The 57,671-nt window shown below is 59.4% G+C and carries 48 protein-coding genes (2 of these 48 only partly in view); 29 read left to right on the top strand and 19 right to left on the bottom strand.

The genetic code is table 11. From position 1 onward, the window contains the following. The 4 genes from prmA to ACYVI2_RS28475 form a co-directional block, all read left to right on the top strand. Positions 1 to 649 carry the 3' portion of a 50S ribosomal protein L11 methyltransferase gene (gene prmA, locus ACYVI2_RS28490; protein ID WP_415819149.1) on the top strand. It extends 272 nt beyond the left edge of the window, so only the last 649 of its 921 coding nucleotides appear in the window; its start codon lies beyond the left edge, outside the window; the stop codon is at positions 647 to 649. A gap of 24 nt (positions 650 to 673) precedes the next feature. Next, complete coding sequence (locus ACYVI2_RS28485) at positions 674 to 1,747, top strand: DUF3426 domain-containing protein (RefSeq protein ID WP_415819150.1); 1,074 nt, start codon at positions 674 to 676, stop codon at positions 1,745 to 1,747. 12 nt (positions 1,748 to 1,759) lie between these two features. Beyond that, complete coding sequence (locus ACYVI2_RS28480) at positions 1,760 to 2,701, top strand: carbohydrate kinase family protein (protein ID WP_415819151.1); 942 nt, start codon at positions 1,760 to 1,762, stop codon at positions 2,699 to 2,701. 242 nt (positions 2,702 to 2,943) lie between these two features. Further along, entirely contained in the window at positions 2,944 to 3,447 is a 504-nt protein-coding gene (locus ACYVI2_RS28475) for an outer membrane lipoprotein (protein WP_415819152.1), read from the top strand. A gap of 74 nt (positions 3,448 to 3,521) precedes the next feature. Here ACYVI2_RS28475 and ACYVI2_RS28470 read toward each other — a convergent pair whose 3' ends face one another. From ACYVI2_RS28470 to ACYVI2_RS28450, 5 genes are all read right to left on the bottom strand, one after another. Beyond that, complete coding sequence (locus ACYVI2_RS28470) at positions 3,522 to 4,085, bottom strand: YggT family protein (protein WP_415819153.1); 564 nt, start codon at positions 4,083 to 4,085, stop codon at positions 3,522 to 3,524. 147 nt (positions 4,086 to 4,232) lie between these two features. Next, a complete protein-coding gene (locus tag ACYVI2_RS28465) occupies positions 4,233 to 4,835 on the bottom strand; it encodes a histone H1-like DNA-binding protein (RefSeq protein ID WP_415819154.1) in 603 nt (200 codons plus the stop codon). A gap of 317 nt (positions 4,836 to 5,152) precedes the next feature. After that, positions 5,153 to 6,355 carry a ribonucleotide-diphosphate reductase subunit beta gene (locus ACYVI2_RS28460; protein ID WP_415819155.1) on the bottom strand — a complete coding sequence of 401 codons (1,203 nt, stop codon included), beginning with the start codon at positions 6,353 to 6,355 and terminating at the stop codon, positions 5,153 to 5,155. 27 nt (positions 6,356 to 6,382) lie between these two features. Continuing rightward, a complete protein-coding gene (locus ACYVI2_RS28455; RefSeq protein WP_415819156.1) occupies positions 6,383 to 9,310 on the bottom strand; it encodes a ribonucleoside-diphosphate reductase subunit alpha in 2,928 nt (975 codons plus the stop codon). Positions 9,311 to 9,615: 305 nt separating this feature from the next. Next, positions 9,616 to 13,179, bottom strand: coding sequence for an indolepyruvate ferredoxin oxidoreductase family protein (locus ACYVI2_RS28450; RefSeq protein WP_415819284.1), 3,564 nt, complete (start codon positions 13,177 to 13,179; stop codon positions 9,616 to 9,618). 143 nt (positions 13,180 to 13,322) lie between these two features. Between ACYVI2_RS28450 and ACYVI2_RS28445 the strand changes: the two genes are divergently transcribed. From ACYVI2_RS28445 to ACYVI2_RS28435, 3 genes are all read left to right on the top strand, one after another. Continuing rightward, on the top strand, positions 13,323 to 13,784 hold the full coding sequence (locus ACYVI2_RS28445; RefSeq protein ID WP_415807445.1) for an Lrp/AsnC family transcriptional regulator: 462 nt from the start codon (positions 13,323 to 13,325) through the stop codon (positions 13,782 to 13,784). 289 nt (positions 13,785 to 14,073) lie between these two features. Then, a complete protein-coding gene (locus tag ACYVI2_RS28440; RefSeq protein ID WP_415819157.1) occupies positions 14,074 to 14,583 on the top strand; it encodes a hypothetical protein in 510 nt (169 codons plus the stop codon). A gap of 132 nt (positions 14,584 to 14,715) precedes the next feature. Further along, positions 14,716 to 15,945, top strand: a complete 1,230-nt coding sequence (locus tag ACYVI2_RS28435) for an MFS transporter (protein WP_415819158.1) — start codon at positions 14,716 to 14,718, stop codon at positions 15,943 to 15,945. A gap of 80 nt (positions 15,946 to 16,025) precedes the next feature. Here ACYVI2_RS28435 and gltX read toward each other — a convergent pair whose 3' ends face one another. Next, a complete protein-coding gene (gltX, locus tag ACYVI2_RS28430; RefSeq protein WP_415819159.1) occupies positions 16,026 to 17,423 on the bottom strand; it encodes a glutamate--tRNA ligase in 1,398 nt (465 codons plus the stop codon). 122 nt (positions 17,424 to 17,545) lie between these two features. Here gltX and ACYVI2_RS28425 point away from each other — a divergent pair, with 122 nt between their 5' ends. Further along, positions 17,546 to 19,993, top strand: a complete 2,448-nt coding sequence (locus ACYVI2_RS28425) for a bifunctional acetate--CoA ligase family protein/GNAT family N-acetyltransferase (RefSeq protein WP_415819160.1) — start codon at positions 17,546 to 17,548, stop codon at positions 19,991 to 19,993. Positions 19,994 to 20,039: 46 nt separating this feature from the next. Here the strand turns inward: ACYVI2_RS28425 and ACYVI2_RS28420 are convergent, their stop codons facing one another. Together ACYVI2_RS28420 and yjgA are read right to left on the bottom strand one after the other, a co-directional pair. Then, positions 20,040 to 20,723, bottom strand: coding sequence for an alpha/beta hydrolase (locus ACYVI2_RS28420; protein ID WP_415819161.1), 684 nt, complete (start codon positions 20,721 to 20,723; stop codon positions 20,040 to 20,042). Positions 20,724 to 20,804: 81 nt separating this feature from the next. Next, positions 20,805 to 21,356: a ribosome biogenesis factor YjgA gene (yjgA, locus tag ACYVI2_RS28415; protein ID WP_415819162.1), complete on the bottom strand. Its 552-nt coding sequence runs from the start codon at positions 21,354 to 21,356 to the stop codon at positions 20,805 to 20,807. 71 nt (positions 21,357 to 21,427) lie between these two features. Between yjgA and pmbA the strand changes: the two genes are divergently transcribed. The 8 genes from pmbA (at position 21,428) to erpA (ending at position 30,878) form a co-directional block, all read left to right on the top strand. Beyond that, the gene (pmbA, locus tag ACYVI2_RS28410) at positions 21,428 to 22,795 is read left to right on the top strand and encodes a metalloprotease PmbA (RefSeq protein ID WP_415819285.1); all 1,368 of its coding nucleotides are present in this window, start codon (positions 21,428 to 21,430) and stop codon (positions 22,793 to 22,795) included. Between the two features lie 195 nt (positions 22,796 to 22,990). Continuing rightward, entirely contained in the window at positions 22,991 to 24,088 is a 1,098-nt protein-coding gene (locus ACYVI2_RS28405; RefSeq protein ID WP_415819163.1) for a TRAP transporter substrate-binding protein, read from the top strand. Positions 24,089 to 24,489: 401 nt separating this feature from the next. Next, positions 24,490 to 24,918 (top strand): 50S ribosomal protein L13, encoded by a 429-nt coding sequence (gene rplM, locus ACYVI2_RS28400; RefSeq protein ID WP_415819164.1) that lies wholly within the window; start codon positions 24,490 to 24,492, stop codon positions 24,916 to 24,918. A 9-nt stretch (positions 24,919 to 24,927) separates the two neighbouring features. After that, a complete protein-coding gene (gene rpsI / locus ACYVI2_RS28395; protein ID WP_415807436.1) occupies positions 24,928 to 25,320 on the top strand; it encodes a 30S ribosomal protein S9 in 393 nt (130 codons plus the stop codon). Positions 25,321 to 25,606: 286 nt separating this feature from the next. Further along, positions 25,607 to 28,369 (top strand): autotransporter domain-containing protein, encoded by a 2,763-nt coding sequence (locus tag ACYVI2_RS28390; protein WP_415819165.1) that lies wholly within the window; start codon positions 25,607 to 25,609, stop codon positions 28,367 to 28,369. A 150-nt stretch (positions 28,370 to 28,519) separates the two neighbouring features. Next, positions 28,520 to 29,584, top strand: coding sequence for an N-acetyl-gamma-glutamyl-phosphate reductase (argC, locus tag ACYVI2_RS28385; protein ID WP_415819166.1), 1,065 nt, complete (start codon positions 28,520 to 28,522; stop codon positions 29,582 to 29,584). 42 nt (positions 29,585 to 29,626) lie between these two features. Continuing rightward, on the top strand, positions 29,627 to 30,412 hold the full coding sequence (locus tag ACYVI2_RS28380) for a DUF6776 family protein (RefSeq protein ID WP_415819167.1): 786 nt from the start codon (positions 29,627 to 29,629) through the stop codon (positions 30,410 to 30,412). A 97-nt stretch (positions 30,413 to 30,509) separates the two neighbouring features. After that, on the top strand, positions 30,510 to 30,878 hold the full coding sequence (gene erpA / locus ACYVI2_RS28375) for an iron-sulfur cluster insertion protein ErpA (protein ID WP_415819168.1): 369 nt from the start codon (positions 30,510 to 30,512) through the stop codon (positions 30,876 to 30,878). A gap of 80 nt (positions 30,879 to 30,958) precedes the next feature. On the opposite strand, the gene ACYVI2_RS28370 is transcribed toward erpA, so the two are convergent. Both ACYVI2_RS28370 and ACYVI2_RS28365 read right to left on the bottom strand, forming a co-directional pair. Further along, positions 30,959 to 32,167, bottom strand: a complete 1,209-nt coding sequence (locus ACYVI2_RS28370; protein ID WP_415819169.1) for an anhydro-N-acetylmuramic acid kinase — start codon at positions 32,165 to 32,167, stop codon at positions 30,959 to 30,961. 24 nt (positions 32,168 to 32,191) lie between these two features. Then, complete coding sequence (locus tag ACYVI2_RS28365; RefSeq protein ID WP_415819286.1) at positions 32,192 to 33,598, bottom strand: M23 family metallopeptidase; 1,407 nt, start codon at positions 33,596 to 33,598, stop codon at positions 32,192 to 32,194. Between the two features lie 310 nt (positions 33,599 to 33,908). On the opposite strand from ACYVI2_RS28365, the gene tyrS reads away from it, so the two are divergent. From tyrS to ACYVI2_RS28305, 12 genes are all read left to right on the top strand, one after another. Then, a complete protein-coding gene (gene tyrS / locus ACYVI2_RS28360) occupies positions 33,909 to 35,138 on the top strand; it encodes a tyrosine--tRNA ligase (RefSeq protein ID WP_415819170.1) in 1,230 nt (409 codons plus the stop codon). A 30-nt stretch (positions 35,139 to 35,168) separates the two neighbouring features. Next, positions 35,169 to 35,825 (top strand): YbhB/YbcL family Raf kinase inhibitor-like protein, encoded by a 657-nt coding sequence (locus tag ACYVI2_RS28355; protein ID WP_415819171.1) that lies wholly within the window; start codon positions 35,169 to 35,171, stop codon positions 35,823 to 35,825. Positions 35,826 to 36,111: 286 nt separating this feature from the next. Beyond that, the gene (gene glyA, locus ACYVI2_RS28350; protein ID WP_415819172.1) at positions 36,112 to 37,359 is read left to right on the top strand and encodes a serine hydroxymethyltransferase; all 1,248 of its coding nucleotides are present in this window, start codon (positions 36,112 to 36,114) and stop codon (positions 37,357 to 37,359) included. A 197-nt stretch (positions 37,360 to 37,556) separates the two neighbouring features. Continuing rightward, a complete protein-coding gene (gene nrdR / locus ACYVI2_RS28345; RefSeq protein WP_415819173.1) occupies positions 37,557 to 38,036 on the top strand; it encodes a transcriptional regulator NrdR in 480 nt (159 codons plus the stop codon). Between the two features lie 24 nt (positions 38,037 to 38,060). Continuing rightward, the gene (ribD, locus tag ACYVI2_RS28340; RefSeq protein WP_415819174.1) at positions 38,061 to 39,233 is read left to right on the top strand and encodes a bifunctional diaminohydroxyphosphoribosylaminopyrimidine deaminase/5-amino-6-(5-phosphoribosylamino)uracil reductase RibD; all 1,173 of its coding nucleotides are present in this window, start codon (positions 38,061 to 38,063) and stop codon (positions 39,231 to 39,233) included. A 66-nt stretch (positions 39,234 to 39,299) separates the two neighbouring features. Then, positions 39,300 to 39,920: a riboflavin synthase gene (locus ACYVI2_RS28335; protein WP_415819175.1), complete on the top strand. Its 621-nt coding sequence runs from the start codon at positions 39,300 to 39,302 to the stop codon at positions 39,918 to 39,920. Positions 39,921 to 40,452: 532 nt separating this feature from the next. Continuing rightward, positions 40,453 to 42,378, top strand: a complete 1,926-nt coding sequence (locus tag ACYVI2_RS28330) for a PrkA family serine protein kinase (protein WP_415819176.1) — start codon at positions 40,453 to 40,455, stop codon at positions 42,376 to 42,378. 12 nt (positions 42,379 to 42,390) lie between these two features. Next, positions 42,391 to 43,656 carry a YeaH/YhbH family protein gene (locus ACYVI2_RS28325; protein ID WP_415819177.1) on the top strand — a complete coding sequence of 422 codons (1,266 nt, stop codon included), beginning with the start codon at positions 42,391 to 42,393 and terminating at the stop codon, positions 43,654 to 43,656. Further along, on the top strand, positions 43,653 to 45,218 hold the full coding sequence (locus ACYVI2_RS28320) for a SpoVR family protein (RefSeq protein WP_415819178.1): 1,566 nt from the start codon (positions 43,653 to 43,655) through the stop codon (positions 45,216 to 45,218). The genes ACYVI2_RS28325 and ACYVI2_RS28320 overlap by 4 nt, the downstream gene beginning before the upstream one ends. 147 nt (positions 45,219 to 45,365) lie before the next feature. Further along, positions 45,366 to 46,328, top strand: coding sequence for an NUDIX hydrolase (locus ACYVI2_RS28315; protein ID WP_415819179.1), 963 nt, complete (start codon positions 45,366 to 45,368; stop codon positions 46,326 to 46,328). A gap of 128 nt (positions 46,329 to 46,456) precedes the next feature. Further along, complete coding sequence (gene nadC, locus ACYVI2_RS28310; RefSeq protein ID WP_415819180.1) at positions 46,457 to 47,320, top strand: carboxylating nicotinate-nucleotide diphosphorylase; 864 nt, start codon at positions 46,457 to 46,459, stop codon at positions 47,318 to 47,320. Positions 47,321 to 47,420: 100 nt separating this feature from the next. After that, on the top strand, positions 47,421 to 48,365 hold the full coding sequence (locus tag ACYVI2_RS28305; protein WP_415819287.1) for a tripartite tricarboxylate transporter substrate binding protein: 945 nt from the start codon (positions 47,421 to 47,423) through the stop codon (positions 48,363 to 48,365). A 30-nt stretch (positions 48,366 to 48,395) separates the two neighbouring features. On the opposite strand, the gene ACYVI2_RS28300 is transcribed toward ACYVI2_RS28305, so the two are convergent. The 3 genes from ACYVI2_RS28300 to ACYVI2_RS28290 are packed head-to-tail and all read right to left on the bottom strand — an operon-like array spanning position 48,396 to position 51,381. Further along, a complete protein-coding gene (locus ACYVI2_RS28300; RefSeq protein ID WP_415819181.1) occupies positions 48,396 to 49,370 on the bottom strand; it encodes a Bug family tripartite tricarboxylate transporter substrate binding protein in 975 nt (324 codons plus the stop codon). Between the two features lie 47 nt (positions 49,371 to 49,417). Further along, positions 49,418 to 50,713 (bottom strand): hydantoinase/carbamoylase family amidase, encoded by a 1,296-nt coding sequence (locus ACYVI2_RS28295; protein ID WP_415819182.1) that lies wholly within the window; start codon positions 50,711 to 50,713, stop codon positions 49,418 to 49,420. Beyond that, entirely contained in the window at positions 50,710 to 51,381 is a 672-nt protein-coding gene (locus ACYVI2_RS28290; RefSeq protein WP_415819183.1) for an orotate phosphoribosyltransferase, read from the bottom strand. Before ACYVI2_RS28290 ends, ACYVI2_RS28295 begins: the two co-directional genes overlap by 4 nt. 204 nt (positions 51,382 to 51,585) lie before the next feature. Between ACYVI2_RS28290 and ACYVI2_RS28285 the strand changes: the two genes are divergently transcribed. Then, positions 51,586 to 52,494: a LysR substrate-binding domain-containing protein gene (locus ACYVI2_RS28285; RefSeq protein WP_415819184.1), complete on the top strand. Its 909-nt coding sequence runs from the start codon at positions 51,586 to 51,588 to the stop codon at positions 52,492 to 52,494. 10 nt (positions 52,495 to 52,504) lie between these two features. Here the strand turns inward: ACYVI2_RS28285 and ACYVI2_RS28280 are convergent, their stop codons facing one another. From ACYVI2_RS28280 to ACYVI2_RS28255, 6 genes are all read right to left on the bottom strand, one after another. Next, the gene (locus ACYVI2_RS28280; RefSeq protein ID WP_415819185.1) at positions 52,505 to 53,299 is read right to left on the bottom strand and encodes an IclR family transcriptional regulator; all 795 of its coding nucleotides are present in this window, start codon (positions 53,297 to 53,299) and stop codon (positions 52,505 to 52,507) included. 80 nt (positions 53,300 to 53,379) lie between these two features. Further along, positions 53,380 to 54,078, bottom strand: a complete 699-nt coding sequence (locus tag ACYVI2_RS28275) for an ABC transporter ATP-binding protein (protein WP_415819186.1) — start codon at positions 54,076 to 54,078, stop codon at positions 53,380 to 53,382. Beyond that, a complete protein-coding gene (locus tag ACYVI2_RS28270) occupies positions 54,075 to 54,854 on the bottom strand; it encodes an ABC transporter ATP-binding protein (RefSeq protein ID WP_415819187.1) in 780 nt (259 codons plus the stop codon). Before ACYVI2_RS28270 ends, ACYVI2_RS28275 begins: the two co-directional genes overlap by 4 nt. Further along, positions 54,844 to 55,818, bottom strand: a complete 975-nt coding sequence (locus tag ACYVI2_RS28265) for a branched-chain amino acid ABC transporter permease (protein WP_415819188.1) — start codon at positions 55,816 to 55,818, stop codon at positions 54,844 to 54,846. Before ACYVI2_RS28265 ends, ACYVI2_RS28270 begins: the two co-directional genes overlap by 11 nt. After that, positions 55,818 to 56,678 (bottom strand): branched-chain amino acid ABC transporter permease, encoded by an 861-nt coding sequence (locus tag ACYVI2_RS28260; RefSeq protein WP_415819189.1) that lies wholly within the window; start codon positions 56,676 to 56,678, stop codon positions 55,818 to 55,820. Before ACYVI2_RS28260 ends, ACYVI2_RS28265 begins: the two co-directional genes overlap by 1 nt. A 43-nt stretch (positions 56,679 to 56,721) precedes the next feature. Continuing rightward, positions 56,722 to 57,671: the 3' portion of an ABC transporter substrate-binding protein gene (locus ACYVI2_RS28255; RefSeq protein WP_415819190.1), read on the bottom strand. It continues 256 nt past the right edge of the window; 950 of the gene's 1,206 nt are visible here — the last part of the coding sequence; the start codon falls outside the window, past its right edge; its stop codon occupies positions 56,722 to 56,724.

Genomic DNA, 57,671 nt, shown 5'->3' with positions numbered 1-57,671 from the left:
CTGGTCGCTGCGCGATGTCCCTGATGCCGATTGGGTGCGGCTGACGCAATCCCAATTTGGTCCGATTCACATCGGCGAACGCATCTGGATTGTGCCCAGTTGGCATCGTGATGATCCCGCTGTGTCTGAGGCCGGGGCGCAGACCGACGATGCGATCCATATTGAATTGGATCCTGGCTTGGCATTCGGCACAGGCAGTCACCCCACCACACATTTGTGCCTGGCTTGGCTGGAGGCCGAATTGCCGGCGGGCGCGACCGTCCTCGACTACGGATGTGGATCCGGGATTTTGGCGATTGCCGCGCGCAAATTGGGCGCCGGGCCAACCGATGCGGTCGATATCGACCCCCAGGCGGTACAAGCGACGGCCGACAATGCGCACGTGAATCAGGTGCAATTGCAGGCGCTGTTGCCAGACGGACTGGCCGACGGCACATATCAGGTCGTTGTCGCCAATATCCTGTCCAACCCTCTCAAGGTATTGGCGCCGATGTTGGCGGGGCGCGTGGCGCCTGGCGGAAAATTAGTGTTGTCTGGCGTCCTGGAACGCCAGGCCGAAGAAGTCGCCGCTGCGTATGCGCCGTGGTTGGCGATGTCGGTTTGGCAATCCCGGGATGGTTGGGTTTGCCTGCATGGGCACAAACGCTGAGCCGTGACGAGCAGGGACATCGCCATGGCCATGACGACCCGTTGCCCCCACTGCGGTACCACTTTCAAGGTAGTGCCAGATCAGTTGCGGGTACGCAATGGCTTGGTGCGGTGCGGAGAATGTGCGACGGTGTTCGATGGCCGGGCGTGTCTGGTAGCCCAGATTCCGGACAGACTGCCGACGACGGCAGCAACCCCCGTCATGGCGCCCGGCGAGGTGCCCGGGGATTTAACACCGCCAGAGCCCGCGCCGCCGGCCGTGTTGCGGGGGCGTTCGGATATCGCAAGGCATGACCCCTACGTGAACGAAGGCGTTGCCGAAGCGGATGACGACGAGGATAGCGAGCGGGAGATGCAGGCCGATATCGAGCCTGTTGAACACGATGCGCCGAGCCGTGTAGATCAGGACGAGGTGGTCTTCAGAATAGGCGAGCGATCCGCTGACCCGGATGGGTATGATGAGCTCGATCCGCGGGATGAGCCGGACGATCAGAGCGGGCCCGCCGTTCTGGGGGAGTCGCGTACGCGTTATCACGGCACAACGGATGTGGGCCGCGCACCGCCAGAGTTCCTGGATTCGGATCATCAAGCACGCCGGTCGTTCCTGCGCAGCTTGTGGGGTTATGCCTGCGTCCTGGGTCTGTTGCTGCTCGTTGCGCAATTGATTTTTGTCTATCGTTCGAGCATTGCGGACATGGCGCCCCAATTACGTCCGCTGCTTGTGCGCCTGTGCGAGCCGCTAGGGTGCGAGGTGGGCTACGCGCGGCATATCGACCGTATTTCCATTACCTCATCATCGCTGCAGCCGCCTGCCGGCCATGCTGGTGCGCCGCAACAAGATGCGGTGACAAAGCTGGTGCTGCGCGCATCGCTGCGCAACCGCTACGAGCAGCCGCAGCCTTGGCCTGCATTGCGTCTGGACCTGAGCGACCTTTCCGATACCGTGGTGATACGTAAAGTCTTGCTGCCCGAGGATTACTTGCCTAAGGGGCAGGCGCAGCGTCCGTTTGAGGCCGGCGCGGAACTCAACATCGCTGTGCCCATCCAGGTGAGCGGTCCGCACGTCAACGGTTTTCAGCTCCATAAGTTTTTTCCCTGAAGGATAATCAGCATGACGGCTTCTGTTCTGGTTTGCGGGTCGATGGCATTCGATACCATCGCGGTATTCGAAGGACGCTTCAAAGAGCACATCCTGGCCGATCGCATCCAGTCGCTCAGCGTGTCGTTTCTCGTGCCCACGATGCGCAAGGAGTTTGGCGGCTGCGCAGGCAATATCGCCTACAACTTGAAGCTGTTGGGCGGGCAACCCGTGCCGGTGGCGACGGTCGGTGACGATGCCGCAGACTATATCGAGCGCTTCAACAAACTGCAGATCGATACCTCGCGGTTGCGCGTCATGCCCGGCACGTTCACGGCCCAGTGCTTTATTACGACTGACCTGGATGACAGCCAGATTGCCGCTTTTCACCCTGGCGCGATGGAGCTCTCTGCCCAGAACGACCTCACCGGCGCCAAGGCGGCGTGGGCGATCGTCGCACCTGACGCCAAAGCAGGTATGTTTGCGCACGCCGAACGCCTGCACGCAGCGGGGATCCCGTTCATCTTTGACTTGGGTCAGGCCATGCCGCTGTTTGACGGCGCCGATCTGGAGCGTATGCTGGGCCTGGCTCAGGTGTTGACAGTCAACGATTACGAAGCAGGCGTCATCGAGCAGCGTACCGGTCGCAGCATGGAACAGATCGCGGCCCGGATGCAGGCAGTTGTCGTGACTCGTGGCGCACAAGGGTCGACCCTGCTGACGGAAGGCACTACCGTGCAAGTGCCGCCGGTGCAGGCTGCCGCCGTCGTCGATCCGACCGGTTGCGGCGACTCGCACCGTGCAGGCTTGTTATATGGGCTCACCAGTGGCTGGAACTGGCTGGACAGCTGCCGCTTGGCGAACGTGATGGGATCGATCAAAATCGCGTCGCGCGGCCCCCAGAATCATGCGCCCAGCCGAGCGGAAATCGATGCGCAATTGCGTGCGGCCTATGGGATCAGTCTGCCTGCCTAGGAACTTGGTGTTCCGAAGCCAGTCAAATTAGAGATCGTCTCGCAGGCCAGTTGAGAGTAGTTTGACCTTGTTTGCAGTGCAGCACTGTGCACTGTGCAATGCAGCCCGCGGGCTTGCTTAAGCGTTACAGAGTTCGACTATAAGCCGTTCAAAAGTTGCACGCTGTTTCGCACCCGTTGTTTCCGGCCAATGCCGGGGTATGATCCATAAAATAATTCGTGGTTACCGACCAAGGAGTCCACATGAGCCGAACCCTTTCTACTTCCGTCATCGCGCCCCGTACGGCTCGCTGGCTGGCCGTGGCTGCCGTCGTGACGTCGATGGCGGTGCTGGGCGGCTGCGCGAATCGCAGCGCCTCCAGTTCCGTCTACAGCTACGATCAGGCGCAGCGAGAGCAAATCGTGCGAAATGGCACCGTGACGAGCGTGCGCCCGATCACAATCGAAGAAGACAAATCCAGCGGCGTAGGCATGATTGCCGGCGGCGCATTGGGTGGTGTGGCCGGTAATGCGATCGGCGGGGGTACCGGGCGTGCCATCGCCACGGTGGGCGGCGCCATCTTGGGTGCACTCGCGGGTAATGCCGTAGAAAACCGCGCAAACCGTGCTTCGGGCCTGGAAATCACCGTCCGCCTGGATAACGGTGAAACCCGTGTCGTTGCCCAGGAGGCTGATACGCCGTTCAGTGTCGGGCAGCGTGTACAGGTGATCAGCGGTGCAGGTCCGACCCGCGTCGCTCCGTATTGATTTAACCGTCGCCAAAAACAACGCCCACCATCAGGTGGGCGTTGTGCATTTACGGACAGGTCTGAGGTCCAGCGTCAGACACCGATCAAGCTGAAGGTCAGGCGAGACAACATCATCAATACGATCTGCGCCAGAATGAACAGCACCAGCGGCGAAAAATCGATGCTGGAGCGGCCGGGCAGAATGCGGCGTATGGGCTCCAGCATTGGCGCAGTCAGCGTTTGCAGTAATGGCATGAGCGGCGACAGGGGATGTACCCACGATAGCACCGCCTGCAGAAACGTCAGCCAGACAATGACATTCAGGGTCCACTTTGCCACCAGCAATATCGATGCGCCCAGCGCCGCGGGCCATAGCGCTGCGGGGATCAGCGTGTGCGCGGCAATCAGCCACATCAAAATGAGATAGAGCAAGGCAGTCAGCCAAGCGGCGACCAGGCTCGTCCAGTCCAGCGTATTGCCTGCAGGGATGAGTTTGCGGATGGGCAGCACCAACCAGTTGGTGACTTGATAAACGGCGCGAGACAGCGGGTTGAAGGGGTGCAGGCGCACCGCATGGATCCAGGCGCGCCCGATCAAGGCTGCACCAAACAACATAAAGGTAATTTCAAGCAGGAAACGGAGCGTATCGCCGAGCATGAGAACAGTCTGCCAAAAAGAATAGTTTTAATTGTCGCATGGCCATATGGCAGTGTCGTGAGGCGGATGGTACCTCGCCCGAGCAAAAAGCCGCCTGGCGTGAGCCAGGCGGCTTTGAGGGTACCGCAGTAAACGGCTCCGTCCGTATTACGGACGGCCACCCGTCGGGAAGGGCCACGACGCGGCGGGGTTCACAGTGGTTTTTGCGCCTTGCGCAGCAGCTGCGGTCGGTTGTGCAGCAGGCTTTTTAGCAGCGGCTTTTTTAGCAGCAGGCTTTTTGGCCGCAGCTTTTTTCGCCGGAGCTTTGGCAGCTTTTTTGGCAGGCGCCTTTTTCGCTGCTTTCTTGGCAACAGCCTTTTTGGCTACGGCCTTTTTAGCAACGGCTTTTTTGGCGACGGCTTTCTTGACTGCCTTTTTAGCGACGGCCTTTTTGACGGCTTTCTTCGCTACTGCTTTTTTAGCAACTGCTTTTTTAGCAACCGCTTTTTTGGCGACAGCTTTCTTGACTGCCTTTTTAGCGACGGCTTTCTTGACAGCTTTTTTAGCGACAGCTTTCTTCACAGCCTTTTTGGCGGCCGTTTTCTTCACGGCCGGTTTCTTGGCTGCAACTTTCTTGACTGCCTTTTTAGCCGCGACCTTCTTCACGGCGACTTTCTTCACGGCCTTTTTGGCCGGGGCTTTCTTAGCTGCGGCCTTCTTGGCTGCAACTTTCTTTACCGCTTTCTTTGCGGCCTTTTTGGCTGTTGCCATGGTCATGCTCCTTAGGTTCAGGGGTCCCAGAACGTAAACCCGTGCCGCCTTCCGTCGGTTAACGGACGGCGCCCGGGCTATTCATCGGCGCATGCCGCTGCCCCATTCTGGCGACAGCTACTACGGTTTGCGCTAATGAATTCGGCACAGCCATTTGATATGGCCCCCGCGATTCGCGCGAGCCATCTCAAATGGCGCCAGTAGGCAACCTTTTCAGATTGCCTACTGCTTGGTACTGCGTATTCGAATACCTGGCCGACGGAGCTGTTATCAGGGCGCTGCGCAAATCACATTGCGCGCGGCTCGCCTGAAGGTCGTCATTCCCAGCTGAGCGTACCGCCAGTCTGGTATTCGATCACGCGTGTTTCGAAAAAGTTTCGTTCCTTTTTGAGGTCGATCATTTCTGCCATCCACGGGAAGGGATTTTCTTCCTGAGGGTACAGCGGTTCAAGACCAATCTGTTGGCAGCGACGGTTTGCGATGAAGCGCAGGTAGGATTTAAACATAGGAGCGTTCAATCCCAATACACCACGCGGCATCGTGTCTTCGGCGTAAGCGTACTCGAGTTCTACTGCCTTTTGGAATAGTGCGCGGATTTCTTCGCGAAATTCCGGCGTCCACAAGTGAGGATTTTCGAGTTTGACGGTGTTGATCAGGTCGATACCGAAGTTGCAGTGCATGGATTCATCGCGCAGGATGTACATGTACTGCTCGGCAGCGCCGGTCATTTTGTTCTGGCGACCCAATGCCAGAATCTGCGTGAACCCAACATAGAAGAACAGGCCTTCCATGAGGCACGCAAACACGATCAGCGATTTCAACAACGTCTGGTCGGCTTCGGGCGTGCCGGTTTTGAAGTTGGGATCGGCGATCGCGTCGATGAACGGGATCAGGAACTCGTCTTTGGCACGAATGGACGGCACTTCGTTGTAGGCATTGAAGATCTCGGCTTCGTCCAGACCCAGGCTTTCGACGATGTATTGATATGCATGCGTGTGAATGGCTTCTTCGAATGCCTGGCGCAGCAGGAACTGGCGGCACTCAGGCGCCGTGATGTGGCGATAGGTGCCCAGCACGATGTTGTTCGCGGCCAGCGAATCGGCCGTGACGAAGAAACCCAGGTTGCGCTTGACGATGCGGCGCTCGTCTTCGGTCAGCCCGTTCGGGTTTTTCCAAAGCGCGATGTCGCGCGACATGTTGATTTCTTGCGGCATCCAGTGGTTGGCGCAAGTGGCCAGGTATTTTTCCCAGGCCCATTTGTATTTGAACGGCACCAACTGATTGACGTCGGTCTCGCCGTTGATGACGCGCTTGTCCGCGGCCTGAACGCGCCGCGCGGCAGCACCGGCGCTTGCCGGTGCCGAGTCGGATTGCGGGGTCGCAGGAGGCAACGCGGCATCGGCGAACGCGCCCGTCGATGCGCGCGCCGGTTGCGCCGTGGCCGCCGGCTGTCCGCCCGCCGCGGGAGCGGGGGCTTGAGCCAGTTGCGTTGCGAGGTTGTCGTCTTCCCAATTAAGCATAAATAAATTCTCCGGAGGCGGTTGTGATTACTGGCAGGCTTCGCACTCTTCGAAACCGGGATCGCCCGGCCGCATCGTGCAAACCGCCCCGAGAATTTCGGGTTCCGGCAAAACAGGGGCTGCTGCGGCCGCGACGGCTGCGGCAGTCTGGCCCGCGCTCACGGCGTTCAACTCGCCGCCGCGGCCCGTGGATTTTTCAGCGCTGGTGGCTCCCTTTGTACGCAGGTAGTAGGTGGTCTTCAGGCCACGCAGCCATGCGAGCTTGTAGGTGTCGTCGAGTTTCTTGCCCGATGCGCCCGCCATGTAGATGTTGAGCGATTGTGCTTGATCGATCCATTTCTGGCGACGCGATGCGCACTCAACCAGCCAGAGCGGTTCGACTTCGAACGCAGTGGCGTAGAGTTCGCGAAGTTCGGAAGGTACGCGATCGATGCGGGACAGGCTGCCATCGAAGTACTTGAGGTCAGCGACCATGACTTCGTCCCAGAGACCGAGTTTCTTCAGGTCACGCACGAGATAATCGTTAACGACCGTGAACTCGCCGGAGAGATTCGATTTGACGTACAAGTTCTGGTAAGTAGGTTCAATGCACGCAGATACACCAATGATATTGGAAATTGTCGCTGTTGGGGCGATTGCGATGCAGTTCGAGTTGCGCATGCCGTGTTGTTTGATGCTTGCACGCAACGCATTCCAATCAAGCGTGCTCGAATCATCGACTTCAACATGACCATCACGCTCATCGCGAAGCATCGCGATAGAGTCTTGCGGCAAGATGCCGCGCGACCACAACGAGCCTTCGTATGAAGGATAGCGGCCACGTTCTTGTGCGAGCGTGTTCGAGGCCCAGTATGCGTAGTAGCACACGGCTTCCATCGAGCGATCTGCGAATTCAACAGCCGATTGCGACGCGTACGGCACGCGCATCATTTGCAGGCAATCTTGGAAACCCATGATGCCCATGCCGACCGGACGATGGCGTTCGTTCGAGTCTTTGGCTTTCTTGACGGCGTAGTAGTTGATGTCGATCACGTTGTCGAGCATGCGCATGGCGATGCCGACAGTGCGCTTGATCTTGTCGTGATCGAGTTCGTAGCCACCGGCCGCTGCGGGTTTCATGTGAGCGACCAGGTTCACCGAACCCAGGTTGCACACGGCAATTTCCGAGTCGTTGGTGTTCAGCGTGATCTCGGTGCACAGGTTCGAGCTGTGCACGACGCCGACGTGCTGCTGCGGCGAACGGATGTTGCACGGGTCTTTGAAGGTGATCCACGGATGGCCGGTTTCGAACAGCATCGACAGCATCTTGCGCCACAGCGACACGGCGGGCATCTTCTTGAAGAGCTTCAGTTCGCCGCGTTCGGCTTGGGCTTCGTAGCCCAGGTAGGCTTGTTCGAACGCTTTGCCGTACTTGTCGTGCAGGTCAGGGCAATCGGACGGCGAGAACAAGGTCCATTCGCCATTTTCCATGACGCGCTTCATGAACAGGTCGGGAATCCAGTTCGCCGTGTTCATGTCGTGCGTGCGGCGGCGTTCGTCGCCGGTGTTCTTGCGCAGTTCCAGGAATTCTTCGATATCCAGGTGCCACGTTTCCAGATAGGTGCAGACTGCGCCCTTGCGTTTGCCGCCCTGGTTCACTGCGACAGCGGTGTCGTTGACGACTTTCAGGAACGGCACAACGCCCTGGCTTTCACCGTTGGTGCCCTTGATGTGGCTGCGCAAGGCACGTACCGGCGTCCAGTCGTTGCCCAGACCGCCGGCGTATTTGGCCAGCAGTGCGTTTTCCTTGATGGCGTCGTAGATGCCTTCCAGGTCATCGGACACGGTGGTCAGGTAGCACGACGACAGTTGCGAGTGCAGGGTGCCCGAGTTGAACAGCGTGGGCGTCGAACTCATGAAGTCGAACGACGACAGGATCTCGTAGAACTCGATGGCGCGTGCTTCGCGATCGGTTTCGCGCAGGGCCAGGCCCATGGCGACGCGCATGAAGAAGACCTGCGGCAATTCGATGCGAGTGCCGCGGATGTGCAGGAAGTAGCGGTCGTATAGCGTCTGCAGGCCCAGATAGCTGAACTGCAGATCGCGGCGCGAATCGAGGGCGGCAGCGATGCGTGCCAGATCGTATTCGCCCAGTTTGGGGTCGAGCAGGCCGCCTTCGATACCGCGTTGGACGAAGGTGGGGAAATATTCCGCATAGCGAGTTGCCATGCTGGCCTGCGAGACTTCTTCGCCGAGGACTTCTTTGCGGATCGTGTGCAGCAGCAGACGTGCCGTGACCTGGCTGTAGGCCGGATCTTTTTCGACGAGTGCGCGAGCAGACAAAATCGCGGACTTGAAAACTTCGTCGACGGGGATGCCGTCGTACAGGTTCTTGACCGTTTCCTTCAGGATGGTTTCGGTGTCGATGAACTCGCTCAAGCCTTCGCCGGCGGCCTCGATGGTGGTACGCAATGCGCTCAGGTTCAGCGGGCTGCGCACGCCGTTTTCCACCACATTCAGGTGGCTGGTCTCGCCTTGCGACGGCGAGGTGAGGCTGCTTTGCCCTTGAGTGGCGGCGCGTTCCTGGGCGCGTTTTTCGCGATACAGCACGTAGGCGCGCGCGACATCATGCTCACCCGAGCGCATCAGGGCCAGTTCGACCTGGTCCTGGATGTCTTCAATATGGAAGGTGCCGCCGTTGGGGCGGTTGCGCACCAGCGCGTTGACCGATTGGGATGTCAGCGTTTCGACCAGTTCGCGCACGCGCGCGGACGCGGCGCCTTGGCCGCCATTGACGGCCAGAAAAGCTTTGGTCATCGCGATGGCGATTTTGCCGGGCTCAAAGCCGACAACCGAGCCATTGCGTCGGATGACGCTATAGCTGGCCCATTGGCCGCCGTTCGCGTCGGCTGACTTGGCAGTTTGGGAAGGCGGCTCGGCGGAGGGCCGGGTCACAGAGGCGATCGTCGTCTGCATGGAAGCTCCTGTGGAAATAACGTAAAAGGACACGGCGTGGTCCGTGTCGGGTGCTAAATGTGTCTAAATGCGTGAGGGTCGAGCTAAGCGGGGAGAACACCCGGCCGCGCCAGAATGAAGTGAATCTGGCTATGCTTTCGACCACTACATATAGTGTACCACCCCTCGTATGGCACTAATTCTAGTGATCAATGGGGGAATGGCACAAGAAGAAGCTGTTGAGGGCGGATTAATTAATCGTGACAAAATGCGAAGCACGCGCCAATCAGGCGCGTGCGGCGTAGTGATTACTTCAGGTCATTATTTTACGCGCGTCTGCGCACAGAAATCTCCGTCATGGCCGGTAAGCCGTAATGTTGCAGTTCCTGTTGCAGAGCATTGCGGTATTGCGCCACATTGGCCATTTTGACGTGACCAAAACCGCGAACCTGATCTGGCAGCGCCGCAATCTTGGCGGCCTGGGCCAGATTGGCGGGCGATAAATGCTCGAGCAAGGTGTCCACTGTCTGGCGATATTGAGCGATCAGGTCGCGTTCCATCCGGCGTTCCTCGCTGCGGCCAAAGAGGTCCAGCCACGTCCCCCGTACGCGTTTGCACCGTGCCAGGACTTTCATCAGGGTCAGGGTCGCGGGGCCCAGGGAAATCTTGCGAGGAATGCCCGTGTGGGGGTCTTTGCGTGCCAGCAGTGGTGGCGCCATGTGAAAACGCAGGGTGTAGTCTCCCTCGAATTGTTCGCGCAATTGCTGCTGGAACGTGCCATCTGTATAGAGCCGGGCGACTTCGTACTCGTCTTTGTAGGCCATCAGTTTGAACAGATTGCGGGCGACCGCGATGGCCAATCGCGGTGAACGAGAGGAGGGCGCTACCTCGCGTTCGCGTTGCGCCACGCGTTCGACCAGCTGCTGATACTGGCGCGCATAGCCGGCGTCTTGGTAGGCGGTCAGGTCGCGAACGCGGCGCGACACCATGCGCTCGAACGATTCGGGAATGTGCAGTTGGACGACTTGTCCCGCAGGGCGTAAAGCCGCCGCCAGTGCTTTGGGGTTGTGCGCGGCGAGCCGGCCGGCTTCAAAAGCATCGCGATTGGCCTGTACCGAGACTCCATTGAGCTCGATGGCGCGGACCAGTGCAGCATGCGATAGCGGCACGTGGTTGCGCTGCCAGGCGTAGCCCAACATGAACATATTGGACAGAATGCTGTCGCCAAATAGCGTTTGCGCAGCGTGATGGGCGTCCAAGGCGGCAGTATGGCTGGCGCCGACCGCATGCTGGATTTTGGCCAGCAAGGCATCGGGCCGTAATGCTGCATCGGGGTCGCGGGTAAATTCAGAAACCGGTGCAACGTAAGTGTTGATCACGGCTTGCGTGTGGGAATGACGTAGCGCGCCCAAGGCGTCAGGTGCAGTGGCGGCAACCGGATCGCACAGAATCGCGGCATCGGCTTGCTGCCAATCCAGTCTGACTGGCCCATTGGCGGCATGCGCGGGCGCCAACCGGATATGGCTGATGACCGTGCCGCCTTTTTGCGCCAAGCCCGTTAGGTCCAAGACTGAGGCTGAGAGGCCTTGCAGATGGGCCGTCATGGATACGATCGCCCCGATGGTGATCACGCCGGTGCCGCCCATTCCCGCGACCAACAGCCGATAGGGCTGCGTGAGGGGGGCAATGGAGGGCATGGGCACCGCAGCAGCGTCTTGATGCCATGCAGCGGTCGTCGAGGTGGCAGCCGTCGCGGTGGCGTTCGAAGCTCCGTTGCCTGCCGTGGCCGAGCTCTCGCGTGGTGCAGCCTGCTTGCGCAGTTTGCCTCCCATGACCGACACAAAGCTCGGGCAAAACCCTTCGGCGCAGGAATAGTCCTTGTTGCAGCTGGACTGATCGATGGCGCGCTTGCGCCCATAGGGCGTCTCCATGGGCACGATCGATAAGCAATTGGATTGCGTTCCGCAGTCGCCACAGCCTTCGCACACTGCGCTGTTAATCAGCAGCCGCCGCGCGGGGTCGGGGAATTGTTGTTTTTTGCGGCGACGGCGTTTTTCGGCGGCACAGGTCTGGTCGTGAATCAGGACCGTGACTCCTTTGGTCTCGCGCAGTTCGCGTTGCAGAGCATCCAGTTCGCGCCGGTGATGCACTGTCACGCCGGCAGGTAACTCGACGCCTTGATATTTTTCAGGTTCGTCAGTGGTGACGACGATGCGGGCGACATCCTCGCCGCGCAATTGCTGGCAGATCTGCGGCACGGAGATCGGTCCGTCCACCGGCTGCCCGCCCGTCATGGCGACGGCATCGTTGAACAGAATCTTGTATGTGATGTTGGCCCGTGCTGCGACGGCCTGCCTGATCGCGAGATAGCCGGAGTGGTAGTACGTGCCCTCGCCCATGTTCTGAAAGACATGGGGCATCTCTATATAGTTATAGAGTCCGATCCAGTCGACCCCCTCACCCCCCATTTGTGTCAGGCCGGAGGTATTGCGGTCCATCCACGCCGCCATGTAATGACAGCCCACTCCTGCGAGCGCCTGACTGCCTTCGGGGACTTTGGTTGAGCTGTTGTGCGGGCACCCCGAGCAGAAGTACGGGCGTCGGCGCATGCCATCGGCGTCATTGGATAGCGGAGCAGCGCAAGTCAGCGTGGCGGGAACGGACACGTGGTGCAGTCCCGCTGCGCGTGTCAGCCATGCGGCCAGGGGGGCTGCCAGCAATGAGGGGCGTAATTGGCCGGCTGACGGGATCAAGGATTCGCCGTCCCATCCAGTCTTGCCTGCGACGGTTGGGCGCTCGGGACGGTTGTAAAGCAGGTCTTTGATCTGGCTTTCGACGACTGCGCCTTTTTCTTCGATGACCAGGATGTGCGACAGGCCGTGTGCGAAATCAGACAGACGATCGGCATCGAGCGGCCAGGTCAGTCCCGGCTTGTAAATACGCACGGGGCCATCCGCGGCGTGGGGGTTGATGCCCAGATGCGCGAGTGCTTCCAGCGTGTCGAGATGCGCCTTGCCGACCGTGACGATCCCCACCGTGGCGTGTGGCGCGGGACAGACGAGTTTGTCGATGCTGTGGCGCCGTGCAAAAGCGCGCACGGCTTTCAGGCGTGTCTGCATGCGCAGTTCGACTGCAGGAGACAGAAAGTCGCGCGCGGTGTATTCCAACGCCTCGGGGGGCAATTCGGGATCGGCAGGCATGTCGTATTGCACGCTGGGGGCAGGGATGTACGACTGACCGCTCTCGATGGTTTCGGAGACAGCTTTGAATGCGACCCATGCGCCGCTGTGACGCGACAAGGCCCAGCCCCAGAGGGCAAAGGTTTCGTATTCGTCGATCGAGGCCGGGTGCACGATCGGCATTTGCCAGCCGATCAACGAGGCCTCGCTCGCATGCGGAATGGACGACGAGACAGCGGTGTGATCGTCGCCGACAACCACCAGCACGCCGCCATGGCGCGAGGCGCCGGCAGCGTTGCCGTGGTGCAGGGCGTCGCCCGCGCGATCTACGCCGGGGCCTTTGCCGTACCACAGCGCAAATACGCCGTCGACTTTGCGATCATCACGCACGCCTGCCTGTTGTGTGCCCATGACGGCAGTAGCCGCCATGTCTTCGTTAATGCCAGGCAGAAAGGTGATTTGATGGGCGTCGAGAATGGGCTTGGCTTTCCACATGGCCATGTCTACGCCGCCCAGAGGTGAGCCCCGATACCCCGAAATAAAGCCCGCCGTATTCAACCCGCGCTCACGATCGCGGCGGCGTTGGGCCAACAGGATGCGCACCAGGGCTTGAGTCCCTGTCAGAAAAATGCGGCCACTTGTGCGCGTGAGGTTGTCCTGCAATTGGTAGTCCAGATCCAACGCCGGCTCGTTTGCCGGGACCGGATCCAGTGGGGTGCCGTCCATGATGTCGCTCCTGCCTATTATTACGATCATCATAGGTGCGCACGGATGACGATTTATTGCGTTATTGGATCGTGTAATCCCTATAATTCGAAATAAACATTTCGTTTTGAGTGAAAACAGGGGAAAAAATGGACAAGACAGACATTGGTATCCTGCGCGCCTTGCAAGAAGACGGCCGGGCATCGGCTCAGCAACTGTCCGAGCAGGTAGGCTTGTCCACTGCGCCGGTGTGGCGCCGTGTGAAGGCGCTGGAGGCCGCTGGCGTGATCTTGGGTTATTCGGCCCAGGTGGACCGCACCAAGGTCGGGTTGCAGGGGTGCATGTTCGCCCAGATCAGTCTCGAGCGGCATTCGGCCAGCACGGTAGAGCATTTCGAGCGTTCGGTGCGCAATGCGCCGGAGATTCTGGAGTGTTATGCGGTTACCGGAGACTCGGATTTTTTGTTGAAGATCCTGGTGGAAAGCCCGGAGGCCTATGACCGGTTCCTGCATCGCTTTCTTTTTAATCTGCCGGGGATTCGTCAGACTCGCACGATTGTGGCCTTGCGCGAGATCAAGCACGAAGTCCGTTTACCCCTCGATGCCGCATGAAGTTGGCAGCATGATGTCGGTCGTTTGGAGTTTGTGACGTGATGTTCGCGGTGTGATCGCGCGGATTGCGTTAACCAACGGTGCGATGGCCCTCGAAATAACGGCGATCCCCGGTAGCAAAGTCAAGATTTTCGTGTTCATTGTTTGTTTCCAGACTGTTGCGTCTATACAGCATTTTCGATATTGCTGCATTGCATCCTGAGCACGCCCTCATTAGAGTCGCACCTGCAAATGCGCAGGGATAGATCCGCTATGCAGCGGTGTGATGCGCGTGTGTTTCGAGGGTGTCATGAAGAGTGTGTGGCGGTATCGCGGTTTTGTTGTGGCGGGCGCAGTGTTGACGTTGGCGGGATGCGTGACAAAAAAAGCGCCCGTTGAACAGGTTTCTGTTGCGCCTGAGGCGTCTCGGCCTATTGTTTGCTCGCCGGCCGAGGCAGGCAGTCAGTTGGTCGGTACATGGCAGTCCAACACGAGCCCTCGCGGGGTGGCCGGCGATTTTCGTGCGTTGATTGTGTTGGGGGCCGATGGCTCAATGGCCTATGACACGCAGCTGAAGGTGGGCAAACGTATTCGTCCAGGCTTGCGCGAGGCAGGCTGCTGGCAGGCCGCCGGTGGTGTGATCACCTTGCAGACGATCAAATCCAATGGCGAGTTGATCGACATGGACGATCCTATTTATCAGAACCGCTATCGGATCGAGAAAACCGAGCCGGCGCGTTTGACGCTGCGCGAATTGCGCAGTGGCGGGCAGTCCATTACGGCGCGTCGCATGCAACCGGGTTATCGTTTACCTTATTGAGCGCTCCCCAGGGTAGTGCCTGGTTCGATCCCTGTCGGAAATGCGGGAACTTGGGGACGGCCCTGCATATTTCCTGGATAGACTGTCGTCGGGCGCCTATTCTCGTTTCAGAATCGAAATCATACGGCGCAGATGTCCTCTCCACATTCCCAGAATCGAGCCATTCTCTTGCTGGCGCTGGCGGCTTTCGTCAGCGCCAGTGCTTTTCGTATTTGCGATCCGATGTTGCCGCGGCTGGCCGCTGAATTCGGTACGTCGACCGGCCAGGCAGGCGCTACGGTGACGGCGTTTGCCGTAGCGTACGGCTTGCTGCAGATGTTTTTCGGACCGGTGGGGGATCGCTATGGCAAATTCCGCGTTGTTGCCATCGCGACGTTTGCGTGCGCCATAGGCAGTGCGGGAGCGGTAGTGGCGCCGAACCTGGACGTATTGATTGTGTGCCGGGCGTTGTCTGGGGCGGCAGGTGGCGGCATTGTGCCGTTATCGATGGCCTGGATCGGCGATAACGTGCCCTATGAAGAGCGTCAGGCGACGTTGGCGCGTTTTCTGACCGGCACGATTTTGGGAATGGCGATGGGCCAGTTGGCCGGGGGCTTGATCACAGACACCATGGGATGGCGCTGGGCCTTTGCGTTCCTGGTCGTCGGATATGTGATTGTCGGTAGCCTGCTGTTGCGCGAGGTCGCGCAACAAGCTGCGCAGCGGCGATCATCGGCAGGTTCGGCGACGGCATCTCAATCCGTGCCGCAGCGCGGTTTTGTGGCTCAGATGCGCACGGTGTTTGGTGTGCCGTGGGCGCGCATTGTCTTGGTCACGGTGTTCCTGGAGGGGCTGCTGGTGTTTGGCTCTTTGGCATTCGCACCCGCTTATTTGCATGATCGGTTCGGATTGTCATTGACGGCAGCCGGGGCCGTTGTGGCCGTGTATGCCTTGGGCGGGCTGCTTTACACCTTGGTCGCGGGACGGATGCTGCGTTGGTTGGGAGAACGCGGTCTCGCCGCCGCGGGTGGCGTTGTTCTGTGCGTTGCCTTTCTTGCGTATTGGCTCGGCCCGGCATGGGGATGGGCTTTGGGAGCGGGCGTACTTGCGGGCTTTGGCTATTACCTGCTGCATGCGACGCTGCAAACCAACGCGACGCAAATGGTGCCATCGGCGAGAGGAACCGCCGTGGCGTGGTTTGCCTCATGCTTGTTTCTGGGACAAGCAGTCGGGGTAGCGTTGGCCGGTGTGTTTGTGGACGTTGCAGGCGCTGCCGTGCTGTTTGGTACGTCGGCCGTGCTGCTGCCTCTGTTGGGTGCCAGCTTTGCATGGGCATTAAAGCGCCGCGCGCAGGCGAAAACCGGCGAGCCGGTGGTTCAATAAAGGCGTGAAGAATGAAAAAGGTGCCGCCAAATCGTTGGCAGCACCTTTTTAGCCTCACAGTTCCGGTTGGGCGTGTCTGCTCAGATCGCGCCCAAGCGCTGCAATACCGTATCTTTACCAATCAAAGCGAGCACCGCATCCACTGCCGGTGTCTGGGTCTGACCCACCACGGCAACACGCAATGGAATCGCCAGCTGCGGCATTTTCAGGCCGCGATCGGCCAGCACGGCCTTGATGAGCGCGGTGATGCCCTCACGTGTCCAGTCCGTGTCTGCGGCTCGTTGCGCAAAGTCGGCCAGGGCTTCGCGCGCAGCAGGGGTCAGGTGTTGCTCTACCAACTCGGCTGGCGCAGGCGCGAACGGTTTGCAGAACAACATCGCGGATTCGGCCAACTGTTCCAACGTTTCGGCGCGGTCTTTCAGTAATCCTATCGCGGCGGGCAGGTCGGTAGCAGCCGGGTTGCCGCCACGCTTTTCAATGCGCGGGGCAACGCGAGCGGCCAGCTCGGCGTTGTCCATCTGCTTGATGTAGTGCGCATTGACCCAGTTCAGCTTTTTCGGATCCCATTGCGATGCAGATTTAGACAGATGATCCGTGTCGAACCATTGCACCAATTGCTCGCGCGTGAAGAGTTCGTCATCACCATGGCTCCAGCCCAGGCGCGACAGATAGTTGATCATCGCTTCGGGCAAGTAGCCTTGTGCATCGTATTCCATCACGTTGACGGCGCCATGGCGTTTAGACAGTTTTTCACCATCGGGACCCAGGATCATAGGCACGTGGCCGTATTCCGGCACCGTCGCGCCCAGCGCGCGCAAAATGTTGATCTGACGCGGCGTGTTGTTGACGTGATCATCACCGCGCAGAATATGCGTCATGCCCATATCCCAATCGTCGACCACCACGCAGAAGTTATACGTAGGCGTGCCGTCGGGACGAGCGATGATCAGGTCGTCGAGTTCGCTGTTGTCAAAGCTGATCGGGCCTTTGACCATGTCGTTCCAACCGGTGGCGCCGTCTTGGGGGTTCTTGAAACGCACGACTGGTTTGCGGCCCTCGGGGATGGCAGGCAGCGTTTTGCCCGGCTCCGGGCGCCAGGTGCCGTCGTATCGCGGCTTCAATCCTTTGGCGCGGGCGGCTTCGCGCATTTGCTCGACTTCTTCGGGCGAGCTGTAGCAATGATAGGCCGTCCCGGCTTGCAACATTTGTGCGACGACTTCGCGATAGCGGTCCATACGCTGCATTTGATAGAACGGGCCTTCGTCCGGTTGCATGCCCAGCCAGTCCATGCTGTCCAGAATGGCTTGCACCGCCTCGGGCGTGGAGCGCTCCAGGTCGGTGTCTTCGATGCGCAGCACGAAGACACCCTGATTGTGGCGCGCAAACGCCCAGGAAAACAGCGCAGTGCGTGCGCCGCCCAGATGCAGAAAACCCGTGGGCGAGGGGGCAAAACGGGTGCGGATAGGGGTCGAAGTCATAGTCAGCAGGAAAAAGCGTGGCAGGCCGCCGCGACAGGGCGGAAAACATGGGACGCGATCATAGCGATCACGCGGCCGTCTTGTTACGATGGGCTTATTTTAGAATAGCGCCCGACCTGCCTATGTTGCGACACGCTCTTGCCCCGCTGTTCGACCCCAAATCCCTGGTGATCGTGGCCGACCGGCCCCTGCCTGTGGTCAATACTTTACGGGCCGAATTGCGTGCGAGCACGACCCTGGTCGATGTGCAGGCGGGGCAGGCGCCGGCGATTCCCGAGAGCTGTCAGGGCCTGTCAGCCGGGCAACGGCCGGATCTGGCGCTGATATGCGTCTCTCCCTCTATATTGCCGGATGTTTTGCGGCGCTTGACGGGGTTGCAGCCGCGCGCTGCGATTGTGCTGCCCCACGAGCTGCCGGATCCCTATCCTGGCGGCACCTTGGCGTTATGCCGCGCCTGGGCCGAGCAAACAGGGTGCGCGCTACTGGGGCCGAGAGCCTTTGGGCTGCAACGGCCCCACGCCAGCCTGAATTTCAGCCAGCATTCCTTTTTGGCGCGCGCCGGCCGGGTGGCGCTGGTGACGCAATCGCGGTCGATCACCGCCGCTGTGATGGACTGGGCGGACGATGTGCATATTGGCTTTTCCACCGCGATTTCGCTGGGAGACGAGGCCTCGATCCGGCTGGCTCAAGTGCTGGACTTTTTGGCCAGCGACCCGAGGACGGACAGCATCGTGCTGTACCTGGAGGACGTGGGCGTCGCACGTGAATTCATGAGCGCGCTGCGCTCGGCCGCCAGCGTCAAACCCGTGATTGTGCTCAAGGCTGGCCGTGATGGCCCGCCGGGCAGCGATCCTGCTCTGGATGCAGCACTGCGGCGGGCAGGCGCGGTACGCGTCCGGTATTTTGTGCAGCTGTTCTCGGCAGTCAAGGTGCTGGGGTATACACGCCGTCCGCGTGGCCGCCGCGTTGCGATCCTGTCCAATGGCAGTGGCCCGCCTCAGTTGGCCTTGGATCTCATCGGGCCGGATACGGCGATGTTGCGAGCCGAGTTGGCGCCTGCTACACGGCGGGCGTTGACGGAGCTGCTCGAGCCCGATGCGGCGACTGCCAATCCTGTCATTACCTATGTGCCCCTGACGCCAGAGCGCATACAGGCCATGCTGGATAGTTTGATTGACGATCAGGGTGTTGACGGCGTGCTGGTGGTGTTGGCGCCGGATGCGTTGGCGGACATGTCCGCTGTCGCGCGTCAATTGGCGCAGTTTGCCCCGAACGCCCGCAAGCCCGTGGTCAGTTGCTTCATGGGCGACGCAGGCATGCGGCCGCTGCGCCGGATGTTGGACGATGTCGGCACGCCGGCATTTCGCACGCCGGAGTCGGCTGCCGATGCGTTTGGGGTGCTGTCCACGCATTACTACAACCAACAATTGCTGCTGCAGACTCTGCCGCCCGAGCCACCGAGCCGTTTGCCGGATGTGGCCAAGGCGCGTCTTGTGCTGGACGCCGCCCGCGCGGCCGGCCGCCTGGATTTGTCTGTGTCCGAGTGTCGTAGCGTGTTGGATGCCTTTTACGTCCCGCTGCGTGATGTTCCTGCGGGCGTGCTGCCGGGCGAGCCCGAGTCGCGGCCTATGGCCATTCGCGTGCGGCGTGATCCGAATTTTGGTCCTATCATTCAATTCGGTGCAGGCGGCCCCGATGCATTGCTATCGGCGGGCTCCGATAGAGGCCGGGATTTGCCGCCGCTAAATGGTTTTTTGGCGCGCCAACTGATAGAACGCAGCCGTACGTGGCAGCGCGTGCTCGCTTCGCAAATCAGCAGTGTTGCCGCCGAAGCCCTGCAGCACACATTGGTTCAGGTGTCCGAGGTGATCTCCGAATTGCCCGCGATCGAGTCGCTGGATATCGATCCGCTGTATGCGGGTGAATCGCAGTTGCGCGCCGCCGGCTTGCGCATCACGCTGTGCGCTGAGCCTGCCTGCGCCACGCCGCAAGCCAGCGGTTATCCGCATATGGCGATCCATCCTTATCCGGCGCGTCTGGTGCGTCGCCGCGAATTTGATGACGGGACAGAATGGGTGATCCGCCCCATTCGTCCCGAGGACGGACAGACCTTGCAGGATTTCATTCGCGGCCTGTCAGAGCGTTCGCGTTATATGCGCTTTGTGTCCATGATGCGCGAGCTCACGCCGCGCATGGTGGCGCGCTACACGCAAATCGATTACCACCGCGAGCTGGCGCTCGTGGCGACCACCTATGTGCCAAATCCGGCAAACCGGGGGCATCCACACGAGATCATCATCGGTTTTGCGCATTATTTGCGTAATGCCGATGGGCGCGGCGCCGAGTATGCATTGGTCATTGGTGATGACTGGCAACGCCGTCATCTGGGCGGACAACTGATGCAGGCCCTGATCGACGCGGCCCGTGACCAAGGGTTGGAATATATCGATGGCCTCGTGTTGGCCAATAACCGGCCGATGCTGACCTTGATGACGCGTCTGGGATTTACGAACGATCCGGATCCGGAAGACCCCACCATGCGACGTGTATGGTTGAATCTGCTTTCCTGAAAACCCGAATTGGGCTTTGTCGTACCCGATTTGGGTTTTTCCCCAATTACCCCGCTACCAAGACTTCTCGCAAAAACGCCGCGATATCGTTGATTTCCGGTGCGCATACCGAGTGTGGCATCGGGTATGTGTGCCAGCGCACGTCATAGCCTAGCGACTGCAATTGCGCCAACGAGGCCTCGGCACGCGGCAGTGCAACGACAGGGTCAAACGTGCCGTGCGCCAGAAAAATCGGCGTGCCGGCATTGGCCGTGTGGCGCTCGGCGGCTGCCGTGTCCAGCAATGGCAGATAACCGGACAGGCCTATCATGCCTGCCAGCTTTTCTTCCAGCCGCAGCCCTGTATGCAGCGTCATCGCGCAACCTTGCGAGAATCCGGCCAGCACAATGCGCGAGGTCGGGATGCCGCGAGCGTTTTCGCGAGCGATCAGCGCCCGTACGGCGGCTTCGGATTGCCGGATGCCCGTTGCGTCCTCTTGGCGTACCAAGTCAGTGACCAGAATGTCGTACCACGACCGCATGGCCATCCCGCCGTTGATCGTCACGGGTTGTACCGGGGCGTGAGGAAACACAAAGCGCACAGCCGGGCTGCTGCCTAACCGGAGTTCGGGCACGATAGGCGCAAAGTCATTACCGTCGGCTCCCAAGCCATGCAGCCATATCACGGCATGAGTCGGGTTGGGGGCGGTCTGCATTTCGATGCAGTCCAACAAGGCAGGGGTAGCAGTCATGGTGGCAGGAAGAAACGAGAGGGCCGAAAACGGTCCGGTTTGGCTAATGGCTATTGATTGACGCTGTGGTTTGGATCGGCGTCAGGCAGACAAGGCTTTCAGGGCTTGAAACAGCGCCCGGTACTGCTTGCGCTGCGGCTCTTGGCCTTGCTGCAGGGCGGCATTGCCCTGCGCCTCTTTGCGAGCCGCCCGTATCGTCGCGCGCAGTGCCTGCACATCGGCGCCGGGGTGGGCGTTGAGCAATTCGGTCAAGGCATCGTCATCGCTCAGCAGCTTGTCACGTAGCGACTCCAGCCGATGCATGGCGGCCGTTTCTTCGCGTGAGCCGTTTTGCCAGACATCGAGCTGCGCACGGATCTCATCAGCGGGCGCATCACGCATCAGCTTGCCGACAAAATGAGTCTGCCGGCGCTTGCCTTCGCGGCTGGTCGTCTTTTGCGCCAGGCGAATTGCCTCGTACAGGCGTTCGGCCAGGGGCAATTGCTTCAGACGGTCGTCAGGCAACTCGATCAATTGCTTGCCCAAATCGAGCAGAGCATGCATTTCGCGCTTGACTTGCGATTTGCTGGGGCGGTCGTAACCGTTTTCGTCGAACTCGCCTTCGGCGGTCGAATCAGGGATAGAAGAATTCATGAGGAATGCAATGGGGGAACAGCATCAACGCAGACTTGGCTATGATAACCGTCTCTGCTTACTGGACTGCAATGGTCAATACTTCTACCTCCTCTCTTCCCCTGGCCGCGAACCACGCGCGTTTCAGCGAACTGGTCGAACAAGTCCTGGCGTATGCACGCCAGATTGGGGCCAGTGACGCCGCTGCCGAGATTTCCGAAAGCCTGGGGCTTTCGGTGTCGGTACGTAAAGACGACATCGAAACGGTCGAGCAAACCCGCGATCGTTCGCTGGATTTGACGGTGTACGCCGGCCAAAGCCGCGGCTCGGCCTCGACCTCCGATTTTTCCGAGGCCGCTCTGCGCCAGACGGTCGAGGCCGCCTGGCACATCGCCCGCCATACGGCAGCCGATCCGGCGGCGGGCTTGCCCGATGCCGATCAGTTGGCCACCGATGTGCCCGATCTGGCCTTGCATTACCCCTGGCCTGTCACGACGGAGCAGGCCGCCGAGCTGGCATTGCGCGCCGAGCGCGCGGCCCGGGCCGTGGATCGCCGCATTACCAATACCGATGGCGCGACCGTAGGTACCTACGAAGGCCAGTTCGTCATGGGTAATACCCGAGGCTTCTTGGGTGGTTACCCGTACTCGCGCCACAGTCTGTCGGTCGCCCCGATCGCCGGGCGCGGCAACAACATGCAGCGCGACTACTGGTATAGCTCGGAACGCGACCCTGCGCTGCTGGCCGCCCCCGAGGCCGTCGGCCGTTACGCGGCCGAGCGCACCTTGTCACGCCTGTCGGCCAAACGAATTCGCACGGGCAAATTTCCTGTGCTCTTCGAGGCGCCTCTGGCATTGGGGCTGCTAGGCGCGTTTACGCAGGCGACCAGCGGCGGCGCCTTATACCGCAAGACCAGTTTCCTGGTCGATGCCCTGGGCAAGCCCATCTTTCCCGACCATATCGACATTGCCGAAGACCCCCACGTGCGTGGCGGCATGGGCAGTTCGCCCTTTGATGACGAGGGTGTGCGCACCCGGGCGCGCAGCGTGGTGACAGGCGGCGTGCTGCAGGGCTATTTCCTGTCGACCTACACCGCGCGCAAGCTCGGCATGACCACCACGGGCAACGCGGGCGGCTCGCATAACCTGACCCTGTCGTCGCGCCTGACCTCGGCCAACGATGATTTCGAGGCCATGCTGCGCAAGCTCGGCACCGGGCTGCTGGTTACAGAGCTGATCGGGCAGGGCGTCAATTACGTCACGGGCGATTATTCGCGCGGCGCGTTCGGATATTGGGTGGAAAACGGCCAGATCCAGCACGCGGTCCAGGAAATCACGATCGCCGGCAATCTGGCTGATATGTTCCGCCAGATTGTCGCCGTGGGCGCCGATACGATCGCTCGTGGGACCAAACGCACAGGCTCGATTCTTGTCGAGCAAATGGCGATTGCCGGGATCTGATTCGCCCGGTGGCTTCTTTTTTGCCTCTGGACAGGCCGGGGTCAGTGCCGCCCGGCCTTTTTGGCGGACCCATTTCACGATTGTCGGCGTGCGGGCTGGTAACCCCTCTTACGGTATAGATATAACAACGTGTAATATCCGCCACATATCGCGTGCGATATCTCATACCAAATTGCTGTCGAGGAGCCAACCTTTATGCAACGTCGTTCCTTTTTGAAACAAGCCGGCCTGGGCGCTGTCGCGGGCAGCGCGGCAGTTGCCGCACCGGTATTCGCGCAAGACGCACCCAGCCTGAACTGGCGCATGGCGTCCAGCTTTCCGCGCAGCCTGGATGCGCTGTTCGGTACCGGCGACATTTTCTGCAAATTCGTCACCGAAGCCACGGGCGGCAAATTCAATATCCGCCATTTTCCGGGCGGTGAAATCGTTCCCGCCTTGCAGGTCATGGATGCCGTGTCCAACAACACGATCGAGTGCGGTCATACCGTGTCGTACTACTACTACGGCAAAGATCCGGCGTTTTGCTTTGACGCGGCCGTGCCGTTTGGTCTGAACGCGCGTCAGATGAACGCCTGGATGTTCAACGGCGACGGCATGAAGCTGACCCGCGACATGTTCAAGCCGCACAAAATCGTCAACTTCCCCATGGGCAACACCGGTGTGCAGATGGGTGGCTGGTACCGCAAGGAAATCAAGACCGTCGAAGACCTGAAGGGTCTGAAAATGCGTACCGCCGGCTTCGCGGGCGAAGTCCTGTCGCGCCTGGGTGTGGTGCCGCAGCAACTGGCAGGCGGCGACGTGTATCCCTCGCTCGAAAAAGGCACGCTGGACGCCGTCGAGTTCGTGGGACCGTACGACGACGAAAAGCTGGGCTTTAACAAGGTCGCCAAGTACTACTACTACCCGGGCTGGTGGGAAGGCGGTCCCCAGGTGTCGCTGTACCTGAACGAAGGTGCGTGGAACAGCTTGCCCAAGAACTACCAAGCCATCGTCGAGGCGGCCAGCCGCGTGGCGCATGTGGCCATGACCTCGCGCTACGATGCCGAAAATCCGGGCGCGCTGCGCCGGCTCATCGCCGCGGGCGCCGAGTTGCGTCCGTTCCCGCGCGCCGTGATGGATGCGTCGTACCAGGCAGCCCAGACGGTGTACAAGGAATTCAGCGACAAGGATCCGAAATTCAAGGCTTTGTACGACAACTACATGGGCTTCCGTGACAGCGTAGTGCCGTGGTTCCGCTTGGCCGAAGGCTCGTACGACCAGTACCTGGGCGTGGCGATGTCGGCGCACAAGTAAAAATAAAGCCGGTACTTCAGTAAAACGGGCGCCTTTGTGGGCCGTCCCCAGGGTTGTGGAGCTATTCGACCACCCTGGATGGATGGTTGACTAGGTGCCCGTTCCGCATGGTTGGCTCCCCCCTGGTGCCTGCAGGCTATGGACCGCAGGGCCACATTGCACAGTGGCTTGGCAAGTTCCTGACCACCGAATTGCACAATATTTGAGCAATCGTGCTAGAATGGCCGACTTTCCCTTATTCCGGTTGGTAGCACGGGCGGTTAATAACGCTTAGGCCAGCTGCGGATCGCATGACCGGCGCGGGTTTCCCGGGCCAGATGATGCGCCAAGGCACAACGGAACAGGAAAAGATTCTCGTCAGGCTGTTCTGACCAGAAAAATTTACCTTTTAGGAACCAATCATGAAGACCTTTGTGGCCAAGCCGCATGAAGTCCAACGTGACTGGTTTGTGATCGACGCCAAGGGCAAAGTCCTGGGTCGTGTGGCCAGCGAAGTCGCACGCCGCCTGCGTGGTAAGCACAAACCTGAATTCACGCCGCACGTTGATACGGGCGATTACATCGTCATCATCAACGCTGCCGATATCGTTGTTACGGGCACCAAGACGCAAGACAAAAAGTACTTCCGTCACACCGGCTATCCCGGTGGTATCCGTGAAACGAACTTCGAGAAACTGCAGCAGCGGTTTCCCGGCCGCGCCATCCAGAAGGCCGTCAAGGGCATGTTGCCCAAGGGTCCGCTGGGCTACGCCATGATCAAGAAACTCAAGGTGTACGCTGGTGCCGAGCACCCGCACACCGCTCAGCAGCCCCAGCCGCTGGATATCTAAGGAAACGCCATGATCGGTAACTGGAACTACGGAACCGGCCGTCGCAAAACCTCGGTGGCTCGTGTTTTTATCAAAAAAGGCTCGGGCAAAATCGTTGTTAACGGCAAACCCGTCGACGAATTTTTTGCTCGCGAAACTGGCCGCATGATCGTGCGTCAGCCGCTCGAGCTCACCAGCCACCTGGAATCGTTCGACATCAAAGTCAACGTGCACGGCGGCGGCGAAACCGGCCAAGCCGGGGCGATTCGCCACGGTATCACTCGTGCGTTGATCGACTACGATGCGGCGCTCAAGCCCGCACTGTCGCAAGCTGGCTTCGTCACCCGCGATGCCCGTGAAGTCGAACGTAAAAAAGTCGGCTTCCGCAAGGCACGTCGGCGCAAGCAGTTCAGCAAGCGCTAATTGTCTTGCTCTACCAGGGCCGCGCGAGTGGCTCTGGCAAAAACAAAACGCCCCTGTTTTTACAGGGGCGTTTTGTTTTTTTGTTGCCGGGCCGTCCCAAAACAAAAACGCCCCCTGGGGGGGCAGCAAGCCGAAGGCGCAGCGTGGGGGCATTTTGTGCTTGTGCGAGGGAACCGTCTCAGCTCACGCGTCACACACTCCGTCATCAATAGAACTCAATGGCCGTTGTTGGAAGCCTTAAATGCGGCATCTGAAATGTGGGCCTGCAGCAGAACGGAGAGCAGATATGCCTAACACCAAGACCTCGTTGACATGGAGGCTCAGGCTAGCGGCGGTCTTCATGTTGACCATGCCGTTTACGATCTATGCGCAACCGGCCGGGTCTAGCGCTGCAAATCATCAAGATGGCAAATTATTGACTTGGCGAGCGACGCCGCCTGAGCCTGAGCTGCCATCGCGTCAATCCTTCACTGGGCGCGGTGTAACGGTAGGCGTCTTGGACTTTGACTTTGGAGACAATCCTGCCCACCAGGCGTTGGACGGCGTGTGGCAACTCGTCGGACCATTTTCTGGGCGAGACGTAGAGGACCATGGCGTCTTCGTCAGCCGTATCATCGCCGGCAGGGACATGCACGATGGGTTGGGGCAAGGCATGGCGCACGGCAGCCGCGTGATTGCACTGGATGCCGACGTGAAGCCTTTCTATTCGCATCGCAAATTGGCAGCGCGTGGGGTCAGGATCATCAATCATTCATATGGCATCCTGGATTATGACGAAATGCTCGAAGGAACAGTGGCCGAGCAGCTTCAGAACCATGAGCGCATATTGAAAAAAAACAACCTGTACCGTGCCGTTTTACGGGACGGGGCTCTTCTGATTTGGCCAACGGGGAACGACGGAGCGCCTGGTCCGGGGCTTCCTGCGAGCGCTCCCGCGTTTTCCCCTGAGCTGGAAAAGGGCTGGATTGCCGTGACGTGGCTCGGTGTCGACGGGACTCTGCATCCCGACGCCAATGCATGTGGGCACGCGTCCGACTGGTGTATCAGTGCGCTCGGATCGTATCCGATGCGTGACGGTACCGTGCTCGAGGGCACATCATTTTCGGCGCCTGTCGTGACGGCGGTGGCGGCGTTGGTCTCCGAAGCCTATCCCTGGATGAACAACTCTGAGTTGCGGCAAACGCTGTTGTCTACGGCTGATCCTATCGATGATCCCGATATCGATCCTATCGATCATCCCGATATTTACGGCTGGGGGAAAGTAAATCCAGACAGAGCCGTGAGAGGCCCAGCTTTGTTTGACTGGCGGCTTGAGCATGGGGACAGTTTCGTTGTGGACTTCGATAGTTATCGTTCTCATTTTTTTAACGATATAGGCGGGGATCGCGGGCTGGTCAAATCGGGTTCTGGCACATTGGTGCTGTGGGGAAAAAATACCTATGCGGGCGCCACCGATATTTGGAGTGGCGTGCTTGAGCTTTATGGCAGTGTGACAGGCGCGATATACATCAGGAGGCACGGCACCTTGCTCAGCAACGGCGGAGTGATCGGAGGTTCTGTGTCTAATGAGAACCTGCTGCTGGTCAGTGGTGCCGGGTTGCATATCAAGGGGCGTCTTGATACAAAAGGTGCAAAACTGCAGATTCAATTAGGCTCCACCATCGCTGTGGATGACTTTGCCTTTATCCACGGGGCGCGGCTGGAAGTATCAAACCCCGATCCTCGGTATGTCATGACGTTGCGGGAAACGGTGCTGAGGGCACGTGAAATCAAGGGGCAATTTGCTTCGATGGCAGCCAGCCCTTTGTTCACCGTGTCTCCCATCTACACTGCCACCCAGGTAGATCTCGACATCAAACGTAATGATGTACACGCTGTCTCGCTAGCGCATTTCGAAGGAGCTCGCGCCAAACAGGCTGCGGCAAAAGCTATCGAGTCTTCGTTTCGAGCCATGGATCAGCATTGGCAGGAGACACAGGAGGTGGAGTGTCTCTTCGATCGCAAACCGCAATCTGCTCAGACCAGGGTCAGCAGTGCGTTTGTAGAAAAGGCGGCCGCGTTGCAGCATCTCGAGACGTTGCAAGAGCTGGGAAATGCTTTGGAAAGTTTGACTGGCGAGGCATACGCGTCGTCGCTGGCGTTGAATTTTCAGCAAGCGCAGGCGATTAACCGGTCGCTGTCGAATCGCGTCGATGCGTTGAACCGCGCTCGCGAATTGTCTGGGCTGTGGGTCTCCATGCTGGGTGCGGACGGCAAATTACGTCAACCTGGCTATGCCAGTGCCAACACGAAGACGTTCGGTGCGCAATTGGGTGTGGATCAGCGGCTAAGCGCTGACACGATTGTTGGCGCAGCGCTATCCTCGTCTGATGCAAGTGCGTCCTTTGATGGGCTTGGCGGACGCTCAAAGGGACAGGCTGTTGGGGTCGCGCTATATGGCCGCCATGGCGCGCCGACGGGCAACTATCTGTCAGGGCGCATCGGGCACGATTGGACCAATACCAAGGTTTCGCGTGTTATTGCCATTGATCGTTCTGAACGCATTGATAGCAGCCGTCATGATGGCATGACGTCACTGTATGCCGAGTTGGGGCATGTATTTGAAATAGGCAATGCTAATTACTCCCCCTTTGTCGGTGCCGAGTACAGCCTCTTGCGTCGCGGCGCCTTTGCGGAAACAGGCAGCGAGTTTGCGTTGCAGGCGGATAGTGCCACGTACAAACAAGCGGCCGCCTTGCTAGGCATGCGTTATCAATCTGGGCCTGTTAACTGGATAGCAGGCACGACGACGTTGACCGGTTCAGGTGCCTATCGCTACAGCAATCCTGCCGACCTGAGTTTCACGGCGGCATTCAAGGGGGCGCCGGACGTGGCATTTACCTTGCAGGGGATCGGCTTGCAACGGCACAGCGGTTGGGTGGGATTAGGAGCCTCGACCTGCATGAATTCCATCGATCTGAATTGGTTCATCAACCTTGATATGCAGATTGATGGTCACGGCGTGAACAACAAGGCAATCTCAGCGGGCCTGCGCTACGAATTCGGATAGCCGCATGGAAGAGGCCAGTGTGCTTCGCTGAGTGCCTGGCGATGTCTTTGCTCGGACGACGTGATCTGTGAGGGCTAGGATGTCCGGTGACGAAATATCGGTATTAAGTTAGCGATACAATTATTTTTCGTCTTACGGAACACCCACACCATGGCCCAAGCATCGAACTCCCGCATCAAGGTTGGCATTGTCGGCGGCACCGGTTATACCGGCGTCGAGTTGCTGCGTCTGCTGTCGCAACATCCTCATGTCGAACTGACTGCCATCACCTCCCGCAAAGAAGACGGGTTGCCAGTGGCGGATATGTACCCCAATTTGCGCGGCCGGGTGAGTCTGGCGTTTTCCACGCCCGAAAAGGCCAATCTGGCGGATTGCGATGTGGTGTTTTTTGCCACGCCGCACGGCGTGGCCATGGCACAGGCCAAAGAACTATTGGCCGCGGGCACTCGTGTCATCGATCTGGCTGCAGATTTCCGTCTGCAAGACACAGCTACGTTCGAGCGTTGGTACAAAATGCCGCATGCTTGTCCTGATATCCTGGCGGAGTCCACCTACGGTTTGGTCGAACTCAACCGCGCGGCCGTGTCCAAGGCGCGCGTCATCGGCAATCCCGGCTGCTACCCGACGACGGTTTTGCTCGGCTTGGCCCCCTTGATCGAAAACGGCGCCCAGTTGGTCGATACCCAGACCTTGATCGCAGACTGCAAATCGGGGGTCTCCGGGGCAGGCCGCAAGGCTGAGGTCGGTTCCTTGTTCTCCGAGGCCAGCGACAATTTCAAAGCCTACGGGGTGGCAGGGCATCGGCATCATCCCGAGATTACCGAACAGCTCGAAAAACTGGCTGGTGGCAAAGTCGGCCTGACGTTTGTGCCGCATCTGGTGCCGATGATCCGCGGCATGTTCTCGACGCTGTATGCCCGTATCCGCCCAGAGGCACTGGACACGGACTTCCAGGCGCTGTACGAAAAGCGTTACGCCAACGAGACGTTTATCGATGTCATGCCGGCCGGCAGCTTGCCCGAAACCCGTTCGGTGCGTGCCTCGAACAATCTGCGCATCTCGGTGCAGCGCCCCAATAACGGGGATCTGCTGATTGTGCTGGTCATCCAGGACAATTTGGTCAAGGGCGCATCAGGCCAGGCCGTGCAAAACATGAACCTGATGTTTGGCCTGCCCGAATCTGCCGGGCTCGATCAAGTCGCTATTCTGCCGTAGGAGATCCCTGGCCGGCCCGCCGGGCTGGCTGGATCGGCTCAGATGCAATCGGCTCCTGAATCCACGGTCGGGTCTCGTCCCGGCTCTCTCACGCGATGGCTGTTCCTGCTGGGTATGCTGGCCGTTGGCTTGGCGCTAGGGGCGCTGGCCGGCTATCAGTTTGCCCAGAAATCGGTGATGGCGGTCCCCAGTGTCGTCATCACTGCTGAGCAAGTTGCTGCACAGGATGCCGCGGTACGGCAAAGTCAGGCAGAGAGCCGTTTCCTGCGGGCACAACTCGATACTGCGGATGGCGAAATCGCCGTCGAGCGTGCCGCTCGCCAGGAACTCGAGGCGCAGTTACGTGCGAGCCAAGAAGAGCTGGGCCGCGTGCGCGATCGGCTGGCATTTTTTGAGCAATTATTGCCACCCGGACCCGAAGGCGCCGTCGATATCCGTGGCGCTGAGGTCCAACGTGACGGCCAGGGGCTGAAATATCGCGTTCTGCTCATGCGCAGTGGCCGCAGCGAGGCGCCATTCGTGGGGACATTGCGTTTCCAGGCCTCTGGTGTCCTCAAGGGGGACGTCGTCTCTGTCGACTTGGCCCCCATGCAGGTAAAGACCGATACGCCTGAGGGCAGCGGTACCCCCGATACGTCGCCGGGCAAACCCAAGGCTGCGCCCGATGCGGTGGCTGCCGGCGGCGCTCTGTCTCTGCAATTTGATCAATATCAGCGCAGCGAAGGCGTGCTCGAGCTGCCAGAGGGATTCGTCCCCGAAACCGTGATCATCAGCGTGCTCGAGGGATCCACGGTGCGGGCATCCCGCACTATCAAGCTGGCATTTTGAACCCCGGCCGTGTCTGCGCTACTATGAGAGTATTGAGGCGGCTCGCCCGTCAACTTTATACGTGATATTGGCCGATCTTTCGGCCAGGAGCTCCACCATGAATGCAGTCACCGAAACCGTCGATCTCCAAGCACCACCGACGCCGCTGGTTTTCACCGATTCCGCTGCGGCCAAAGTCAAAGATCTGCTGGCCGAAGAAGGCAACCCCGAACTGAAACTGCGCGTGTTCGTGCAGGGTGGCGGCTGTTCCGGCTTTCAGTATGGCTTTACCTTTGACGAAGCCGTCAGCGACGACGACACCGTGCTGGACAAGGACGGCGTGCAGTTGTTGGTCGACCCGATGAGCTTCCAGTATTTGGTCGGTGCCGAAATCGACTACAAAGAAGACCTCGAAGGCGCTCAGTTCGTGATTCGTAACCCCAACGCGACGACCACCTGCGGGTGCGGTTCGTCGTTCTCGGTGTAACGTCCGCAAGGCTGGGCCTCGCCCCAGCCTGCCTGCTACCCCGTCTGTAGCAAGAATCCGATTTTCAGCGCCCCAGCCGCTCAGGCTGGGTACAGCGCGCCCAGTACACGCGGCCCGCGTGCACCTGTGACCTCGGGTACGCCCGCCGGAATCCGGTCCAAAAAGACCTGTGCCAACCAGGCAAAGGCCATTGCCTCTACCCATTGGGCCGGTACGCCCGCGCTGTCTGTGGGTTGAACGGGGCGCTGCAGGCAGATTGCCAATTCGCGCATCAATCCCGCGTTGCGGGCTCCTCCACCGCACACCAGCACATCGTGGGTTGCCGGGGCTGTTGCCTCTAGCGCATCTGCCACGGTACGCGCCGTAAATCGCTGCAGTGTCGCTTGAACGTCCTGCGGGGCGAGTCTTGCCGCACCCTCATAATCCTGCAGACGCTCGTCCAGCCACGCAGCGTTAAACAAGTCGCGCCCCGTCGATTTGGGGGGCGGCAGCACGAGCCAGGGTTCTTCGGTCAATAGATGTTCGAGCAGCCCCGGCTGTACCTGTCCAGTCGCCGCCCATTGCCCGTCCTTGTCGTAAGGTTGGCCCGTATGCCGTTGGCACCAAAGGTCCAGCAAAACATTGGCGGGGCCCGTGTCAAACCCGCGTGGCGGCTCACCGGATTTTAATAGGGTCAGGTTGCCGATGCCGCCCAGGTTCAAAATGGCCCGCGGGGCGGGCGACGCGAACATGGCTGCGTGAAACGGCGGCACCAACGGGGCACCCTGGCCTCCAGCGGCAACGTCCCGGCTGCGGAAATCGGCCACCACGTCGATACCGGTCAACTCTGCCAGCAAGGCCGGCGCATTGAGTTGCAGCGTAAAGCCCAATTCCGGACGGTGTCGCACGGTTTGTCCATGTGCGCCAATCGCAGCAACGGCAGTGGCTGGTTGCTGTGCCTGATCCAAGAGGGCGTGGACCGTATCGGCGTATAGCCGCGCCAAAGCCTGGCTGGCCAGTGCGGCGCGATGCAACTCGTCGGCACCGCTTTTGTTCAGCGCCAGGAACTCGTGTCGGAGCTCGGCGGGCATGGGCAGCGCGGCGGTTGCCAGGACCTGTATCGCAGGCGTCTGTGCGACGTTCTTGATCGCGTGCGCAGTTGTGGGAGCGCTACCGGATTCCGATGGGGCGGCGCCAGGTGCATGTAGACGCACCAGCACCCCATCGGCGCCGTCCAGGCTCGTGCCTGACATCAGGCCGATGAAAAGGCGGCCGGTCGTCAAAGCAGATTGGCCGCGAGATCGAGGCATGGCATCAGCGAGGCAAGCGTCGCGTCAACGGCTCGCGACATTCGTACTGGACTCAGGCAGCGTTTGCTGCAGATGGGTCAACAATGCGAGCTGTTGCTTGTAGGGCTCTGTCGCCGCCTGGAACTTGCGAGCCTCGTCCGGATCGAGCGGGCGAGAGATCGGCAGGTCCGCAGCCAAGGGATCGACAGGCTGGTTGTCAATCCGGAACTCGTAATGCAGGTGCGGGCCGGTCGCCCAGCCCGTCGAGCCCACGTAGCCGATCAACTGGCCCTGCGACACCTTGGCGCCGACTTTGACATCGGGGGCAATACGGCTCTGGTGCGCATACAAGGTCGAATACTGGCCATAGTGCTTGACGATGACCACGTTACCGTACCCGTTTTGCCAGCCGGCAAACTCCACGGTGCCATCCGCAGTGGTATGGATCGGCGTGCCCGAGGGCGCCGCATAATCCACGCCCTTGTGTCCCGTCCAGGTTTTATGGATGGGGTGCATGCGCATGCCAAAGGTCGAACTGATGCGGGAAAATTTCAGCGCGGTGCGCAAAAATGCCCCGCGCAGGCTGACGCCGTCAAAGCCGTAGTAATTGCCTGATTTTCCGTCCGGGCTGAACCACACTGCGTTGTAGGTCTTGCCGTTGTTGATGAATTCCACGGCTAACAAACGACCGGCACCGGCATAGCGGCCCTGATGCGAACGGACCTCGTAGACGACGCGGAATTGGTCGCCCGGGCGAATATCGCGCAGAAAATCGATCTTGGAGCCGAGCACGTCGGCCATCTGCTGTGTGATCGAATCCGGAATGCCGGCGGTATCAGTTGCGCCGAATAGTGAATTGCGAATCGTGCCGACGGCGACGCGCGTCTGCAAGTCGGTGCGGTCGGTGATCTCGCGTGCTGTGTACGAGTCGTCCGACGGTGTCACCAGCAGCATTTTGGTGGTGACCTGGCCGTCGTCTTCTTCGCCTGGCGTATGGATATAACGCAGCCAGACCAGATTGCCCTGTGCATCGGTTGCTGCCTGCACTGAGCGTCCAGGATAGAGCTTGTAAATGCTGCGGGCGCTGGGGGCCTGTGTCAAAAAGCGCTGCAAGCCCGGTGCGTCAATTTCGAGGCGCTGCAGCACCGAGGCCAGCGTATCGCCGGCCCGGATACGCGTTTCGCTGACAAACGGCGCATCGCTGTCAACGCTGCTGACACTGACTTGGTTTGACGCCAGAGGCAGCACGCTTTGAATCTGGCGCGACAGGGGTAATTGAGTGCGGTCGGGTTGTTGGACCATGCCCAGCGCCGCGGCGCCAGCGAACAAACCTATCGTGCTGACCAGTAGCGTGCGGCGTAGCCAGCCAGCGCGACGGGACGACTCGGGGCGAGACAGGGCGGCCGTGCTGCCAACGGAGCGATCAGCCGGGCTGTGAGAGCCACGATCTATCAAAGTAAAGCCTTTCAAGGGGGTGTAAGTCCCCAAGGATGCAGATACGCCAGCACAGCATCACCCGGGCGCATCTGCGATACGCAAGGGGGCCGCGCCTCTGGCGAGGCATCTTGTGAACAACAGGGGTTAAGCCGGGTCGCAACGGCAATGACGCCATAATGGCTACAGTTGCGTATGATTAGCGTCGTATCCTAGCTGATTCAGCTAGAATTTTCGACTGATTTACCGATCACGCTGACAGTTTTTACACGTTTCTTGCAATTTTCGGCTCTTTCTTAGTCTTTTATCGCCGCATCCGGCCCCAGATATGTCTCAACCCGAAGCCCCCATTACCCCCGAAGTCGAAGCCGACCTGCGCGTCGCCAAGCGCGGTTGCGACGAGTTGCTCGTCGAATCGGAGTTCGCCCGCAAGCTGGCCAAGAGCCGCGCTACCGGCGTACCGCTGCGCATTAAATTGGGGTTGGATCCTACCGCGCCCGACATCCACTTGGGTCACACGGTGGTGCTGAACAAGATGCGGCAATTGCAGGACCTGGGGCACAACGTCATCTTCCTGATTGGCGATTTCACGTCCACCATTGGTGATCCCAGCGGCCGCAACTCCACGCGCCCGCCGTTGACGCGCGAGCAGATCGAAACCAATGCCCAGACCTACTACGCGCAGGCCAGCATGGTGCTGGACCCCGCACGCACTGAAATCCGCTACAACTCCGAATGGAGCGATCCGCTGGGCGCGCGGGGCTTGATCCAATTGGCGTCGCGCTACACCGTTGCGCGCATGATGGAGCGCGAAGACTTCACCAAGCGCTTCAAGGGCGGCATTCCCATTGCCGTGCACGAATTCTTGTACCCCTTGATGCAAGGCTACGATTCCGTCGCACTGAAATCCGATCTCGAGCTGGGCGGTACTGACCAGAAATTCAACTTGCTGGTCGGCCGCGAGCTGCAGAAAGAATATGGCCAGGCGCCTCAATGCGTGCTGACCATGCCGCTGCTCGAAGGCACCGATGGCGTCGAGAAAATGTCCAAATCCAAGGGCAACTACATCGGTATCTCCGAAACCCCGGATTCCATGTTCGGCAAGCTGATGTCGATCTCTGACACGCTGATGTGGCGTTATTTTGAGTTGCTGTCGTTCCGTTCGCTGGACGACATCGCTGCGCTCAAGGCGGCTACCGATGCTGGCGCCAATCCGCGCGACGCCAAAGTCGCCCTGGCGCAAGAGATCATTACACGCTTCCATTCGGCCCAGGCGGCCGAAGACGCCTTGGTGAATTTCCAGGCCCGTTTCCGTGACGGTGCGGTGCCTGACGATATGCCCGAGGTCAATGTGGCAGGCGCTCCGTTGGGGATTCTCAAAGTATTGCGTGAAGCCGGCCTCGTTGCCTCGGGCGCAGAAGCCCAGCGCAACGTCGAACAAGGCGGCGTCAAGGTCAACGGCGACCGCGTCGAAGACAAATCGTTGCAATTACAGGCCGGGTCTTACGTCATTCAAGTAGGCAAGCGCAAGTTCGCTCGTGTTAATTTGGCTGGGTAGGAAGCGCCTACTGCCTCGCAGGAGTACGACATGAAACTTTCGAGTCTATCTTTTTCCGATAACGAATCGATGCCCGACCGCTACGCTTTCGGCAAGATCGACGCCCAGTCGCACGTCATCCTCGCGGACAACTTCAATCCCCAGTTTTCCTGGGGAGAGGTCCCCGACGGCACTCGTTCGTTCGCCCTGATCTGCCACGATCCGGATGTCCCCTCAAAGCCCGACGATGTCAACCAAGAGGGACGGACCGTACCGGCAAGCTTGCCCCGTGCGGATTTCTTTCACTGGGTCTTGATCGACCTGGATCCGGAGCTGCGTGAAATCGAAGAAGGCGCCTTTTCTAGCGGTATCACCCCGCGCGGCAAGGGTGGTCCCCTGGCGCCTAACGAGGCTCGCCAAGGGATCAACGATTACACCTCGTGGTTTGCGGCCGATCGCGATATGAGTGGCGACTATTTCGGCTACGACGGGCCGTGCCCGCCGTGGAACGACGAACTGCTGCATCGCTACGTCTTTACGCTGTACGCCTTGGATGTTCCCAAACTGGACGTGCATGGGCACTTCAATGGCAACGATGTGCTGAAGGCGATGCAAGGTCACATTTTGGCCCAGGACAGTCTGACAGGCGTCTATTCTCTGAATCCGGATCTGGCACCTAGGCAAATCGGTAGCACTGCTGCTACCTGACGCCGTTTGGGATGTCGTCAGATTCGCCCCTCAGAGTTTTGTCGCTGAGGGGCGAATTTTTGTCAGTGTGGCGTCGATGCGGGGCGAGCACCCGCAATTGCATGAGATCTCCTCATGCTCAACTTGAGGCGATCTGCAAGTTGTCCGCGCGTTCCTTGCTTTTGGCGGGTTTCTCAGCGAAATTTCCGCAATTTCAAGGTCCTAGCCCGAAACGCCGCGGACCCATCGCGGTAAACTAACGGTCATCCATTACCTCCGTTCGCCATTTACGCCTCAGGAACCCCCAATGTTCGACCGCAAACTCACCTTGTCCCAGGTAGATCCCGACGTCTGGGCCGCCGTCCAGAAAGAAGACGTCCGCCAGGAACAGCACATCGAGCTGATTGCCTCGGAAAACTATGCCAGCCCCGCCGTCATGGAGGCTCAAGGCACCCAGCTGACCAATAAATACGCGGAAGGCTATCCGGGCAAGCGCTACTACGGCGGTTGCGAATACGTCGACATCGTGGAACAACTGGCTATCGACCGCCTGAAGCAGATCTTCGGCGCCGAGGCGGCTAACGTGCAGCCCAACTCGGGCTCCCAGGCCAACCAGGGTGTGTATATGGCCGTGCTCAAGCCGGGCGACACGGTTCTGGGCATGAGTCTGGCCGAAGGCGGTCACTTGACCCACGGCGCCTCTGTCAACGCTTCTGGCAAGCTGTACAACTTCATTTCGTACGGCCTGGATGCCAACGAGGTCCTGGACTACGAACAAGTCGAAAAGCTGGCCAAAGAGCACAAGCCCAAGCTGATCGTCGCTGGTGCGTCGGCTTATGCTTTGCGTATCGATTTCGAACGCATGGCACGCATCGCGCACGACAATGGCGCGCTCCTGATGGTCGACATTGCTCACTACGCTGGCCTGGTCGCTGGCGGCGTGTACCCCAATCCGTTCCCGCATGCCGATTTTGTGACCTCCACCACGCACAAATCCCTGCGTGGCCCCCGTGGCGGCGTCATCATGATGAAGGCCGAATACGAAAAGATCATCAATTCGGCGATTTTCCCTGGTATTCAGGGCGGTCCGCTGATGCATGTCATCGCCGCCAAGGCCGTGGCGTTCAAAGAAGCCCTGACGCCTGAGTTCAAGCAATACGCCGAACAAGTCGCCAAAAACGCCAAAGTGCTGGCCGAAACGCTGGTCAAGCGCGGTTTGCGCATCGTGTCAGGCCGTACCGAAAGCCACGTCATGCTGGTCGATCTGCGTCCCAAGGGCATCACCGGCAAAGAAGCCGAGGCTGTGCTGGGCCAGGCGCACATCACCGTCAACAAAAACGCCATCCCCAACGATCCGGAAAAGCCTTTCGTGACCAGTGGTATCCGCCTGGGCACCCCGGCCATGACCACGCGTGGTTTCACCGAAGCCGACGCCGAGCTCACCGCCAACCTGATCGCCGACGTGCTGGATAACCCGCGCGACGAGGCCAACATCGCTGCCGTGCGCGCACGCGTGAACGAGCTGACGGCCCGCCTGCCGGTGTACGGCGGCTAAGGCATCAACGCGCAGGCGCTCCCTCGGGTGCCTGCGTATTGTGGCCTGATAGGCGCTTTTTCTGGCCAATCCGCCCAAGCTGGCCGGCGATCAATGCGCCGGCCAAAGCCCTCGTCTGCCGTATATTTGCCACGCTGGCGCGTCATGCGTCCGCAACATTTACAATACGGCGACTGAAATGGACTGGGGGGCGCATCATGAAATGCCCATTTTGCGGCAATGTCGATACCCAGGTAGTGGATAGCCGGGTATCCGAAGAAGGCGATACGATTCGCCGCCGTCGCCGTTGCCTGTCCTGTGACAAGCGTTTCACCACCTACGAGCGCATCGAATTGGCCATGCCGTCCGTGGTCAAACGCAATGGCAGCCGTAGTGAATACGATCCTGCCAAGCTGCGCGGTAGCCTGTCCCTGGCCCTGCGCAAACGTCCCGTCAGCACTGACGAGGTCGACAGTGTCGTCGCCCGCATCGAAGAAACCCTCCTGGCCAGTGGCCAACGCGAGGTGTCGACCGAACGCATTGGCGAACTGGTCATGGTCGAGCTCAAAAAGCTCGATAAAGTCGCCTACGTCCGTTTTGCGTCGGTGTACAAGAATTTTGAGGACATCGGCGAGTTTGTCGAGGCGATTCGCGAAATGCAGGGTCCCATGCTGCCGGGCAAATTGCGCCGGAAATAGCGTACGGCGCATACAATCGCATACGTGACTGCTACGACTGATTCCGACGATATCACCTGGATGCGCCACGCTTTGGCGCTGGCGCGCAGCGTGATGACTTCCACCACGCCCAATCCGAGGGTAGGGTGCGTCATCGTGCGAGATGGCCGCATCGTGGGTGAGGGTGCGACTCAGCCGCCTGGCGGCCCTCATGCCGAGGTCTGCGCGTTGCGCGACGCCGCCAATCGTGGCGAATCGGTGCAAGGCGCCACCATGTACGTGACCCTAGAGCCCTGCAGCCATTTCGGGCGTACACCGCCATGTGCCGATGCCATTGCGGCCGCACAGCCTGCTCGCGTTGTGGTGGCCATGGGAGACCCCAATCCCCAAGTCAATGGCCAAGGCCTTGCGCGGTTGCGGGCCGCGGAGATCGCCGTGACGACCGGGATCTGTGCGGACGAGGCGCTGGAAATCAACGCAGGATTTGTCGCCCGCATGAGTCGGGGCACGCCATGGGCCTGGGTGAAAATGGCGGCATCGCTCGATGGGCGCAGTGCGCTGCATAACGGGGCGTCGCAATGGATCACCGGCGAAGCTGCGCGTGCCGATGGCCACGCATGGCGTGCGCGCAGTTGCGTGGTGCTGACCGGCATGGGCACCATTCTCAAAGACAATCCGCGTTTGAATGTACGTGCGGTGCCGACGACGCGAGCGCCGCGGCGGGCGGTCGTGGACGGGCGTTTCGAGATCCCTGAGGACGTTGTGCTATTCGATAGTGCAAACGCCGATGGCGTAGAAACCCTGATTTTCACAGCAGATCCCCGGGCGCCAGATTCTGATAAAGCAGCCCGTCTGGCCGACCGGAATGTCCGCGTCATTGCCTTGCCCGACGGTGATACCCATCGCGTCGATTTACCCGCCATGATGCGCTGGCTGGGCAGCCACGACATTAACGAGGTCCATGTCGAAGCAGGTGCAGGATTAGGCGGCGCCTTATTGTCGGCCGGTTGCGTGGATGAATTGCTGGTGTATCTGGCACCCGTCTTGCTCGGCGATGCCGCTGCCATGTTGCGCTTGCCGCTGCTCGAACATCTGGAACATGCCCGCCGGTTCGAGTTCACCGATACGCTTCGCCTCGGCACGGATCTGCGTCTGCGTGCCAGAGATGCGGCTCGCTGGCAGGCTTTGCATCAAGCGATCATGTGCCGTCAGGACTAAGGCATTGGCGCGGCAACGATCAACAGGGCAAAGCCCTACATTTAACGGCTAAAGGAAACCCATTCTATGTTTACCGGTCTGGTCGCGGCAGTTGGCCGTATCACGCATCTGGAGCCGCTGGCAGAGACTCAGCAGGGCGGCGTACGCTTGACGATAGACGCAGGCGAACTCGATTTGAACGACGTGCGCCTCGGCGATTCCATTGCGGTGCAGGGCGCCTGCATGACGGTGATTGCCCTGCAAAAGCAAGGGTTTCAGGTCGATGTGTCGCGTGAAAGCTTGAATCTGACGATCGGATTGGATCGCATGGGCGAAGTCAACCTCGAAAAATCACTGCGAGTCGGCGATCAAATCGGCGGACATCTGGTGTCCGGCCATGTCGACGGCATGGGCGAGGTCCTGCGTTTCGAGGCCGTAGGGGAATCCCGCGAACTCGTGATTCGCGTGCCGGAACAGCTGGCGCGATTCCTGGCGTACAAAGGCTCCATCACCGTCAACGGCATCAGCCTGACGGTAAACCGTGTCACAGACGTTGTAGGCGGATGTGACATCAGCATCAACATCATTCCGCACACGCAATCCGTCACTACCTTGCGCAATGTCGCCGCGGGTGATCGTGTCAATCTCGAAGTCGATACGATCGCACGCTATGTCGAACGTATGCTCAACGTCAGTCCTTCGGTCTGATTTTCGTGAGAGCAAATCAGCACGGGGCGTGCCTAGGCACGCCTTTTTTGTTGCCGGGCCGCCCCAAAACAAAAACGCCCCCTTGTGGGGGGCAGCAAGCCGAAGGCGCAGCGTGGGGGCCTTTTTTGTTGCCGGGCCGCCCCAAAACAAAAACGCCCCCTTGTGGGGGGCAGCAAGCCGAAGGCGCAGCGTGGGGGCCTTTTTTGCTTTCTGGTGCGCACCATTCGTGCGCGTGATGCGCGCTGCCTGTGCAGTCGCGGCCTGAATTGGCGTCGCTGATATGCACTGAAACGTGCATTACCAGCTTTCACATGAATTTGATGATTCTTTGCTTGATTCGCGGAACTTGTTCCGTGATGCTATAGCCTAACGTAACACAGGCCCGTTAACCCCATCTATGGTGTGTGCCGAAAGCAACATATCAAGATGATGTGCATAATCCCATTACGAGAAAGTCTAGCGACATTCGAAAATGAGGAACACAATGGGATGACGGACTCGTTAACCGACCATGAGCTGTAGGAGGTTCTCCGTGCAAAACATCGTCGAAGGCTTCAAGTCGCTGTATGCGCAAGACCAAGAAACCGAGCTTTCCCTCGAGGAATATCTCGATCTGGTCAGAAGTGATCCCATGGCATATGCCAGTCCCGCAGAACGCATGTTGGCGGCGATAGGGGAGCCAGAACTCATCGATACGCGCAATGACCCGCGTTTGTCCCGGTTGTTTTCCAATCGGGTCGTGCGGCGCTACCCTGCGTTTAAAGAGTTTTTCGGGCTGGAAGATGTCATCGATCAAATCGTGGCTTTCTTCAAGCACGCGGCTCAAGGGCTCGAGGAACGCAAGCAGATCCTGTACTTGCTGGGGCCAGTCGGCGGTGGTAAATCTTCCATTGCAGAACGCTTGAAAGTGCTGATGGAGGCCTATCCCATCTATGCGCTGAAAGGTTCGCCCATCAACGAGTCGCCGTTGGGCCTGTTTCATCCCGACCGGTTCGGCGATACGCTCGAAAAAGAATACGGCATTCCCCGCCGCTATCTCAGCGGCATCATGTCGCCGTGGGCCATCAAGCGGTTGAAAGAATTCGGCGGCGACATCTCGCAGTTTCGCGTGGTGCGCCTGAATCCGTCGGTGTTGCGCCAAGTGGCGATTGCCAAGACCGAGCCTGGCGACGAAAACAACCAGGATATTTCCTCGCTGGTCGGCAAGGTCGATATCCGGAAACTCGATCGTCACTCGCAGGATGATCCCGACGCGTATAGCTACTCGGGCGGCCTGTGCCTGGCAAACCAGGGGCTGCTGGAATTCGTCGAGATGTTCAAAGCGCCCATCAAGATGCTGCATCCCTTGCTGACGGCGACACAAGAAGGCAACTTCAAGGGCACCGAAGGGTTCTCCGCCATTCCGTTCAATGGCTTGATCCTGGCGCACTCGAACGAGTCCGAATGGCAGACTTTCCGCAACAACAAGCACAACGAGGCGTTCCTCGACCGTATCTATATCGTCAAGGTGCCGTACTGCTTGCAAGTCACCGAAGAAATCGAGATCTACAACAAGCTCCTGCGCAATAGCTCGCTGTCCACGGCGCCATGCGCTCCGGGCACGCTGGATATGATGGCGCAGTTCTCCGTGTTGACGCGTCTGAAAGAGCCGGAAAATTCCAGCATCTATTCCAAGCTGCGGGTCTACGATGGCGAATCGCTGAAAGACGTCGATCCCAAAGCCAAGGCGTTGCAGGAATATAAAGAGTACGCCGGTACCGACGAAGGCATGACTGGGGTATCGACCCGTTTTGCCTACAAGATTCTGTCCAGCGTCTTTAACCACGATCAGACCGAGGTGGCCGCGAACCCCGTACACCTGATGTACGTACTGGAGCAGCGTATCGTCCGCGAGGATTACCCCGAGGAAATACGCCGCCGTTATCTGGATTTCATCAAGGGCTACCTCGCGCCGCGCTATGCGGAATTCATCGGCAAGGAGATCCAGACCGCTTATCTGGAGTCCTATTCCGAGTACGGGCAAAACATTTTCGACCGCTACGTGACCTTTGCCGATTGCTGGATCCAGGACGAGGAGTTCCGCGATCCCGAGACCGGCGAGAGTTTTGATCGCAGCGCCTTGAACGACGAACTGGAAAAAATCGAAAAGCCTGCAGGAATTGCCAACCCGAAGGATTTCCGTAACGAGATCGTGAACTTTGTATTGCGCGCCCGTGCCAATAACGCTGGCCGCAATCCGACCTGGACCAGCTACGAAAAACTGCGTGAAGTGATCGAGAAGAAAATGTTCTCGAACACCGAAGACCTGCTGCCGGTGATTTCTTTCAACGCGAAAGCGTCCGCGGAAGACAAATCCAAGCATCAGAGCTTTGTCGATCGTATGGTGGACAAGGGTTATACCGAGAAGCAAGTCCGCTTGCTGTGCGAGTGGTACTTGAGAGTGAGGAAGTCATCCTGAGCGAGGTGAATTATGAATTCACTGATCGACCGGCGTCTGAATGGCCGCAATAAAAGCGCGGTCAATCGGGAACGCTTTCTCAGGCGATACAAAGACCAGATCCGCAAGGCCGTGCAGGATATGGTGCGTGAGCGGTCCATCGAAGACATGGACCAGGGCGGGGAAATCAACCTGCCCGCTCGCGATATCTCCGAGCCGCATTTCAGGCACGGCCAAGGCGGCGATCGCGAGCTGGTGCATCCCGGCAACCGCGAATTCGTCAAAGGCGATACCTTCCAGCGTCCTCAAGGAGGGCAGGGGCAGGGCGGGTCCGAGCCTGGCGAAGGCGAGTCCGTAGACCAATTCACCTTCAGTCTGTCTCGCGCCGAGTTCCTGAACCTGTTCTTCGAGGACCTGGAGCTGCCGCATCTGATACGTACCCAACTGGGTGACGTAGAGCAAAAGAAATGGCAGCGCGCGGGATATACGACGACAGGTTCTCCGAGCCTCTTGAGTGTCAGCCGTACGCTCAAGGCCTCGTTATCGCGCCGCGTCGCGTTGACGGTCGCCGCGCGTGCTGCGCTGGAGGCGGCTCAGGCCAAACTGGACGCTGCAATCGCGAAGGGCGCTCCGCAAGCCGAGATCGATGCCTTGCGCCAGGAGGTCGAGGATTGCCAGCAGCGTCTGGACAATGTCCCGTTTCTGGACGATCTGGATCTGCGTTATCGCAACCGTATTGCTGTCTCCATGCCGATGGCGCGCGCGGTGATGTTCTGCTTGATGGACGTCTCCGGCTCGATGGACGAGGGCAAGAAAGATCTCGCAAAGCGCTTCTTTACGCTGCTGTACTTGTTCCTGTCGCGTAAATACGAGCATGTGGATGTGGTGTTCATCCGTCACACCGACAATGCCGAGGAGGTCGACGAGCAGACCTTTTTCTACGACCCCAAAAGCGGTGGCACCATCGTGCTGTCGGCGTTGGAGTTGATGAACGAGATCGTGCAGAAACGCTACCCGCCCAGTGCCTGGAACGTCTATGCGGCGCAGGCCAGCGATGGCGATTCGTTTGGCGCAGACGCTGGTAAAAGCGCACGCTATTTGGCCGAAAATCTGTTGCCCGCCACGCGTTATTTCGCGTACATCGAGGTCCCGGATTCGCCAGAGGCCCGCAAAAGCAGCCTGTGGGCCGAATACGAACAAAAAACGGCGCCGCATTTTGTGATGCGCCGGATCTGCGAACGCGGAGAGATTTATCCCGTGTTCCACGATCTGTTCAAGAAGGAGCCCGTATCATCATGAACGCACTGACTGGCTCTCGTGCCGAGCTGGAGGCCCTGCAAGGGGCTCGGCCCATTTCCGAAGACTCCGAATGGACCTTCGAACTCATCCAGCGTTATGACGAAGCCATCGCCGAGGTGGCCGAAGAGTTCGGTTTGGATACCTATCCGAACCAGATCGAGGTGATTACCTCCGAGCAGATGCTGGACGCCTATGCGTCAGCAGGCCTGCCCATCGGCTATCCGCACTGGTCCTATGGCAAGGAATTCATCCGCAACGAGCAGTTCTATCGCCGCGGGATGCAAGGACTGGCGTATGAAATCGTCATTAACTCCAATCCCTGCATTGCCTACCTGATGGAAGAAAACACCATGGCCATGCAGGCCCTGGTGATCGCCCATGCTTGCTACGGGCACAACTCGTTTTTCAAAGGCAACTATCTGTTCCGTCAGTGGACGGACGCCGACAGCATTCTGGACTACCTGGTCTTTGCGCGTAAATACGTCATGGACTGTGAAAGCCGCTACGGTATCGATGCGGTGGAGTCTTTGCTGGACTCTTGCCATGCTTTGACGCCTCATGGCGTGGATCGCTACAAGCGTCCCACCCCTGTGTCGTACAAAGAAGAAGCCCAACGCCAGGTCGAGCGGGCCGAACATGCTCGGCTGCAATACAACGACCTGTGGCGCACCTTGCCACGTGTCGAGGCCGACGCGGCGGCGGAAAAGCAGCGCGTCGTCTTTCCTCCTGAGCCCGAGGAAAACCTGCTGTATTTCATCGAGAAGCATTCGCCGAAGCTGGAGCCCTGGCAGAAAGAGCTGGTGCGCATTGTTCGCAAGATCGCGCAGTATTTCTACCCGCAGGGCCAGACCAAGGTCATGAACGAAGGCTGGGCCACGTTCTGGCACTACACCATCCTGAACCGCCTGCACGAAAAAGGCCTGGTGACCGATGGCTTCATGATGGAGTTCCTGCAGAGCCACACCAACGTCGTCAGCCAACGCGGTTTTGACGAGCGCGGCTATGGCGGAATCAATCCCTATGCGCTGGGGTTTGCCATGATGCAGGATATCCGCCGCATCTGCGAATCCCCTACGGAAGAAGACCGTAAGTGGTTCCCTGATATCGCGGGCAGCGACTGGCTCAAGACGCTGGATTTTGCGATGCGCAATTTCAAGGATGAATCGTTCATTTCGCAATATCTGTCGCCGCGGCTGATACGCGAGTTTCGCTTCTTTGCGATCGCCGATCATGAGGCCAATCCCGTGCTCGAGGTCGCCGCGATTCACGACGATGAGGGCTACCGCCACATTCGCAAATTGCTGGCCGAGCAGCACAACCGGGACAATCAAGTACCGGATATCCAGATCGTGCGCTATCGCCGGGAGTCGGATCGTTCGCTGGTGTTGCGGCACTTGCGTACCCGCGGCCGGCCGTTGTCGGCGGAAGACGCCGATCAGGTCATGAAACATCTGGGCCGGTTATGGGGCTTTAAAGTCCGGCTCGAAGAAACCGAGCCCGATGGGACGGTGAGTTCATACCGCGAAGTCAGTCCGACTGCACCGTATCGCGAAGGCATGTAGTTGAGCGCTTCTCGCTGTGTCGTCATCTGCGGCACATAGTGACCCCCTATAATTCAGAACAACTTTCAGCCTGGCGCACGCGCCAGGCTGTAGTCCTGCTTTCTTGCCCGTTGTCGTTTGCCTTTTTCCTGCATTCTGGAGCCGCTATTGCCCGATTCCGCCGAAAATTTCGTGTCTGCCGAACTGGTCGCCGTCCTGGTGGCAGTGACCAAGGGCGAACCGCGTGTGCTGGTTCGCACGAATGACGCCGCCAGCGGCGCGCGCACGAAATACGACGGCTTGCCTTCGGGGGCATTCCAGCCCGGGCATCGATCCTTGCAGGCAGGGATGCGGGCGTGGGTAGAAACCCAAACCCATCATCCGCTGGGCTATGTCGAGCAGTTGTACACCTTTGCCGATCATGATCGGTTTGATGAATCCGGTCCTCGCGCGATTTCGATCAGCTACCTCTGTCTGACCCGGGAAGGCGATGCAACCGGCGGCACCGAGGCCGTATGGCAAGACTGGTACCGCTATTTCCCCTGGGAAGACCGCCGCGGCGCAGAGCCCGAGGTGTTGACCGAGCTGATCGTGCCGCGGCTGCGTCAGTGGGTGGCCGACACGCGCGACGCCGGCTTGCGTGGCCTGCGTGCGCAACGCTTGGCAGTGGTCTTTGGCCTGGACGATGCGCCCTGGAACGAAGACATGGTGCTGCAGCGTTACGAGCTCATGTACGAAGCTGGCCTCGTGCCTGAGGCGACGCGGCATACCCCCTCGGCCGAGCGGGATGCGGTGCCCGGAGACCCGATGCGCACCGATCATCGCCGCATTCTGGCAACCGGGATCGCGCGCTTGCGTGCCAAAATCAAATATCGGCCAGTGGTGTTCGAGCTACTACCCGCCGAGTTCACCCTGCTGCAATTGCAGCAGACCGTCGAGGCCCTGGCTGGACGGGATTTGCACAAACAAAATTTCCGCCGTTTGATCGAGCAGCAGAACCTGGTCGAAGAAACCGGCGGCATGTCGGCGGCGGGCGCTGGCCGGCCGGCCAAGCTTTTCCGATTCCGCCGTGATTTACTGGCCGAGCGCGCGATAGCCGGCAGCAAATTGCCCCTGTCCCGGCAGGCCTGATTGCGTTAACGGGAAACCACGCGTTGCCGCACTGCACAACAAGAAATGCTTGACAGTCATTTATGCTCAAAATTAGCATAAATGCGTGATGCCCTATGGGCGCTTTTTTGGCTTCTAAAATACTCAAAATGAGCATATCTAATACTCTTGCTGTCTCGCCGTTGCCAGCCGTGTTGCTGGAGCCCTTAGTGCGTAACGCGCTCGTCGAGGATCTGGGACGTGCCGGCGACATCACTACCGATGCCATCGTGCCGGCGGATGCCATGGCAGAAACCCGTCTGGTTGCTCGACAAGACGGTGTGCTCGCGGGTTTGGATCTGGCACGCATCGCATTCGGACTAGTCGATCCGCGCATCGAGTTTCAGCCTCGGCTGGCTGATGGTGCGACGCTTGCGCCCGGCGCTGAAATTGCGCTTATCCGCGGACCGGCGCGCGGCATGCTGACAGGGGAACGCGTGGCGTTGAATTTCCTCTGCCACCTGAGTGGCGTGGCATCGGCCACCGCATCGATCGTGCATTCCATCCGCGAATATCGCGCGCGCGTGACCTGCACGCGCAAGACCATGCCGGGTCTGCGTGCCGTACAGAAATACGCCGTCCGTGTCGGTGGCGGCAGCAATCACCGGTTCGGCCTGGATGATGCCGTATTGATCAAGGACAACCACATCGCCATCGCCGGCGGTGTGCGCCAGGCTGTCGAACGCGCGCGTGCGGCGATCGGGCATCTGGTCAAGATCGAGCTGGAGGTCGATACGCTGGAGCAGTTGCGTACGGCGCTCGATTTGGGCGTGGAGGTCGTGTTGCTGGACAACATGGGGCCGGACATGTTGCGCGAAGCCGTGCGCATGGTCGATGGCCGTGCGATCACCGAGGCCTCCGGCCGCATTACGCCCGAGACCGCGCCTGCGTTGGCTGCGACGGGCGTGGATCTGATGGCCATCGGTTGGTTGACCCACAGCGCGCGGGTATTGGATATCGGGCTGGATAGCTAGATTTGCGGAGCATCCGATGAAAACGCGTTTCGACCTTTCCCGGCGCGCCGCGCTGCTGATGATGTCTGCGCTGGTTGGATTGGGGGCAGCGTTAGGGGGAATGGGTTTGCTGTCCGCAGCGGGATCCGAGACTCGCACTGCTGTACAGAGTTTTCCCAATCGGCCCATCACGATCATCGTGACGTTTCCTCCTGGAGGAGGAACGGACTTGTTGGCCCGTAAGCTCGGCGCCTTGATGCAGCAACGCCTGGGACAGGCCGTGGTGGTCGAGAACCGGCCGGGGGCGAGCGGCAATATCGGCGCCCGCGTCGTGGCTGACGCAGCGCCCGACGGCTACACCCTGTTGATGGTCAATAGTTCGTTTGCCATCAACCCGGGTGTGTACGGACATCTGGGTTTTGATCCCAAGGGCGATTTTCAGGCCGTGATCAATGTGGCATTCGTGCCCTCGGTACTGATCGTGCCGCACGATTCCCCCTATCGCACGCTCACCGATTGGATGGATGCCGGCCGCAAACCCGGTGCGATACTGCCTTTTGCATCATGCGGCAATGGCGCGCCGCAACACCTCGCCGGAGAAATGCTGACAGCCAACGAGCACCTGCCCGTGCAACATGTGCCGTATCGCGGCTGCGGCCCTGCGTTGACAGACGTGCTGACGGGCCAAGTTCCCCTGGGCATCGTGACAGCGTCCAGTGCATCGCCATTTCTGCAGGCCGGTAAATTACGGGCGCTGGCAGTGACCTCACCGCAACGCTCTACGCTGATGGCGGACGTGCCAACGGTGGCAGAGCAGGGCATGCCCGGATACGAGCTGGATCAATGGCACGGGCTGTTGGCCCCGGCCCAAACGCCGAAGGACATCGTCGCGAAACTGAATCGCACCGTGGCGCAGATCATGAAACAACCTGATGTGCGGCGCGATTTACTGCAGTTGGGATTCAACCCGACGACTAGCACGTCGGCCGAGTTTCAGTCGCTGATCGGTCAGGATATTGACCGGTTTGCGTCGCTGACGCAGCGGATCGGGTTGCGGGCGGATTAACCGTCGGTCTATCCGCCCGCTGTGCGGTTTTTACTCCAGCACGACTTTGGCGTCAGTTGCGATCTTGCCGAACTTGACGGTCTCGTCAGCGATATAGGTTTTAAAGGTCGCAGCGTCTTTGTACGACACGGTGATGCCGGCAGCCTCCAGTTTGTCAGAGACTTCTGGAGTGCTCAGCGCTTTGTTGAGCGCGTTGCTCAACGTGGCGATGGCAGCAGCATCGGTTTTGGCAGGCGCCCACAGGCCGAACCACAAGACAACATCCACGTCCGCCAGCTCAGGCGTTTCGGCCAGCGCGGGCAGATCCGGGGCGGCCTTCGTGCGGGTGGCGGAGGTCACGCCGATGCCTTGCAGCGCGCCTGAGCGGATATGGGGCAGGGCGGTTGAAAACACGAGCACGCCGCCTTCGATCTGGCCGCCAACGATGTCCGCCAGGGCTGGCGCACCACCCTTGTAGGGCACGTGGAACATCTTGCCCCCGCTTTCTTTGGCGATCAGTTCGCCCGCCAGGTGCAGAGGGGTACCGATGCCGGACGTACCGTAACGGAACTCCTCGGTCTTGGTGCGCGCGAGAAACTCGGCCACCGTCTTGATACCGAGATTAGGCGCTGCGACCAAGGCCAGTGGTTGCGAGCCGATTTGTCCAATGGGCGCCAAGTCGCGTTGGCCATCGAATTTGACGTGCGGATTGATCTGGCTCGCAATCGAGATCTCGCTCGGCGAGCCCAGCAGAATTGTGTAACCGTCAGGCTCGGCGCTGACCACGCGGTTTGCACCGATGACGCCGCTGGCGCCCGGTGCATTCACGATGACAACGCTTTGGCCCAACTGGTCGCCCATGCCGGCGCCGACGATGCGGGCGATCAGGTCATTGCTGCCGCCGGATGCATAAGGCACCACAATGGTCACCGGTTTGTCTGGAAATGTGCTGGCGTGCGATGGCACCGAGAGCATGGCCGCGCAGGCCGCAAAAACGCTGGTCAGACATTTTTTGAGTGTCGACATGATATTTCCCCTTGTTGATATGGATACGATGGGTTAGCCCATTTGTTTCAATTTGTGACTAACACCGGTTGGCGAGGTGGAATTGTGCCGTTCAAGGCGCGATGAAGCAAATCGGTTCCCAACAGAAAGTCGTCGATATCCATGGCCTCGTGCGGATTGTGGGATCCGTTTGCGTTGCGTATGAACACCATGGCCGACGGAATGCCGGCATTGGCAAATACCGATGCATCGTGCCCGGCGCCGCTAGGAATCCGCTCGAGCGTCATGCCCGTTTGTGCTGCCGCTGATTCCAGCTTTGTTATCCAGGCCGGGTCCATCGTCGCCGGCTCTGTGAAGAGGCGCTCGTCGAACTCAAAACGCACGCCTCGACTGGCTTCGATGGCGCGGCATTCGTCGCGCATCAAGGTGTAGAAACGCTCCAGTGTCTGCGTGTCTTGGCTGCGCACCTCAAAGCTCAGTTGGACTTCGCCCGGAATGACGGATACGGCGTGCGACTGCTGCGGCGTCGAACAAATGCCGCTTGTCATGACCAGATCCATGCCCATCTGCAGCAGGACCCGCCAATGTTCGTCCATGCGTGACAGCAGTTCCGCGACGGCCAGCAGTGCGTCTTTGCGCAGCCAGCGCGGCACCGCGCCCGAGTGTCCGGTTTCACCGATGCAGCGCACGTGATTGTGTCGAATGTTCCCTCGAATGCCAGTAACTGCGGCAACAGGCCACTGGCGAGCCACCATGACCGGGCCCTGTTCAATGTGCAGTTCCAGATAGGCGCCCATCCGGGCAGGATCAATCATCGGCTCTGCACGGCGGACTGCCTCGATATCGACGCCGCAGCGGGCCATCGCGTCACCCAGCGTGCCTTGTCCGCCGCGGTGGGCCATGTTCAACGCGGCAGCGGGCAAACGGCCAAGCAACGCGAGCGATCCCATATAGGCCTTGCCATACCAGGCACTTTCTTCGCCGCGCAGCGCCAAAACGCGCACGGGTGGCGCGTCCTCGTGATGCCCGTGCAGACTGGCCAACACCAGCATGCCGGATACGACGCCTGCCAAGCCATCAAAGTTACCGCCCTGCGGGACGGAGTCCACATGCGATCCGATCGTGACAAAGGGATCGGGCCGCTTGTCTTGTGGCAGCCACATCCATAGATTCTGAGCACGGTCGCGTTCATACGCCAGGCCCAGGCGTTCGGCATGGTTCTCCAGAATTCGCAAGGCGGCTTCTTCGCCTGCGCCGTAGCTTTCACGCGTGACGCCCAGGCCGTCATGCGTGGCCTCACGGATTTCAGCGAGCATCGTTTGCGCCAGATCGCGCAGGATGGGGGATGTCTGGCTGCTGGTCATGCGCCAGTTCCTCCGTGGCCGATGGACCATACCACTGGGTCTGCGGCGAAATCGGCCAGCATGGCAGCCTGCGCGTCATTGAGTTGTCCGCTGGCCAGCAGTGCCTGATGCAGATGCGGCCACGACGCCAGGGCGTGCAACTGCAGCGAATGATTCGCGAGTGTCTGGTTTTCCTGCGCATAGAGTGCATAGTCCAGCAGGACCATTACATGTTCCACAGTGGGTCCCGACTGGCGCAGCGCTGCGACCGCGCCTGCCTTGGAGCGGCCATCGGTTGTGATGTCATCGACCAGCAGTACGCGGGCATCAGGGGGCAGCCGGCCTTCGAGTTGAGCGGTGATGCCCCAGCCTACTGGCCGCTTGCGCAAATACAGCATGGGCAGTTGCAGCCGTTCGGCCAGCCAGGCTGCGATGGCGATGCCCGAGCTCTCTGTGCCCACGATGGCATTGATCTGGCCCTCTGCAATGACCGGGGCGACCGCGCGTGCGGCGATATCCATGACCTCGGTGCGCCATTGCACATCCGACATCAAGACATGGGCGTCCACATAGACCGGGCTGGCCCAGCCCGAGGTATAGAAAAAGGGTTGATCTGATGCGATGCGCACGGCGCCCAGCGTCACTAACGCCTGGGCGACACGCGGGGCGTCGGAAACGGAGAGAAGCATAGGATGTCCGTCGGCAAAAGCTCGATGCTATGGAAATCCCCCCATCCATGAGAAGCGGTGAAAATTCAGCGAGCCGTTCCTAAAGGAGATGGCTTGGCCGCGGTGTTGCGTTACGATGCCTCTACTCCAGGATGAAATCTGCCTACCCATTCCGTTTCGCGTTATCCAGCCATAGCGCTATCGCGCGCCCGTCTCCTCATGTCCATGTTCGCCTCTCCCCGCAGCTTTTTACGTCACGTTGATCTCTCGACGCTGGACCTGTTCGTCTTGACGTGTCAGTCCGGCAGCATTGCCAGGGCGGCTGCGCAGGGGCAACTGGTGGCCTCTGCGGTCAGCAAGCGGATTGCCGAACTGGAATCCCTGGCTCAGACGCCTCTGTTGCTACGCCATGCCCGAGGCGTACGGCCCACCGCGGCGGGCGAGTTGCTGTTGCGGCATGCGCACGCGATCTTGCAGGAGGTCGAATACCTGCGCGCCGATCTGAGCGAGTATGCCCGCGGCGTGCGAGGCGTGGTGCGTCTGAGCGCGAATGCCTCGGCTGTCGAGCAGTTCTTGCCTGAGGACATCGCTGCTTTCATGAGAGAGCACGCCGAGATACGCATCGATCTGCGCCAAGCGACCAGCCGCCGAGTCGCTCAGGCCGTGAGGGACGGAGAGGCCGATCTGGGTATCTGCAGCCCCAGCGATGAGGCGGGGGGATTGGAATCGCTGCCGTATCGGCGTGAACGCATGGTCTTGGTCATGCCACGTACTCATCCATTGGCCGAGCATCAGCAACTGGCTTATGAACAGGCTTTGGATCATGCGCAGATAGGCTTGCGCGACAGCAGCATCATTCAGGAAACGTTGAGCCGTGCCGCGCAAAGCGGGCGGCGCATGCTGCGGCAGCGTATCGAGGTCGATAGCCTGAGCGCCATGTGCCGCATGATCGAATGCGATCTGGGCGTGGGCGTCATGCCTGAGGGCGCGTATCAGTCTGTCGGCAGGCCGCGCCGGTTGCGGGCCGTGCCGTTGACGGACACATGGGCGGAACGCACGCTGAACCTGTACGCCGTCAGTTTTGCGGAGCTGCCGGCAGCCGCCAGGCATTTCGTGGCGAGCCTCAGCCAGTGAGGCTGATCGCTTAACCGAAGGCACGCACCGCATTGCTGACTGAGCGGGCACACTCCATGATCTTGGAGGCGATCTGCTGCCGTACGGTCTCCAGCGTCCAACGGCTGGGTGGCGTGATCACATTGAGCGCAGCGATGGGCTGCCCTTGCCCTCCCATGATCGGTACGGCAATAGCCATATCACCTGCGTACAGCTCTTCGGTATTCAATGAATAGCCCAATCGCCGGCCCTCATGCAACAAGGCTTTTAATGTCGGCTTGTCCGTAACGGTGTTGGGCGTATAGGCCTGCATGGGGATAGTGTCCAGCAGCGCATCGCATTCAGGCTCAGGCAATGCCCACAAATACGCCCGTCCCGACGCCGTGCAGAACATGGGGATGCGGCACCCGATCGGCATGTGCATAGGAATGAATCGATGACTGGCAAAACGTGCCACGTACACCATCTCATGCCCGCTGGGTTCCATCAGATTGACAGTCTCGCCCGTCGAATTCGAGAGCTCCGCTAAAAACGGATTGGCGACATCGACCAGTGTATCGGCCGCGAGATAGTTGTAGCCGATATCCATGACTCTGGTCGTCAACTGAAACCGCCGCGTTTGCGGATGTTTCATCACATATCCCAGGCTCTCCAGCGTGTAGACGATGCGTTGTACCGAGCTTTTACTGAGCTCGGTCACCTCAGCGATTTCCCCCAGTGTCATGGTGCGGCGCTGGGCAGTGAAGCTGCGCAGGACTTCGATACCCTTTTCCAGGACCTGTACAAATAGCGGATTATCGCGAGGGGTGCTCTGATCACGCTTCATCGATGCTCCAGGGCCGGCGCGACCCGCTCTTGTTGTGCTTGCATGGTGTGTCCGCATGCCAGTAGGCGCTTTATTCAATCCTAAACCGCTAAATAACGTTGTTTTATATCGTCGGCAGTTCGGAATTCATCCGCGTTGCCATGATAAACGATATGGCCTTCTTCCAGAATGTAATGGCGCGATGCCAGTTTTTCGCAGACTGCCAGATTTTGCTCGACCAGTAAAATTGTCATGCCACGTGCAGCGATCTGCACCAGCGTTTCCGTGATCTGCTCCACAATCACGGGCGCCAGGCCCTCGGTGGGTTCGTCCAACAGCAGCAAGTGCGGGCCGCCCAACAGCGCGCGAGCGATCGCCAGCATTTGTTGTTCCCCACCCGAGAGCTTTCCGCCGCCATTTTTACGGCGCTCGTGCAGTCTAGGAAATAGTCGGTAGACATCGTCCAGCCCCCAGGCAGATCCTTTACGCAACGCGACGCGCAGGTTTTCCTCGACGGTCAATAGCGAAAAAATTTTCCGGTCTTCGACGACCAGCGCGACCCCTTCACGGGCGATCCGGTGGGTCGTTTCGTCACTGATGTCCCGGTCGCGTAAAGATACTTTTCCGCCTTGGCATTTCACCATGCCCATTACGGTTTTCAGTGTCGTCGATTTGCCTGCGCCATTACGTCCCAGCAACGTGACAATCTCGCCCTCGTCGACGTGCAGGTTGATGTCTCGAATCGCATGGCTGGATCCATAGTAGCCATTCACGTTGTGTAGGCGTAACAAGGTGCTCAAGATAAGGCTCCCGATCCCAAATATGCGCGGCGGACGTCGGCATGGCCTTGAATATGATCCGGGGTGCCTTCTGTCAGCACCTTGCCTTGCGCCATGACGGTGATCCGATCGCTGATCGTCAACACAATGCTCATGTTGTGTTCGATCAACAATATCGTGTGATCACGCGCCACCTCTTGGATCAAGTCACGCATCACCGGCAAATCATTGACGCCCATTCCCGATGTCGGCTCGTCGAGCAACAGCAGTTTTGGCCGTGCAGCCAGACACATGCCGACCTCCAGCATGCGCTGCTGACCATGTGCCAGGGTGCCTGCGCAGACGTCGGCATAGCGCTGCATGTTCAAGCGCTCAATGAGAGTCTGCGCCCTCTGCGAGGCCTGCTCTACGCGTTCGACGCGCTTCCAGAAACACGCAGCATCGCGCCGCATGACGGCTTGCGCCGCGAGCCGCAGGTTTTCGCGCACGGACAACTGTCCGAACAAGGAGGTGATCTGAAACGAGCGAGCCATGCCGCGATGCACCCGTTGGGTGTCCGAGAGTCCAGTGACGTCATGCCCTGAAAAGCGGATACTGCCTCTGCTGGGCAGCAATGCACCACCCAGCAAATTGAACAGCGTGGATTTTCCCGCGCCATTTGGGCCGATCACAGAATGAATATGGCCCCGCTGGATACGCAGGTCCACTCCGGAAACGGCATGAAAATCGCCGAATTGCTTGCCCAGTCCCTGGGTCTCGATCATGGCTGATTCGAGGACCGCATTGTCATTGCGCATGTTCAGTCCTCCTTGATACCCGCCACGATCTCAATGCCTGTTGTACGCCACCCCAGAGTCCTCCCGGCGTGGACATGCTGATGAATACGAGTAGAAAGCCTATCAGCATGGGCCAGCGTGGCCAGATGGTCGACAACCATGATGACAGGACGACATAAAAGAGGGCACCGACCAATGACCCCGCCAGAGATCCTCCGCCGCCTATCAAGGTCATGATCAAAATGGTTTGACTCATCGTGACATCGATGGTCGTCAGGGTGGCAATGCCCAGAAACGGCGCATACAGCGCACCCGCGAGCCCGGTCAACAGGCCAGAGAATGCAAATGCTGCGAGTTTGAATCCCCGCACGTTATAGCCCACTGCCGCAGCACGGACCTCGTTTTCCCGGATGGCGACCAGGGTAGAGCCGAAGGGCGATCCGATGATGCGTTGTAGCGCAAAAAAAGCCAATAAAAACAATACGGCGCTAAATACGTAAAACGAGGAGGATTGACTGAGCGATATATCCGCCACGCCAAATAACGACAAAGGCGGGCGAGGAATATCCGTCATGCCGTTGTCACCGCCGGTGATGTCTCGAAATGAATAGGCGAGAAAATAGAATAGTTGAGCGAAGGCAAGCGTGAGCATCACGAAATAAACACCCCGTTGCCGTATCGAGAAAAATCCCACCAGCACCGCCGCTGCCGTGCCGACGAGGGCCCCAATCAGCAGCATGGAAAACAGGCCCGCGCCCCAATGGGTGCCTGCATAGCCCGCTGCATAAGCGCCCATGCCAAAGAAGATACCCTGGCCAAACGACAACAGCCCTGTATAGCCCAATAGCAGATTGCAGCCCAGCACTGCTATGGCAAAAATCAACACCTCATTGGCCTGTGAGTAGCTGGGTAGTATGAAGGGCAGCAGCAACAACAGCAGTGGCGCCGCGGTCCGGTTGGCAATACGCATGAGTCTGCTTTCCATCAGCCTCTCCCAAATAGTCCGTATGGGCGCATCAGCAGCACCATGGCCATGCATACATAGATGACGGGACGCGCCATCTCGGGCCAGATGCTGCTGAGCAGGCTTTGCAGCACGCCCACCAACAGTCCTCCGACCAAGGCCCCGGAAAAGCTGCCCATGCCTCCGATCACGACCACAACGAACGCGATGCTGAGTCCGTCAAGTCCCATGAACGGCTCCACCCCTCTAATGGGGGCGGCCAATACTCCCGCCAAGGCGGCTAATGCCACGCCCAGGCCGAAGACGAGCATGAAAATCTTGGGAATATCGTGCCCCAGCAGCGAAGTCATATCGCCGTGTTCGCTGCCGGCACGCACGATAGCTCCTAGACGGGTGCCTTCGAGCAACCACCAGAGAACCAGCGCGAGTACTGCGGTGAATGCGATGACGAACAAGCGATAGGTGGGATAGATGAATGATCCGAATTCGACGATTCCACCCAATGCCTGAGGGGTGGGCATGTGCAGCGCATCGGTTCCCCAGAGGACAATGGCCAGTTCCTGCAGGATCATCGACAAGCCGAACGTCAGCAGTATCTGCGCCATATGCGACAGCCGGTAGGCGTGCCGCAACAGCACGCGTTCCAGCGCGATCGCGAATACGAACACCACGATGGGTACCACGATCAGGCTGACCCAGAAGTCCAGCCCCAGTGATACCACGATGGCATAGGCGAGATAAGCGCCGATCATGAAGAACGCACCATGTGCGAAATTCACGAACCGCAATAACCCGAAGATGATCGACAAGCCGACCGCCATCAGGAAATAAAGCATGCCTACGCCTATGCCATTGAAGATCTGCAGTAGGTAAAGCGTCATGAGGTCCCTTTCCCGAGAAGGAGTAATGAACGCCGCGCCTCGGTCAGGTGCGGACCATCTTGCAGACACTTTGCGCGATGGGGATCGTCGACTCGCCCTCACTGACGATCACCGCCATTTCATTGGGGTCAGTAACCTCTGACGCCTTCTTGCCCTTCATCAGGTAGTATTTTTTGATGCCCTGATGGTCAAACGCGCGGATCTCCTCCGGTCCGGTCAGTCCGTCATATTTCCAGCCTTCGAGCGCTTTGATGACTTTCGCTGCATCGTCGGAACCGATGCGATTGATGGCCTCCAGCGTCAGTCGCGTCGATATATATGTCAATGCACTGTTATAGGGCGGTGTGACGTTGAAATTCTTGCGGCACAGTTCAACAAAGTGCTTGTTTACAGGCGCATCCACGCCATGCCAATACTGGCAGCCGAAGTACACGTCTTCGACGATATCTTTTCCGAGCGCATGAAACTGTGTGACGCCATCCGAGTACGCCATCAGGATCGTCATCCTGTTCTTCATGCCAAACGAAATCGCCTGGCGCAGCGTGGCCGAAGATTGTGCGCCATAGTTCAGGATCAGCAGGACATCGGGTTTTGCGGCCATGGCGTTGGTCAGATAACCGCTGAATTCCTGTTCGGTCAACGAGTGATAGCTGTTGCCGACGTGCTCGATATCCATTTCCTTGAAAATGCGCTTTGCATTGTTCAACAAGGCGTCTCCGAACACGTACTGCGGTGTGATCGTGTACCAGCGCTTGGCCTGAGGCATCATCTTGGCCAGCGGGCGCACTGTCTGTTCGATCGCGCCATAGGTCGTACTGGACCAGCGAAACGTCGAGATGTTGCAGTCCGCGCCAGTGACCTCATCTGCGCCGGCCCCGATAAAGGCTACGCCACCTTCGCGATTCATCTCCTTGCCGACCGCGATGGCTTCTGAGGATAGCAATGCGCCACTCACATAACGCAGTCCTTCGCGCTGCGCGGCTTCACGGACTT

This window comes from Bordetella tumbae, assembly GCF_054780995.1.
Note: the sequence above shows the minus strand (reverse complement) of the source record. Positions and strands in the feature narration are given on the sequence as shown.

Excerpts from the sequence above, each read along its gene's own strand:
- gltX (WP_415819159.1), bottom strand. The coding sequence starts at position 17,423 with ATGACTTCGACCCCTATCCGCACCCGTTTTGCCCCCTCGCCCACGGGT.
- ACYVI2_RS28470 (WP_415819153.1), bottom strand. The coding sequence starts at position 4,085 with ATGCTCGGCGATACGCTCCGTTTCCTGCTTGAAATTACCTTTATGTTG.
- ACYVI2_RS28320 (WP_415819178.1), top strand. The coding sequence starts at position 43,653 with ATGAACGCACTGACTGGCTCTCGTGCCGAGCTGGAGGCCCTGCAAGGG.
- rpsI (WP_415807436.1), top strand. The coding sequence starts at position 24,928 with ATGATCGGTAACTGGAACTACGGAACCGGCCGTCGCAAAACCTCGGTG.
- ACYVI2_RS28390 (WP_415819165.1), top strand. The coding sequence starts at position 25,607 with ATGCCTAACACCAAGACCTCGTTGACATGGAGGCTCAGGCTAGCGGCG.
- ACYVI2_RS28475 (WP_415819152.1), top strand. The coding sequence starts at position 2,944 with ATGAGCCGAACCCTTTCTACTTCCGTCATCGCGCCCCGTACGGCTCGC.
- ACYVI2_RS28435 (WP_415819158.1), top strand. The coding sequence starts at position 14,716 with ATGTCCTCTCCACATTCCCAGAATCGAGCCATTCTCTTGCTGGCGCTG.
- ACYVI2_RS28485 (WP_415819150.1), top strand. The coding sequence starts at position 674 with ATGGCCATGACGACCCGTTGCCCCCACTGCGGTACCACTTTCAAGGTA.
- ACYVI2_RS28280 (WP_415819185.1), bottom strand. The coding sequence starts at position 53,299 with ATGAAGCGTGATCAGAGCACCCCTCGCGATAATCCGCTATTTGTACAG.
- ACYVI2_RS28285 (WP_415819184.1), top strand. The coding sequence starts at position 51,586 with ATGTTCGCCTCTCCCCGCAGCTTTTTACGTCACGTTGATCTCTCGACG.
- ACYVI2_RS28355 (WP_415819171.1), top strand. The coding sequence starts at position 35,169 with ATGAAACTTTCGAGTCTATCTTTTTCCGATAACGAATCGATGCCCGAC.
- ACYVI2_RS28270 (WP_415819187.1), bottom strand. The coding sequence starts at position 54,854 with ATGCGCAATGACAATGCGGTCCTCGAATCAGCCATGATCGAGACCCAG.
- ACYVI2_RS28295 (WP_415819182.1), bottom strand. The coding sequence starts at position 50,713 with ATGACCAGCAGCCAGACATCCCCCATCCTGCGCGATCTGGCGCAAACG.
- yjgA (WP_415819162.1), bottom strand. The coding sequence starts at position 21,356 with ATGAATTCTTCTATCCCTGATTCGACCGCCGAAGGCGAGTTCGACGAA.
- ACYVI2_RS28465 (WP_415819154.1), bottom strand. The coding sequence starts at position 4,835 with ATGGCAACAGCCAAAAAGGCCGCAAAGAAAGCGGTAAAGAAAGTTGCA.
- ACYVI2_RS28335 (WP_415819175.1), top strand. The coding sequence starts at position 39,300 with ATGTTTACCGGTCTGGTCGCGGCAGTTGGCCGTATCACGCATCTGGAG.
- ACYVI2_RS28440 (WP_415819157.1), top strand. The coding sequence starts at position 14,074 with ATGAAGAGTGTGTGGCGGTATCGCGGTTTTGTTGTGGCGGGCGCAGTG.
- rplM (WP_415819164.1), top strand. The coding sequence starts at position 24,490 with ATGAAGACCTTTGTGGCCAAGCCGCATGAAGTCCAACGTGACTGGTTT.
- ACYVI2_RS28445 (WP_415807445.1), top strand. The coding sequence starts at position 13,323 with ATGGACAAGACAGACATTGGTATCCTGCGCGCCTTGCAAGAAGACGGC.
- ACYVI2_RS28455 (WP_415819156.1), bottom strand. The coding sequence starts at position 9,310 with ATGCAGACGACGATCGCCTCTGTGACCCGGCCCTCCGCCGAGCCGCCT.
- ACYVI2_RS28405 (WP_415819163.1), top strand. The coding sequence starts at position 22,991 with ATGCAACGTCGTTCCTTTTTGAAACAAGCCGGCCTGGGCGCTGTCGCG.
- nadC (WP_415819180.1), top strand. The coding sequence starts at position 46,457 with ATGAGCATATCTAATACTCTTGCTGTCTCGCCGTTGCCAGCCGTGTTG.
- ACYVI2_RS28460 (WP_415819155.1), bottom strand. The coding sequence starts at position 6,355 with ATGCTTAATTGGGAAGACGACAACCTCGCAACGCAACTGGCTCAAGCC.
- ACYVI2_RS28420 (WP_415819161.1), bottom strand. The coding sequence starts at position 20,723 with ATGACTGCTACCCCTGCCTTGTTGGACTGCATCGAAATGCAGACCGCC.
- tyrS (WP_415819170.1), top strand. The coding sequence starts at position 33,909 with ATGTCTCAACCCGAAGCCCCCATTACCCCCGAAGTCGAAGCCGACCTG.
- argC (WP_415819166.1), top strand. The coding sequence starts at position 28,520 with ATGGCCCAAGCATCGAACTCCCGCATCAAGGTTGGCATTGTCGGCGGC.
- ACYVI2_RS28260 (WP_415819189.1), bottom strand. The coding sequence starts at position 56,678 with ATGACGCTTTACCTACTGCAGATCTTCAATGGCATAGGCGTAGGCATG.
- ACYVI2_RS28425 (WP_415819160.1), top strand. The coding sequence starts at position 17,546 with ATGTTGCGACACGCTCTTGCCCCGCTGTTCGACCCCAAATCCCTGGTG.
- ACYVI2_RS28305 (WP_415819287.1), top strand. The coding sequence starts at position 47,421 with ATGGGTTTGCTGTCCGCAGCGGGATCCGAGACTCGCACTGCTGTACAG.
- ACYVI2_RS28265 (WP_415819188.1), bottom strand. The coding sequence starts at position 55,818 with ATGGAAAGCAGACTCATGCGTATTGCCAACCGGACCGCGGCGCCACTG.
- ACYVI2_RS28480 (WP_415819151.1), top strand. The coding sequence starts at position 1,760 with ATGACGGCTTCTGTTCTGGTTTGCGGGTCGATGGCATTCGATACCATC.
- ACYVI2_RS28300 (WP_415819181.1), bottom strand. The coding sequence starts at position 49,370 with ATGTCGACACTCAAAAAATGTCTGACCAGCGTTTTTGCGGCCTGCGCG.
- erpA (WP_415819168.1), top strand. The coding sequence starts at position 30,510 with ATGAATGCAGTCACCGAAACCGTCGATCTCCAAGCACCACCGACGCCG.
- ACYVI2_RS28380 (WP_415819167.1), top strand. The coding sequence starts at position 29,627 with ATGCAATCGGCTCCTGAATCCACGGTCGGGTCTCGTCCCGGCTCTCTC.
- nrdR (WP_415819173.1), top strand. The coding sequence starts at position 37,557 with ATGAAATGCCCATTTTGCGGCAATGTCGATACCCAGGTAGTGGATAGC.
- ACYVI2_RS28325 (WP_415819177.1), top strand. The coding sequence starts at position 42,391 with ATGAATTCACTGATCGACCGGCGTCTGAATGGCCGCAATAAAAGCGCG.
- glyA (WP_415819172.1), top strand. The coding sequence starts at position 36,112 with ATGTTCGACCGCAAACTCACCTTGTCCCAGGTAGATCCCGACGTCTGG.
- ACYVI2_RS28290 (WP_415819183.1), bottom strand. The coding sequence starts at position 51,381 with ATGCTTCTCTCCGTTTCCGACGCCCCGCGTGTCGCCCAGGCGTTAGTG.
- ACYVI2_RS28370 (WP_415819169.1), bottom strand. The coding sequence starts at position 32,167 with ATGCCTCGATCTCGCGGCCAATCTGCTTTGACGACCGGCCGCCTTTTC.
- pmbA (WP_415819285.1), top strand. The coding sequence starts at position 21,428 with ATGGTCAATACTTCTACCTCCTCTCTTCCCCTGGCCGCGAACCACGCG.